This window comes from Streptomyces sp. NPDC057743 (assembly GCF_042798755.1).
Taxonomy (GTDB): domain Bacteria; phylum Actinomycetota; class Actinomycetes; order Streptomycetales; family Streptomycetaceae; genus Streptomyces.
Genome location: NZ_JBHVJX010000007.1, coordinates 167,004 through 221,711, shown reverse-complemented (window position 1 = coordinate 221,711; position 54,708 = coordinate 167,004). Strand labels below are relative to the sequence as shown.

The following is a 54,708-nucleotide window of genomic DNA, read 5'->3' as shown; positions in this document are numbered from 1 at the left end:
GCGGCGGCCGCGGAGTGAGGAGAGGGCGGCGTCGCCGGCGCCGACGAGTTCGGTGCCTCCGAGGGTGACCGAACCGGTGGTCCGGGCGGTGTCCGGCAGCAGGCCCATGGCGGCGAGGGCGACGGTGGACTTGCCCGAGCCGGACTCCCCCACCAGGCCCAGGACCTCGCCGCGGTGCAGGGTGAGGTCCACGCCGCGCACGGCGGGGGCGGGGCCGTGGGGGCCGTCGAAGTCGACGCGCAGATCGCGGATGCGGAGCACCGCGTCGGCGTCATCTGCCGGTTGGGGGCCCGTCGGCCACGCGGTTCGGGTGGGCTGTGCGGTCGGCTGTGCGGTCATGCGCGTGCGCTCCCTTCCGGGACGGGGTGCCCCTGCTGGCGCTCCTGGTGGGTTCGGCGGGTGGTGCGGCGGCGGGGCTGCCGGCCGGCGCCCCGTCGTCGCGCCCGGTCCGAGGTCGGGTCGAGCGCATCGCGCAGCCCGTCGCCGAGGAAGTTGACGGCGAGGACGAACAGCACCAGCAGTCCGGCGGCGAAGAAGAACATCCAGGGGTAGGTGACGGCGGCCCCGGTGCCGTCGGCGATCAGGGTGCCCAGGGAGACGTCCGGCGGCTGCACGCCGAAGCCGAAGTAGGACAGGCCGGTTTCGCTCATCACCGCGCCGCCGACCGCGATGGTGGCGTCGACGATCAGGAAGGAGGCGACGTTGGGGAGGATGTGGCGGACGACGATGCGCAGCGGGTGGACGCCCATCAGGCGGGCCGCGCGGACGAAGTCGCGTTCCTTGAGCGAGAGCGTCATCGAGCGGACCACGCGGGCGGTGAGCATCCAGCCGAACGCGGCCAGCAGGGCGACGAAGGCCAGCCAACTCGCCGAGCGGAGCCGGGGCGAGACGATCGCGATGACCAGGAAGGCCGGGAAGACCAGCAGCAGGTCGATCAGCAGAGTGGTCAGCCGGTCGGTCCAGCCGCCGAAGTAGCCGGCGCAGGCACCGGCGAGGGAGGCCAGGACGGTGGCGAAGAGGGCGACCAACAGGCCGATCAGCAGGGACTTTTGCAGGCCGCGCAACACCTGGGCGTAGACGTCCTGGCCGATGCTGTTGGTGCCGAACCAGTGGGCGGCGGAGGGTGGTTGGCGCAGGGCGGTGTAGTCGACGTCGGTGTGGCTGAAGTGCGTCAGGTACGGGCCGGCGAAGGCGAGCAGGAAGAGCAGCAGCATCAGGCCGGCGCCGAGGACGGCGTTGGGGTTGCGGACGAAGCGGTGGAGGGCGACGCGGTTCATGGGGTCTCCTCAGCTCGTGCGGACGCGCGGGTCGAGCGCGGCGTGCAGCACGTCGGCGAGGAATCCGGCGAGCAGCACCACCACCGCGGCGAACACGTTGACGGCGACGACGGAGTTGACGTCGCCCTTGCCGACCGCGTCGATGAACCAGGCACCCATGCCGTGCCAGCCGAAGACCTTCTCGGTGAACGCGGCGCCGGTGAACAGGGCGAGGAACCCGTACGCGAAGAAGGTGGACATCGGGACCAGGGCGGTGCGCAGGCCGTGTTTGAGGACGGCGGTGCGGCGGCGCAGGCCCTTGGCACGGGCGGTGCGCAGGAAGTCCGAGCCGAGCACGTCGAGCATCGTGCCGCGCTGGTAGCGACTGTAGGCGGCCGCGGTGCCCAGCGCGATGGCCAGGGTGGGCAGGAGGAGGTGGACCGCGCGGTCGCCGAGGAGGGTGGCCAGGCCGCCGGTCAGTCCGGGGGTCTTCTCGCCGGTGAAGCTGATGAGTTCGCGGCCGGCCGCCTGGTTGGTGTGGATGGCACCGATCTTGAGCAGCACGGCGAGCAGGAACGTCGGGGTGGCGAGCAGCAGGAACGCGAAGAGCGTCACCGCCCGGTCGGAGAACCGGTATTGGCGCACCGCGCCCCAGGTGCCGAGCAGCACCCCGCCGACGGTGCCCAGCAGCGTGCCGGTCAGCAGCAGTCGCAGGCTGACGCCGACCCGTCGGCCGAACTCGGTGCCGACGTCGGAGGAGTCGAGGGTGCGGCCGAGGTCGCCGCCAAGGGCGTGGCCGAGCCAGTTGCCGAACCGGTCCCACAGCGGGGTGTGGTCGTTGATGCCGAGCGCGGTGAGTTGGGCGTCGATCGCGTCGGGTGGTGGGGCCGGTTGTCTGCCCTCGAAGTAGCCGCGCGGCGAGAGCGCGAGGGAGGTCAGGGCGTAGGAGAGGACGACGGCCAGGGCCAGCAACAGAGCGTAATAGCCGAGGCGTTTGGCGAGGTGGGCGAGCACGAGTGGATTTCCTTCGAGGGGGGGGCGGTGCGGCCAGACGCTATCCCACCGAACACCGCCCGCCAGACGGCTGCGTAAACCCCTCATTGCAACCTCAATAAATGGGCTGACCTGGGACTTTGGAATGGTCTGGACCGGCTTACGGTGCCTGTGCGGCGCGATCGCGCGGCGAGGTGTCCACCGAGAGGAAGAGCAGCATGAACCGGGCCCGCAGCACCATGGCGTTGGCCGTCGTGTCCCTTTCCACCGCCACCGTGCTCACTGCCTGTGGTGGGCCCGGGGGTGCGTCGGACGGCGCGTCGCGGGGCGGTGCGGCGCCGGTCGCCGGCACCCAGGACCTCAATCCGCACCCGGCCGCGGACCTCAGGCAGGGCGGCACCCTCAAGATGGCGATCGAGCAGTGGATCAGCCAGTACAACCCCAACCAGGTCGACGGCACCCAGGGCGACGCCTCCGCCATCACCGAACTGGTCGAGCCGCAGCTGTTCCTCCTCGACGCCAAGGGCGTCCCACACCCCAACCCCGACTTCCTGGCCTCCGCCGAGGTGGTCTCGGCCCATCCGCAGGTGGTCCGCTACCGCCTGAACCCGAAGGCCAAGTGGTCCGACGGAAAGCCGCTGGGCTGGCGGGACTTCGCGGCCCAGTGGAAGGCGCTGAACGGCAGGGACAAGCGCTTCGCCGCCGCGGACACCAGCGGCTACGACCAGATCTCCGAGGTCGCCCGCGGCGCGGACGACCACGAGGTCACGGTCACCTTCGACACCCCGTACGCCGACTGGCAGAAGCTGTTCGACCCGTTGCTGCCGGCGTCGCTCAACGCCACCCCGGAGAGCTTCGCCACGTCATGGGCCGGCACCATCCCGGTGACCGCCAACGCCTTCAGGATCGGCGCCTACGACCGGACCGCGCAGACCATCACCGCGGTGCCCGACCCCAACTGGTGGGGCGCAAAGCCCAAGTTGGACAAGGTCATCTTCTGGGCGCTGGACGGCTCCAGCTACGTGGACGCCTATCTCAACAAGGAGATCGACTCCACCAGCGCCGCCAGCCCCGAGGCGTACCAGCGGCTGAAGGGCGACAAGGGCACCGACATCCGCATCGGCGCCCGCTGGGACCAGGTGACCCTCAGCCTCAACGGCCGGCGCGGTCCGCTCAAGGACGTCCGGGTCCGACAGGCGGTGCTGCTCGGCGTCGACCGGACGGCGCTGGCGGAGGTGGCCGGCAAGGACCTGCCCTTCCAACCCAAGGTCCTCGGCAACCACTTCTTCATGCCCAACCAGGAGGGCTACCAGGACAACTCGGGGTCGTTCGGCAAGCGGGACGTCGCCCGCGCCAAGAAGCTGCTGGACGCGGCCGGTTGGCGGGACAACGGCCCAGGCAAGCCGCGCACCAGGGACGGCAGGAAGCTGACCCTGGACTACGTCCTGCCGTCGGACGCCGCCGGCCTGGCCATGGACCAGGCCAAGCTCACCCAGCAGATGCTCGCCGAGCTCGGCATCGACGCCGAGCTGCGCAAGGTGCCGTCCAACGACTACTTCGACAAGTACATCCACCGCAGCAACTACGACCTCAGCCAGTTCCGCCAGGTCGACCAGGTCTTCCGCTCCCAGGCATACGGCGGCTACCGCATGCCGCAGGGCGACAACACCTTCACCAACTACGGCGGGGTCTCGTCCCCCGAGGTCGACGGGCTCCTGCTGAAGGCGTCCCGGACCACCGACGTGAAGCAGCAGATCGCCCTCTACAACAAGGCCGACGCCGCGGTCTGGCGGCTCGGCCACTCCCTCCCCCTCTACCAGCGTCCGCAGATCTCCGCGGTCCGCAAGGACCTCGCCAACTACGGCGCACCCGGCCTGGGCAGCGAACAGCTCGCCAAGGCAGGCCGGTTGAAGTAATCGGGCGGCGCGATCGGTGGCGGCGGGAGACTTCCGCGAGAAGCCTCCCGCCCCACCTTCGCGAGGCTGCCGTCAGCCCCAGAGCGTCGTGGTGACCACCCGCGGGGTGCCGGCCGGGCGGGCGCCGGTGTACGTCAACGTCACCCGGGTGTAGTGCTTTCCGGAGTGCCCGGTGCGGGGCTGCGGGGTGTCGAAGCGCACCTTGACCGGATAGCCGTGGAAGTGGCCCGCCGCGCAGTACGGCTTGCAGTCGTTGACGAAGTCCGTGCCCTTCGCCACCGCGGACCGGTCGCGCCACTGCGACCAGTGCAGCGACTTCAGGACGTTGTTGCCGTCGCCGCAGGCGAGTATGAAGTTGCCGGGGCGTTCCTTGGCCTTGCCGATGCAGTCGATGACTGCGACGTGGTGTGGGCGGGTGGGGGTCGGCGGTGTCGTGGCGGCGGTCGCGGTGGCCGGCATGGTGGCCGTCGCCAGTGCCGCCCCCGCACAGATCATGAGTGCTGCCGTGGCCCTGTGAACTCGCATATCCGCTCCTCAGCCGCTTCGCATGGTGGACACCTCGGACACCGGCTGCGACGCAGGGTGCGGTCCTCGTCACGGGCCGAACACGTCCCCGCGGGGCTGTCGCTGCCTCTCTGCGCCAGCAGGCTACGACCGCTGCGCCCGACACCGCCACCCAGGCGTACGGGACCAGCCGATTTGCCCCACTGTGCCCGGCGGAACACGGAGCGTGCTCCCCGGGGCGGGCGGACTCCACCGCGTACGGAAACCGCCCGCCCCGGGGTGCGCACCCGCCTACTGCGCCCCGTCAGCGTCCGCCGACAGCCGCTCCACCGCGGCGAGTTCGACGCACAGGGCCAGCCCCTCCACCGCGTCGCGCAGCTCCTCCACGGTGGGGAAGCTGGGCGCCAGGCGGATGTTGCGGTCGCGCGGGTCGGTGCCGTACGGGAAGGTGGCCCCGGCGGGGGTGAGCGCGATGCCCGCGTCCCCGGCCAGCTCCACCACGCGGGCCGCACAGCCGTCCAACACGTCCAGGCTCACGAAGTACCCACCCCGCGGACGGGTCCACGAGGCGACCTGGCTCCCCCCGAGCCGCTTCTCCAACACCGTGTCCACCAGCTCGAACTTGGGGCCCAGCACGGCCGCGTGGCGCTCCATGTGGGCGGCCACGGCCGGCGCGTCGGGCAGGAAGCGGACGTGCCGGAGCTGGTTGAGCTTGTCGGGGCCGATGGTCCGCTTCGAGAGGTGGCCGAGCAGCCAGGAGACGTTGGCGGACGAGGAGCCGAAGAAGGCGACGCCGCTGCCGGCCGCGGTGATCTTCGAGGTGGAGCCGAAGACGAACACCCGGTCGGGGTGGCCGTGTTGGGCGCTCAGCGCCAGGATGTCGGCGAGCGTCTCGTCCGCCCCCTGCACGCCGTGCACGGCGTAGGCGTTGTCCCAGAACACTCGGAAGTCCGGCGCCGCGGTCTCCATGGCGGCCAGGCGGCGCACCGTCTCGGGCGAGTAGGTCACGCCGGTGGGGTTGCTGTACTTCGGCACGCACCAGATGCCCTTGACCCGCTCGTCGGCGACCAGCCGCTCGACCTCGTCCAGGTCAGGCCCGCTCTCGGTCATCGGCACCGGGATCATCTCGATGCCCAGCTTCTCGCAGAGCCCGAAGTGCCGGTCGTAGCCGGGCACCGGGCACAGCATCGCCGTGCGCCCCTCCCGCGGCCAGGGCGCGGGCGAACCCGGAACGCCGAACAGCACGGCGTCCACCACGCACTCGTACATCAGCTCCAGGCTGGAGTTGCCGAAGGCGACCAGCTGCTCCACGGGCACCTGGAGCGGCGTGGAGAACGCCGCGCGTAGTTCCGGCAGGCCGTGCAGTCCGCCGTAGTTGCGGCAGTCGGTGCCGTCCTGCGCGGTGTGGTCGCCGGGCTCCAGCAGGCCGAACAGCGGCTCGGACAGGTCCAGTTGCTCGGCGGAGGGCTTGCCGCGGGTCAGGTCCAGGCGCAGGCCGCGCCCCTTGAGCCGGGCGTGCTCGTCGCGGAGCGCGGCCAGCCGGTCGGACAGCTCGGGGCGCGTGAGTGCGGTCAGGTCCATTCCCGTCATCCTTCTCATTCCTCGTCGGTGCCGGCCCCGCCGACGCCGGCGGGCGCGGGAGCAGCGCCAACGGTAGCGGGGCGGGGGTCCCGACCGCCTACCCAATTCCTCCCGTCTCACCACCCCCGGCTTCATCCCCGCCTCCCCCAGGCATTCCCCCGGCTCACCGCGCTCGGCCCCGAGCTCTTCGCCGGCCTCGGAGAGGCCCACCTGACCTGGGGTTTCCCCATCCTGATCAACGAAATACCGGCCACCGCGGATTGCTGCCAGGCACCCGGAATACGTCCCGGATCACGGAGGTTGGGAGCAGGGAAACAACCGATCCCGGGCGGCACCCGCCCCGGCACTACCCCCGGAGCCCCCATGACCACCCCCAGCACACCCACCACGCCGACGACAGCGACGACAGCGGCCGTGTCGCCCGACACAGACCGTTCGTTCCTCTTCGTTCTCGGTAGCTCCCGGCCCGACGGCAATACCGAGTTGCTCGCCCGCAGCGCCGCCGCCCAACTGCCCCCGGGCATTCCCCAACAGTGGGTCGACCTCGCCCGCACCCCGCTGCCCGATTTCCGGGACGGGCGACACGCATCCGAGAACTGGCCGGTCAACGAGCACGAAGAGGAGCTGCGCCGGGCGACGTTGGCGGCCACCGACATCGTCATCGCCTCGCCCCTGTACTGGTACAGCCTCTCCGCGCAGACCAAGCGCTACCTCGACTACTGGTCGGGGTGGCTGACGGCACCCGGCTCGGACTTCAAGGACCGGATGGCGGGCCGGACGTTGTGGGGAGTGACGGTGATGGCCAACCCCGACGAGACCGTCGCCGACGGCCTGGTGACCGCGCTCCGCCACTCAGCCGCCTATCTGCGGATGCACTTCGGCGGCGTGCTGCTGGGCAACGGCTCCGGCCCCGGCCAGGTACGCGAAGACGACCGGGCGATGCGCCGCGCCAAGACCTTCTTCCAAGGCACGGCCCCGCTCACCCATTCCCCGGCCTAGGGCTTGTCCGGTGGGTCAGTGCTTGGGCGGAGCCGCAACGCCCATAGTCAATAGGGACGTTGAGGGATGCCGGCGGGTCGGGATCCCGCCGGCGCTCCCCCGTCCCGCCGCGCCCGCGGCTCAGTCCGCGTCGACGCGCACGGACGAGAAGCGCACCTTCTGCCGCTTGCCCGGGCCGAGGTCGGCGACCGGCACGCCGGCGCAGTGTGCCCTGGGGTAGAAGTGGGCGGTCTTGCCGACCAGGGAGAGGTTGGAGGCGAGGCCGTCGCCCTTGATCGGGTAGCAACGGCCGGGCTCGGGCTGGTTCAGGGTGGCCTTCTTGCCGGCCGGGGTGGTGTAGAGGAGCATGCCGAGGTCGGCCGCGTGGGCGGCCGCCGCGGTTCCCAGCACCGCACCGACGGCGAGCGCCACGGCCACGGCCGCCCGGCCCCGGGCGGACGCGCGCCGGCGTCCGCGTCCACGACCACGGACCAGGCCGGTTCCACGTGCTACGGAGTTCATGACTGGCTCCAGTTGAGGGAGAGCGGATTGTCGACCGGTCCAACGACGCACCGGCCACCCCGTGACGCCGCCCGCCCCAACTCCTTTGCTCCCCGACCCTGCTGACGCGGCCGCCTGGTTGACGGACCCCGCCCCGCGCCCGGTGTCACGCCCGCACGGCGTCACCCGCGGCCCGAGCCTGCCCATCGGCCGTCCCCGTCCCCGTCCCCGAAGTCACCGCCCCCTCCCCGACCGGCGCCCGCACGCCGCCGAACAGCGGGAAGCCGTACCGCCTGCGGAAGACGCGACTGCGGCGCACGGTCAGCGCCACCACCACCGCGAGGATGCCGAGGGACTGGAACCGCCCGATCACCGGCACCACATCGACGGGCAGCGTGCAGGCCGCCACCGCGCTCAGCGCGGCATCGAGCATCTGGGAACCGCCCCACAGGATCGTCAGCACCCGCAACGCGCCCCGGAATTCCGGCCGTTCACGCCAGGCACGGTCCGCGTCGGCCTCCCCGCCCGCGCCCCGCAACCGACTCCCGAAGTGGAACGCGAAGGGCCGGGCCGCCAGCAGCGTGCCCAGGATCCACAACCCGAGAACGACGGGGATGGCCACGTCCTTCAGCAGCATCACCCGCGGACTGCCGTTGATCGCCGACAGGCCCGCGGAGACCGCCAACAGCCCGGCCACGACCAGATCGAAGATCTCGACGCGCCGCCGCACCACGGCCGCGCCCAACGCGTGCACCGTGGGCACCGCGCCGCTCAGCAGCAGCGCCTGCCACTGCGCGACGCCCTGCGCCCGCAGCACGTAGTACAGGCCCAGCGGCAGCACGAGGTTGACGGTCAGCGATACGCCCACGGCGCGTAACGGGTGCGCCCCGCCCGTCCGAACGGATGTCACGACGGCCTCCAACGGTCCGGCGCCGGTCGTTCCGGCACCACGGTGATCCGCCACGACAGTAGGAGTCGGCCGGGTGGAGACGCATCGACCCCCGGGCCGAACCCCTCAGGCCCGCTCTCCACCCGCCGCCTCCACCGCCAGGTGGAGGACCGACCGGCGCCCGACCCTCCCCAACTCCCTTACGGAAACGCCACGTTGTTCGGCGTCAGAAGCTGTCGCCCAGGCGCTCGATGAGCGGCGCCGCCGCCTTCAGGGTCGCCAACTCCGCCTCCGTGAACCGCTCCCGCAGGGCCTGCGCCACCTGCCTGGACCGGGCGTCCCGCTTGTGTCGCAACACCTCGACGCCGGCCTCGGTCACGGACATGATGATCCGCCGGCCGTCATGCGGGTCGCGCCGCCGCTCGACGAGGCCGCGCTCCTCCAACCCGCCCAACGTGGTCCCCATTGCCTGGGACGTGATCTGCTCGGCCCGCGCCAACTCGGCCGCCGTGGTCGGGCCGCCCCGGTCCAGGCGCGACAGCGCGGCACGCTCGGGCAACGTGAGCTCGCCGGGCGCCTGGAGCTGACGCAGCCGGCGGGCCAACAGGCCGATGCTTCCGTAGAGCGCACCGGCCAGATCGTCGACGTCCGAGCTATCAGTCATGTTCATAAGCCTAGGTTGAACAACCTGACCGATCAACCGGCGAGACTCGCCGCCCGTCCGTCACACGTTCGCCGTAAGCCCGGGTGAAAGATCCGTCGGCGACCACCAGTCTTTACGCATCGACCGGCCTTGACTGGCCTTGAGGAGAGGGTGCGGACATGGGAATCATCGCGTGGGCCCTGATCGGCCTCTGTGCCGGAGCCATCGCAAAGGCCCTGATGCCTGGCAAGGATCCCGGTGGTTGTTTGGTCACCATGCTGATCGGCATCGCCGGCGGCCTGTTGGGCGGCTGGCTCGGCAAGGTGATCTTCGGGGTGCACTCCATCAACGGCTTCTTCCACCTCTCGACGTGGATCGCCGCCATCGTCGGCTCCGTGATCGTCCTCCTCCTCTACCGCCTCATCCTGGGGCGGAACCGCCAACACTGACCGACGCAGCAGGGGCCGGTGGGGCGTCTCCCTCCGGCCCCTTCGCGCGCCGCCGAAAACCAGTTGCCCGAGCCGTCCGAAGTCCACAGGCTGGTCCCCGTCGTTTCCCCACAGAGCAGGAGAACCCCCGTGCGCCGATTCCTCGAAACCCCCCAGCGCCCCTACCGGACGGTGAATTTCGAGGACTTCGACCCCCATGCACACCAAGCACACCCCGAACATCAAGCACACCCTGAACATCGGCATCCTCGCGCACGTCGACGCGGGTAAGACCAGCCTGACCGAGCGTCTGCTGTTCGAGACCGGAGCGATCGACCGGCTCGGCAGCGTGGATGCCGGCGACACCCAGACCGACACCGGGGCCATCGAGCGGCAGCGCGGGATCACCGTGCGCTCGGCGGTGGCCTCCTTCGCCGTCGGCACCACACAGATCAACCTCATCGACACCCCCGGGCACGCCGACTTCGTGGCCGAGGTGGAGCGCGTCCTCGGCGTCCTGGACGGCGCCGTGCTGGTGCTCTCCGCCGTCGAGGGGGTGCAGGCCCACACCCGCGTCCTGATGCGGACGCTGCGCGAGCTGCGGCTGCCGGTGGTGCTCTTCGTCAACAAGATCGACCGGCGCGGCGCCCGCGGCGACGACCTGTTGGCCGACGTCCGGCGGAAGTTGGCCCCGCACCTCGTGCCCATGACGGCGGTCCGGGACCTCGGCACGCCGTCCGCCAGCGCGCTCCCGTACGCGTGGGACGCCGACCCCGCGTTCCGCGACCGGGTCGCCGAGGCGCTCGCCGAGACCGACGACGCGCTGCTCGCCCGCGTCGTGGACGGCCCGTTCCCGTCCGTCGACGAGCTGCGCACCGCGCTCGCCGAGCAGGTCAGCGCCGGCCGGGTGCACCCCGTCTACTGCGGCTCGGCCCGCAGCGGCCAGGGCGTTAGCGCGCTCATCGACGGCCTCACGGACCTGCTGCCCCCCGCGCTCACCGGCAACGGCCCGGAACCGGCCGCGACGCCCCCGCAGGGCACCGTCTTCGCCGTCGAGCACGCGGCGTCCGGCAAGAAGACCGCGTACCTCCGCCTGTTCTCCGGCACGCTGGCCGCCCGCCAACGCGTCACCCTGCACCGCAACCGCCCCGACGGCACGCGCCTGGCACACACCGGCCAGATCACCTCCCTGCACATCGTCGGACGCCCGGGCAACAACGCCAACTCCCTTGATGCGACACGCCATTTGACCGCGGGCGAGATCGGGAAGATCACCGGCCTGGCGGAGGTCCGGGTCGGCGACCGGCTGTCCGATCCCGCCGGCCGGGACGACGGCCCCCGCCCGCCACACTTCCGCGCCCCGACCCTCCGCACGCTCGTCCGGCCCCGGGACGCGGCACCCGGCGCGGCGTCCCGCCTGCACGCGGCGCTGCAACGCCTCGCCGAGCAGGACCCGTTCATCCACGCCAGCGCCGAGCCCGACGGCGCCACCTCCGTACTGCTCTACGGCGAGGTCCAAAAGGAGATCCTCGCGGCAACCCTGGTCAACGACTTCGGGATCGAAGCGGTCTTCGAACCCAGCCGGACCGTCTGCCTGGAACGCCCCAGGGGCACCGCCGAGGCACACGAGGAAATCGGGCGCCGGGCCCCGAGCCCGAGCGGTTTCTGGGCCACCGTCGGATTGCGCGTCGAGCCCACGGCGCGAAATGCCGGCATCGCCTTCCGCTACGAGACCGAACTGGGCGCGCTGCCGCACGCCTTCCACGTGGCGATCGAGGAGACCGTGCACACCGCGCTCCGCACCGGCCCGCACGGCTGGGCGGTCACCGATTGCACGGTCACCCTCACCCGCTCGGGATTCGTCGGCCCGCTGAGCACGGCGGGCGATTTCCGGGGCCTGACCCCGGTGGTGCTCGCCCGCGCCCTGGCCCACGCCGGCACCCGGGTCTACGAGCCGTGCCACGCCTTCGACGTGGACATCCCGCTGGACACGCTGCCGGCCGTGACCTCATGCCTGGCCGCGTTGGGCGCCACCATCGAGGAGACCGCCGGCGGCATGTCGTCATGGCTGGTCAAGGGCGTCATCCCAGCCGGCCGGGTGCGCGCCGCCGAGCTCCGACTGCCTGCCCTGACGCACGGCGAGGCCCTGTGGTGGTCCCGGCCCAGCGGCGACCGGCCGATCGGCCAAGCGGCCGGCGCTCCCCGCTCGACGGAATAACAAAAAATCCCCGACGCGGCGCACTGCGATCGAGGATTGACAGCTGGGGTAATTCTCCGCGTATATTGAGCGTTTGCATATTGCGCAGAAGAATTAACCACTCAAACTCACTACTGCACAGGATATTCGAGCGGAGCTGAATTGTCAAACGAGGAATTGCGTAAGGAGCAGGAATTCATGGACCTGCTCCACGAACGCCTCGACGCCCTGCGGTCCGGGGCGCAGGACGCGCTGGAGAAGGCCCTGCCGCTGTCCGAGGGCACATTCCAGGCGCGGCTGGAGCGGGACGTGATGGTCGCCGAACAGGCCGAGCTGCTGGCCGGTTTCGAGGCCGGGGAACACGGGCTGTGCTTCGGCCGGCTGGCGTTCCGGGACGGCCGCGACCACCACATCGGCCGCATCGGCATCCGCCGGGACGACGCCGACCACACTCCGCTGGTCATCGACTGGCGGGCCGACGTCGCCCGCCCCTTCTACCTCGCCACCGGGCACACCCCGATGGGCCTGCGGCGCCGGCGCCACCTGACCACCGAGGGCCGCCGGGTGACCGCACTGCACGACGAGATCCTGGACCTCGCCGACGCCCAACGCACCGGTCATGAAGACGCGGACGCCATCCTGCTGGCCTCCCTGGACGCGGCGCGCACCGGCCGGATGCACGACATCGTGCAGACCATCCAGGCCGACCAGGACCGCATCATCCGCGCCCCGCACCACGGCGTCCTGGTCGTCGAGGGCGGCCCGGGCACCGGCAAGACCGTCGTGGCACTGCACCGGGCCGCGTACCTGCTGTACGCGCACCGCGAACAGCTCGCCCGCCGCGCGGTGTTGATCGTCGGGCCCAACCCGGCGTTCCTCGGCTACATCGGGCAGGTACTGCCGTCGCTCGGCGAGACCGGCGTGCTGCTGGCGACGCCCGGCGAGCTGTTCCCCGGCGTGACCGCGACCGGCGTCGACACGCCGCGCGCCGCCGAGGTCAAGGGCAGCGCCGCGATGGCGGACGCCCTCGCGCAGTTCGTGGCCGACCGACAGACGCTCCCCGAGCCCACCCTCGTCATCGCGCACGACGACGGCGAACTGCACCTGGACGCGGAGATCGCGACGGCGGCCCGGCAACGCGCCCGCGCCACCCGGCTGCCGCACAACCTCGCGCGCCCGCACTTCGCGTTCCAGGTGATCGACGCGCTCACCGCCCAACTCACCGAGCGGATCGGCGCCGACCCGTACGGCGGCCCGAACCTCCTCGGCCCGGACGACATCGCCCAGCTCGGCAAGGCCGTCGCCACCAGCCGCGAAGTCCACGACGCCATCGAGGAGTTGTGGCCGACGCTCACCCCGCAGCAGCTGGTGGCCGACTTCCTGGCCGATCCGGTCCACCTCCCCGACGCCGACGCCGAGGCGATCCGCCGCACCGACGGCGACTGGACCGCGGCGGACGTCCCGCTGCTGGACGAGGCGGCCGAACTCCTCGGCGAGGACGACTCGGCCGCCCGGGCCGCCGCCGAGGCCGAACGCCAGGAGCGCATCGCGTACGCCCAGGGCGTGCTGGACCTCTCCTACGGTTCGCGCACCCAGGAGTTCGAGGACAAGGACGACGAGGACTCGGAGGTGCTGGCCGCGCACGACCTGATCGACGCGGACCGGCTCGCCGAGCGCCAGGAGGAGGCCGACCACCGCAGCGCCGCCGAACGCGCCGCGGCCGACCGCACCTGGGCCTTCGGCCACATCATCGTGGACGAGGCGCAGGAACTCTCGCCGATGCTGTGGCGGTTGCTGATGCGCCGCTGCCCGACCCGCTCGATGACGCTGGTCGGCGACCCTGCGCAGACCTCGGAACCGGGCGGCTGCGGCTCCTGGGACACCATCCTCGCGCCGTACGTGGAGGACCGCTGGGAGCACGTCCGGCTCGGCGTCAACTACCGCACGCCGACCGAGATCATGACGGCCGCGGCGGAGGTGCCCCGGGTCGCCGACCCGTCGTTCGTGCCGCCCACCTCGATCCGTTCCACCGGGGTCCCGCCGTGGGCCCACCGCACCGCCGACCTGCCGGCGGCGGTGGCGGAGGCGGTGGCCCGCGAGACGCGGCGCGACGACCGGGGCCGGCTCGCCGTGATCGCCCCGCGCGAGCACCACGCCGAACTGGCAACCGCCCTGCCGACCGCATCCGCCGGCCCGGAACCCGATCTGACCAACCCGGTGGTGCTCCTCGACCCGCGCCAGGCCAAGGGGCTGGAGTTCGACACCGTACTGGTCGCCGAGCCGGCGGAGTTCGGGACCAGCGACCTCTACGTCGCGCTGACCCGGGCGACCCAGCGGCTGGGCGTGCTCCACACCGGCGCGCTGCCCGAGGGTCTGGCCACACTGGCGGACTGACCGACCGGACGCGCCAGCGGCGCGACGACGCGCGGGCCTCGCCGTACGGGTGGACGGCGAGGCCCGCGCGTCGGGTTCAGTCCTGGCGCGCGGGGCGACGGCGGGCGGCCACCACGAGCCCGGCGCCGGCGGTGAGGGCGACGGCCGAGCCGCCGACGGCCCACGGGGTGGCCGATCCGACGCCGGTGGCGGCCAGTTCACGCCCACCGACCGCGGAGACCGGGCCGCCACCCGACGCGGACGCCGACGCGGGCCGGGCGCCTTCGGCGCCGCCGTCGGCCGCCCGCTTCCCCGAGCCCTCCCCCTCGGGCTGCGGCGCAGGCTTCCGCTCCTCCTGCTTCTGCTCCTCCTGCTCCTGCTCCTGCTTCTTCTCCTGCTCCTTGCGCTTGGCCTCAGCCGCCTCGTCCTGGGCGCGGGCCTCGTACTGGCCGACCTCCAGGAAGTGCCGGACGTCCGCCGGCGTACCGTCCAGCGCCTTCGTCCCGGCCGCCTTCACCGCGGGCCCGCCGATGCTCATGACCTGCGTGGTCCGCACCCGGTCGTCGGTCGCCTGCGCCGCGTACCGACCGGACTCAAGGAAGTGCCGGTGGTGGCCGGCGACGCGGCGCGGTCGGCGGCCACCGCCGGCGAGGAGAGCAACACGGCCGGCGCCATCGCAGCAGCAGCGACATCGGCGGAAACTCGGCCCAACTTCACGCAGTGCACCCACTTCTCCAAGAAATACCCAAAACTGTCCCCCGCAGGGTAAAGGAGACGTAAGGTGGTGTGATCATCCGGGTAGCCACGTGATGCGGCGGCCTCCACCACGCCGGATGTCCAAGCCCATCGAAACCGAAAAGGCCACGGAGGAGAAAAGGATGACCCGCCATAACCGTCGCACCCTGCACTCCGCGCTCGTCGGCGCCCTCGCAGTGACCTCGCTGGGCATCACCGCGGTACCGGCCTCGGCCAAGTCATCCCTGACCTTCGCCGCCGGCCCGCGCTCGGTCGGCCGCGGCGGGCTCGTCCACGCCACCGGCAGGGCGACCGACGACAACGCGTCGTACAACAAGGTCTGCGTGCAACGGCGTTGGGGCACCGGTGCCTGGCGCACCGTGAAGTGCTCCAAGCCCGTGCGCCATGCCGGCGGCACCGTCAACGCCGGCGTGCGCGCCGCACTGCGCGGCCACCTCTACCTGCGCGCGGTCCTCTTCGAGGGCCGCTCCCCCAACGACAAGCACCCCCGCACCCGCTCGATCTCCCGCACCGTCACGGTCACCGTGCACTGACGCCCGGGCCCCAGGCACCCCAACACACCCTCCCCCGACGGGACTTCACACCAAGGCTCCCGCCCCCCGGCTCCCCGCCCAACTCCCCAACGACAGCGGGGCGTTCAGGCCGGTGGCGGCCGGAGTGGCGTGCCGACGCAGCACCTCGCCAAGGACGCGTACAGGCAGCAACAACAACTCGAACATACGTGCGCCATCATGCCCGTCGACATGGGACAATCCATCCATGTCGGTTTCTGTCGAGGTTTACCGGGAGCGCGGGGCGACTGCTGAGCGCTGGGTCGAGGAGCACTGGGCGAACGAGCGCACCTGCGCCGTGGTCGTGGCGCGGGAGGCGGGGGCGGTCGTCGGCTCGGTCGGGGTGGTCGACCTGGGCGCGGAGGATCCCGATCTGCGGTTCGTGGGGTTGGTGGACGGTTCGCTGGACGTGCGGGCGCCGTTGCTGCGCGCGGCGGCGCCGGTCGTTCGGGAGGCCGGCGGCCGGACGTTGCGCTGGGTCGAGGAGGGCGGGGAGCTGCCCCTGGCCGTCGCCGCTGCGTTGGAGGAGCTGGGGGCCGTCGCCGGCGACGAGGTGTACCGCTGGTGGCGGCGGGAGTTGGCGGCCACTCTGCCCGACGCGCCCATGAGCCGGCCGGCCGAGCGGCCGACCACGGAAGGCGCCCCGTTCCGGGTGGCGGTCGGCGACGCCTGGTGCGATGTGGAGGTGGAGGGCGACCGGGCGGTGCTGGCTCACAACCGGCAGGAGGAGGGGACCTCCGAGGCGTTGGCGGCGCTGGTGTCGATGGCCGTGCGCCGGGTGAGCGGCGAACACGCCGGGGTGCGGGTGGTGGAGACCTTCGTCGCGCCCGAGGACGAGGTCTACGAAACGGCCCTCGTCTCACTAGGTTTCGCGCCGACGACGCGACGGGCGGTCGAGTACCACATGGCACTGCCTGGCTGAGCACGGTCGGGCGCGCCCCGGACCGCATTGCCGGGATCGTCGCCCGCGGTGCCCCACACTGGCCTCGGGCCGCCCGCGGTACCCACCGCAGGCACCCGTGGACAGGCACCCGCGCTCCCAGACCCGTTCGCAACCGGAGGTACCCATGGCCGAGGAGGAGGAGGAGGACCGCACCGCGTCGACCCCGGTGCCCGGTACCGGCGGCGACAAGCGGCGGTTGCGCTACGAACTGCTCGGCTGCGCGCTACACGGCCACCACCTCGAAGGCGTGGGTGCGGAGCAACTGCGGCCCGCCGACGGCCTCTTGGCCCGCGAGGACCGGGACGGGCTGCGCTGGCACCGCTGTCTGCGCTGCGATGCCTGGCTGCCGGTGACGCCCGCACCGCACCCCGGCCGCACGCACCCGCCCGACCGCCACGAGATCGCCCTCCCGCTGCGCGGCAAGCCCCTCCGCGACCGCTACGTCCTGCGGCTGATCGCCCTCGACCGGCTGTTGCACTTCGTGGTGCTCGGCGCGCTGGCCACCGGCGTCCTGGTCTTCGCGGACAAGCGGGCGAGCCTCCAGGCGCCGTTCTACCGGTTCATGGACCTGCTCCAGAACGGCGTGGGCGGGACCGGTGGGGTCTCCGAACGCGGGCTGCTGGGCGAGGTCGCCAAGGCATTCGCGGTGCGTTCCTCCACGTTGTGGCTGATCGGATTGGTGATCGCCGGGTATGCGCTGCTGGAGGGCGTGGAGGCGGTCGGGCTGTGGTTCGCCAAGCGGTGGGCGGAGTACCTGACGTTCGTCGCCACCACCGTGCTGCTGGTCCCGGAGGTCTACGAGCTGACGTCCCGGGTGACCGTCACCAAGGTCCTCACCCTGATCATCAACCTCGCCGTGGTGGTCTATCTGCTCTTCGCCAAGCGGCTGTTCGGGGTGCGCGGCGGTGGCCGCGCGGAGGCCGCCGAGCGCGAACGGGACCTCAGTTGGGACGCGTTGGAGCGGGTCCCGCCCGGCCCGTCGAAGCACTGAACGGCACCGCGGGCGGCGGGCATGACGCATAGGGCACCGGGAGGGCGTGGCCGCGGCCCCCTCCCGGTGCCCTAGGCCCTGCCGTCAAACTCCCGTCTGCCCTCCGGGCGAACGACGGGAGTTTGACGACAGGACCTAGCGCACCCTCAACGCAGGCCCAGCGCCTCACGGATGGTGGTGAACAGGTCCGTCTGGTTGGTGACGCCGAGGACCCGGTACGCCTGGGGGCCCTGGGCGGCGATCCGCACCTGGGTGCCGGTGTGTTCCTGCGACCTGCCCGGGGTGTTGGTCGAGTAGTTGACCTTCAGCTGCTGGCCCTCGTTGGTGACGAGGGTGGAGGTCAGGCCGGGCGGGGTGGCCTCCAGGGGCACGATCTGACTGGTGTGGCCGTGGTCGGCGGTGGTCACCACGAGGGTGTCGGGATGCTTGGCCGCGTAGTCGCGGGCCACCTTCACCGCACGGTCGAACGCGGCCGTCTCGCCGATCTGGCCACAGGGGTCGGCCGCGTGGTCCTGCTTGTCGATCGACGCCCCCTCGATCTGGAGGAAGAAGCCCTTCTTGGCGTGCTTCTGCTTGGCCTCCAGGAGCTGGATGGCCCTGGTCGCGGAGTCTGCGAGGCTCGGAGTGCCCGACAGGCGAGCGGAGTTGGTGGTGGCGCACCGCTGCGGTTCGGTCCCGCCCACCGCCGCCGGCTTGCCGGTCCACTCGGTCGGCACATTGCCCGGCGCGAACAGGCCCAGCACCGGCTTGCCCGCCCTGGCCCCCTGCAACCCGGCGGCGTCCGTGACGACCTGGTAGCCCAACTTCTCCGCCTGCTGGGTGACGGACAACCCCTTGTACTTCCCCTCCGTCACCTTCTGGTCGAAGCGCTGCTTGCCTCCCCCGAGCAGCACATCCACCCTGTGGTTCACGGACTGCTCGGCGATCGACCCCGGACCGCCCTTGGCGAGGGTGTCGTTGGGGCACTTGGCCATGTCGCCGGGGCCCTGGCAGGAGCGGTCGGTGGCGTGCGAGGCGAGCACCGCGGGGGTGGCGTCGGTGAGTTCGGCGGTGGTGACGCTGCCGGTGGCGTACCCCTTCTTCTGCGCCAGTTCGAGGAGGGTCGGCAGGGCCCGGTCGGTGTCCGGGGTCTTGGAGATGCGGCCGTTGACGGTCTTGCGACCGGTCGCCCAACCGGAGCCGCTCGCCGCGGAGTCGGTCACATAGTCCGGGGTGCCGTCCGCGTGCACCGCGTACGTGGTGTAGGCGCCGGTGAGCGGGAACTTGTCCATGTTCAGGCGGCCGTTGGCGCCCACCACGTAGTCGCGGGCGAGGGTGATCTCGGAGTCCCCCATGCCGTCACCGATGAGCAGGATGACGTTCTTCGCCTTGCCGCCCTGGATGGCGCGCTGTGCCTGTTGCCTGGTGTCTGCGGCACCGGCCACGGTGGTCACGGCGACCCCGGCTGCGGTGGCGGCAACCAGGGCGGTGGCTACGGCGAGGTGGCGGCGGGAGGGTCTGTGCATCGAAGCGTCTCCTTGAACGGTCCCGAGAACGTGGCCAATTGGCCCAACGGGTCGCAAGCCCACCAGTCGGGGGTGAACCGGAGGTGACGCAACGACACCAACACTCCGTCCGGGGCATTACGGAGCGGGCGGGGAGCGACCTCGGGCACGCCGAGCCGGCACCACTCCCGACCGCGGCAGTCAGCCGCCCGTCGCCAACAACTCCTCGGTCGCACGGCGCAGTCGGCGCGCCTCGACCACGTCGAAGCCCGGGCCGTCCAGGCTCAGCGGCACCCCCTGCACCAAGGCACTCATCGGCGCCGCGGGCGGGTGTTCCAGCACCTCGACGACCGGGTCCACGGCGTCCTCGACCGACTGCGCGGACCGCCGGATGGCATCGATTCGGGCCAGCATCTCCGGCGGGTACTCCCCGGAGAAGCCCGTGTTGACCGTCCCCGGATGGAACAGCACGTACCGTGTCCTGGCCCTCGGCCAGGCGTCAGCGAAACCAACGCCGAGCAGATCGTTGAGCCGCCCGCCGAGCGCCAGCGCCCGCTGGCCCTCGTAGCCGCGGGCGAGTTGGAGGTCGTCCCAGGCGATCTCCGTCGCACCACCCGGCCCGGCGACGTTGAGCACCACCGGATCGTCGGCGGCTTCGAGCCGGTCCAGGAGCCCGTGGCTCAGCAGATAGCGGCTCAGATAGAAGTGCGCGAAGGTGTTCTCGAACCCCTCGGCGGTGACCAGGCGCGTGGTCCGGAAGTGCCTGGCACACAGCACCAGGGCGTCCAGCCTGGCGAAGGACCCGCGGAGCCGCTCGATCAACGCCCGGTTCTCGTCGACCAGGCCGAGGTCGGCCGCGATGAAGTGCGCCCGGTCGGCGGCGCCTTGCGCCCGGGCCGCGGCCAGCCACTCGGCCCCCCTCGCCGCGCTGCGCCCGACGGCCACCACCTCCGCCCCACGCGCCAGGCACCGCAGCGCGAGCTCCTTGCCGATGCCGTCCGTGCCACCGGTGACGAGATACGTCTTCACAGGAACCGTGCCGCGATCTTCTCGGGCCTGAGGTGCACGGTCACCAGCTCGGGCAGCGCGGCGTACGCCTCCGGGTTGTGCTCCGCATATGTCAAGCCGCTGTATTTGACGGCGAGTTGGTCCATCCGCTCACGACTCCCCGCGCTCTCGAAGCGTGCGGTGCCGCTGAGCACCGCATAGCCGTACGGCTCGTCCGGTGGGTTGACCGCCACGCTCAGCCGGGGATCGCGCCGCAGATTGCGGATCTTGCGCTTGTCGACACCGGTCACGAAGAACACCTCGCCCCCGTTGCACCCCACCCAGACCACCGACTGGTGCGGACTCCCATCGGGCCGCAGGGTCGCCACCGTGACGAAGACCCGGGAATCCAGCACCTCTTGCAGCTTCTCGGACATGCGGACTGGTTTCACCCAGCACCCCTCTCATCAACTGACACAACTATGTGACACTTATCGCTCGAAGGGCAATACCTGCGTGCACCTTCTGGCCAGTCAAGCCCCTCGCCGCCTAAGCTCCGAGCACGATGAGAGCTGACGCGGCACGCAACCTGGACGCGGTCCTGCAGACCGGAGCACGCCTCCTGGCGAACGACCCCTCGACGAGCATCGCAACGATCGCCGCCCAGGCGGGCGTTGACCGACGGACCGTCTACCGCCGCTTCGCCACCCGCGAGGCGCTGATGGCCGGCGTGTACGCCGCGAAGCTGGCCGCCTGCGAGGACGTCTGCGAGCAGGCCCGCCTGACGGAGGCACCAGTGACCGTCGCACTGCACCGGTACGCGGAGGGCATCATCACCGCGAGCCGGAAGTGGCCGGTGGACCTGGGGCGGGCGACGGACGAGGCGGCCACCGCACGCCTCCACCAACTACTGCTACGACTCGACGCGTTCCTGGCCCGCGCGGTCCACGAGGGCGTCATCCGGCCGGGCCTTCCGGATCGTTGGGCGCGCGCCCTGCTCACCCACCTCACGAACATGGCGTCCCACGAAATGCCCGAGCTGACCCCCGCTCAGGGCGCTGACCTGGTGACCCACTCCCTGCTCGCCGGACTGGGCACCGGCGCCCCACAGGGCCCGGCCCCTACTCCGGCTCCGGCCGCGTCCGCAAGCGCGCAACCCAAGGGTGCTCGGACCCAGACCCGTACGAAGCCCCGGCCGAAGTCGGCTTCCCGTAAGACCGCGTGATCGCCCCAACCAACCAACGCCGTTGCCGCGGCGTGAGCACAGGCAGCGCCGCCTCGAAGTCCGTCTCGTCCTTGGGGCGCGGCGCCTCGGCCTTGTAGTAGAGCTGGATCTCGGGGGCCAGGAAGGGGACCCCCTCGGGCGAGGTCAGGCCCAACGCGTCGACCGGCCTGCGTACGCCGGCATCGCGTCGTGACACCCACTCCGCCCCCGCCGACTCGTCGAGCATGACTTGGATCCGCCAGGGATGGTCGGGTCCGGGCCGGCACCAGATGTCGTGCACCCGCGGCGGCAGTTCCTCGCCCCGCGCCCAAGGGCGCAGACTCCCCGGCGGATCGGCGGCCCACCACTCCCAGCCGGCGAGCGCCTGTTGCACCGTCAACTGGTCGCGCCGCAGCAGCAGTACGTCAACGTCCCCATGAGGACGCAGCTCCCGCCCCACCGCCAACTCGATCGCGAGGCCGCCGGCCACCCACCACCGGATCCCCGGCCCACCGAACCGCTCGCGGACCTCGCTCAGCGGGGCGGGTTCCCACCGCCCGAACGGCGCCTGAAGGCGTCTCAGGTCGCCCCGCACGCTCACCATCCTCACCAGATCCATACTTACTGCCGATTTACGCCGTCTTCGAGCAGTATGGGTTTCTCTCGGCAACTTCTCTATGCCTCAGGACATCTGAGGCAGGAACAAAGGAACAGCAGTGCGTCCACTCGTCATCCCGACGTCAGCCCCCGTGCCCGCCTCGTCGGAGCACCGGGACTGATCGCCGTGGCGACCGCTCCCCCGCCACCCACGACGCCGGCGCCCACCCCGACCCACCCCGCCCCGGGCCCGCCGCCCGATCCGCCGCGGCGCGCCGGACGACTGTTCCGGCTGCGCCCGACGATCCGGATGCGCCTCACGCTGCTCTACGGCGGCATGTTCCTGATGGCCGGCGTGGTACTGCTCGCGATCATCTGCGTACTGGCGGCCAACACCCTCAAGCAAGCCACCCCGGACTTCCGGGTCGTCGGCAGCAACCTCAAGATCAGCAACGTCAGCTGCCCCGTCCTGCCGACGTCCGGCACGGTCGACGAGATCAACGCGGCGATCAGCAGTTGCGTGCGGGACCAACACGCCCTGGCACTGGGCCAGTTCCTCAACCGTTCGCTGTTGACGCTGCTCGGACTGGCGATCGTGGCGTTTGCCTGTGGTTATGCGATGGCGGGGCGGGTGTTGTCGCCGTTGGGGCGGATCACGCGGACCGCGCAGCGGGTGGCGGGGTCGGATCTGCATCGGCGGATCGAATTGGGCGGTCCGGATGACGAGTTGAAGGAGTTGGCGGACACCTTCGACGAGATGTTGGACCGGTTGGACCGGGCGTTTGAGTCGCAGCGTCGGTTTGTGTCGAATGCGTCGCATGAGCTGCGGACGCCGTTGGCGATCAACCGGACGCTGCTGGAAGTGCAGCTGGCCGATCCGGGGGCCTCGCCCGAGGTGCAGCAGTTGGGCAAGACGCTGTTGGCGACCAACGAGCGCAGTGAGCAGTTGGTGGAGGGGTTGCTGCTGCTGGCGCGCAGTGAGAACAAGATCGTGGACAAGCGGCCGGTGGATCTGGCGGAGGTGGCCTCCCAGGCGCTGGAACAGACGCGGCAGGAGGCACAGTCCAAGGGCGTGGAGCTACGCGGTGTGCGACAGCAGGTGTTCGTGCAGGGCAACGGGGTGCTCCTGGAGCGGATCGCACTGAACCTGGTGCAAAACGCGGTGCGCTACAACGTCGCCGAGGGAGGCTGGGTCGAGGTACGGACCGAGCCACAGCCGGGCTGCGCCGTACTGACGGTCTCCAACACGGGACCGGTGGTGCCGGCATACGAGGTGGAGAACCTCTTCGAACCGTTCCGACGCCTGCGCACCGAACGGACCGGCAGCGACAAGGGCGTCGGCCTGGGCCTGTCCATCGTCCGCTCCGTAGCCCGCGCCCACGACGGCACCATCACCGCCGAACCCCGCGAAGGCGGCGGACTCGACATGCGCGTCGTACTGCCCCTCTGAGACTGCCCCTCTGACACCGACGGACGGCCGGTCCGCCGCCCTAGCCCTCGGCGGCCGGTCGATAGGTGCACACCTGCACGCCCGTGGCGCCGCCGACCGCGGAGACCAACTCCAGTGCGCGCAGCACCCCGTCGTCCGGGAAGATCCTCTTCCCGCCGCCGAGCAGCACCGGCATGATGACCAGGCGCAGCTCGTCGACCAGTCCCTCGCCGAGCAGGGTACGCACGAGCGTGGGACTGCCCATCACCAACAGGTCGCCGCCGTCCGTCCCGTGGAGGTCACGGATCCGCGACACCGCCTCGTCGCCCGGAATGATCCGGGTGTTCTCCCACGCCACCTCGGCGGCCTACAGTTTCTTGGACACGACGTACTTGGGGATGGCGTTCATCCGGTCGGCGAACGGGTCGCCGGCCCGCTCGGGCCAGGCCGCGGCCATCGTCTGCCAGGTGCGGCGCCCGAAGAGCAATGCCTGGGCCTCCTCCAACGCGCTGGCGAAGGCCCCACCCACCACCTCCGGGTCGAAGAACCGGTGCGACCAACCGCCGTGCGCAAAGCCACCGTCGCGGTCCTCGTCCGGTCCCCCCGGCGCCTGCACCACACCATCCAGGCTCATGAACTCACTGATCACGATGCGCATGGGTCTGCCTCACTGTCCCACTCGGGCGTTGGAAACGTAGCTGTTGGAGACGTAGCTGTCGAAGGTCTGGCAGTCAAAGAACCAGCAGTTGGAGACGTAGCTGTTGGAAGCACAGCCGTTGGGAGCACAGCAGGTGGAAGCACGGCTGTTGGGGTTCACGCCGGAGGAACCAGAGCACGATGCGCGAACCCCAACAGCATCATCGCCTGCCGTCGCCCCCAAGGCACGGCATGACATCGCCGCCCTCACCGGCCCGCGGCCGCGGTGTCTGCGCGCCACGGGCGAGGAGGAGCACGGCCAACGTGGCGCGGGCCTCGCGCCTGAGCCCGGCGCGCCGCGCGAAGGCCGAGGTGAAGGCGAGAACGGAGACCGTCACCGTATACAGGGTGACGCCGGCGGCAGACAGGAGCCCGATGGTCATCGGGCACGCACCTTTCTTCCCCCCACTCGGGTACGCCCGGCCTCCCATGGACCGGGGTGTGTTCCGCCCCTCCACTCTACGAGTCCTGTCAACACCCGCTCGCCGTAGCCGTCCAGCCCACCGCCGGGGGCCCTCGGCAACGCCGGCGCGCAACAAAAGAAGAATGCGAATACGCACCCCGCGGCGACTTGCCACCGCCCTTCAACGCTTTATGGCAACGGATGACAGCACCCGAAAATCCAGTGAAGAGGTATCTACTCTTGGTCACTTGACGGTGTGGTCGTGCTGACGAACGGCGCCAAGTGCGGGTCATCCAGAGCCGCTTGAACGCCGACCTTATAACCTCCCGACATGGCAATGACGTTGAGACAGTTGCAATACCTGGTGACCATCGTGGAGACGGGTTCCTTCACCCGGGCCGCTGAACGACTGCACGTCTCGCAGCCCGCCCTCTCCCGCCAGTTGCAGATCCTCGAACGGTCCTGCGGCGGCTCGCTGATCGAGCGCGGCGGGCGCCCGATCACCCCGACTCCGCTGGGCCGGGCGATGCTCCCGCACGCCCGCGCCGCGCTGGTCGAGGTGGAGAAGGCGCACTCGGCGGCGCTGCGCGTGGTCAATGCGTGCGGCGGCGAGTTGCGGCTGGCCACGCTGCATTCGATCAGTCTCGGGGTGCTGCCGACAGTTTTGGGCGCATGGCGCAGTGCGCACCCGGGCGTCCGTCTGTCACTCGTCGAAAAGCTGCATGACAACGAACTCCAGCTCACTTTGGGCGCCGGTCAAGCCGATGTGGCCATCGGGCCGCCGCCCATTGACTGGCCGGGCGTCATATTTCCCCTGGAGGCCGAGGAGTTCGTGGTCGTTCTCGCCCCCGACGATCCACTGACGTCGCGCGCGGGTTCCCGACTCCACCTTTCCGAACTCGCGGAACGGGAATGGGTCCATTTCACCGAGCCGAATGGCCTGTCGAAGATCTTCGACCACGCCTGCGAGAGCGCCGGATTCCGACCGCGCGTCGCGGCACGGACCCAACAGACGGCCGCCGCGCTCCAACTCGCCCTGGCCGGCGTCGGACCCACGCTGCTCCCCGCGAACATGATCCCCGCACACCTCGTCGCCCGGGTCCTGCTGCCCGACCCACCGGTCCGGCGACCGCTCGCCGCGTACACCCGCAGCCAACCCGACGCGCTCACATCGGCGTTCATCGACGTGCTCACCGAGCACGCCCGCCCCGTCCCGACCCACGTCGCCTCCCTCCCCGGCATCCCCGCACACCGCCCGCCCAAGGCACCGTAACCCCGACGATTCCGGCCGCGCGTGACGACCACCCGGCGGTGCGGCCACCCCGCACGGCCACCCCCGGTCCCGTGTCGAAGCGCGGCCCCCGCGCAGGTCGGCGGTAGTTTTCGGGGGAAATTGCCACTCGCCGCAAGCGGTGCGGCGGCCGGAGGGAGCGTCAGACGATGGCGAGGAACGGCGACGGGCAGACACTCAGCCGTCGGCACCTGATGACGGGGATGGCGGCGCTCGCGGCCACCACGGCGTGTTCCCGTTCCAACGCCCCGAGCCCAAGCGTCTCCCGTACCGTGCCCGGCTACCCCGGGGCGCAGTGGGTCCCGGCGAACACCACCAACTACACCCCCGCCAACCGCCCGACCGGTCACCCGATCCGGATGGTGATCGTGCACGTCACGCAGGAGACCTTCCCCGACACGTTGATGCTGTTCGGACGCCCCGGCTACCGCGCCTCCGCCCACTACACGGTGCGGTCCCACGACGGCTTCATCGCCCAGTGCGTGCGCGAACAGGACGTTGCCTGGCACGCCGGCAACACCAAGTACAACTGGGGCAGCATCGGGGTGGAGCACGAGGGGCGCGTCGACGAACCCAAGTGGTTCACCGGGGCGTTGTACGAGCACTCGGCCGCGCTGACCGCCACGATCTGCCACCGCTACCGCATCCCCGTCGACCGCCAACACATCATCGGCCACCACGAGGTGCCGGGCAGCGACCACACCGACCCCGGCCCGCTGTGGGACTGGCCCCGCTACATGCGGCTGGTGAACGCCGCGTTCTGATCCCGTTCCGATCCCCGGCGCCTGCCGCGTTCCCACCGCCCCCTTCGCTACGCCCCGCCCTCTCCCGTCTCTCCAGCCTCCTGGAACGCTTCGAGCATCTCCGGGGACCAGGTGAGGCTCCCGTCCCGCAGGTCGTCGATCACCCCGCGCAGCCAGCGTTCCTCGGTGGTGAGGACGGCGAGGAGGTATTCGTTCTCGATCAGTGCGATCCGTGGGAGGCCAGCCGGAGTTGCGGCGTTCTGGCGCTCCAGCTCGGCGCGTTGGGCCGTGATGCGCGCAAGGCGCCGCTCCAGGATCGGCGTCACCTCGTCCGGGGTGAGCATCAGCATGTTGGAGAGCGCCACCGGGAACACCGGGAACTCCGCCTTGGGCACAGCCAGCATCTGCTCCAGCCACTCGCGGGTGACCGCCCGGCCCTCGTCGGTGACCTCGTAGACGGTCCGCTCGGGGTACTGCTGGTCCCGCTCGGTGTGCCGGACGGCGATCAGTCCGCCGGCCTGGAGCCGCTCGATGGTGCGGTAGAGCCCGGCCCGTTGGCCGACGTTGACCACCTGTTCCTTGCCCCACTGCTTGAGCAGTTGCTGGATGCCGTACGGGTGCAGCGGTCGGTGGTGCAGCAGGACCAGCACGGTCAGACCGAGCGGCGAGCTCTTCACGGGGGCGGTCATGCAGGTCATCGTAGTCAACACGCGAACTAGTTGCATTGAGACTAGTTTCTTTGCAACTATGACTGGGCGCGCTAGACGGCACGCGGATCCGGCACGTTCGGAAGATCGATCCAGACGCTCCATCTGGGAGGGGCCATGAACAGCAACGGCGAAGGCCAGAACGGCGGCAACGCCTCAGGGATACGAACCGCGCTCGTCATCGGGGGCGGCGTCGCGGGGCCGGTGGCGGCGCTCGCGCTGCGCAGGGCCGGCATCGCGGCGACGGTCTACGAGGCGTACCCGACCGCGGCGGACGGGATCGGTGCCTGGCTCGGCCTGGCGCCCAACGGGCTGGCGGCGCTGGCGACGGTCGGCGCCGATGCCGCGGTGCGGGCGATCGGGCAGCCGATGCCCGGCTCGGTGATGGCGGACGGCGCCGGGAACCACTTCGCCAGGTTCGACGGCTTTCCCGAACTGCCGGCCACGATGGCGATGCCGCGCGACCGACTGTTCCGCGCACTGACCGACCATGCGACCGCCGAGGGCGTCCCGTTCGTCTACGGGAAGCGGCTGGTGGACGCCGAGGAGACGGCCGACGGCGTCACCGCGCGGTTCGCCGACGGCTCCACCGCGACCGCCGACCTGCTGATCGGCGCCGACGGCATCCGCTCCACCGTCCGCACCGTGATCGACCCCCAGGCACCCGCGCCCGAGTACGGCGGCGTGCTGAGCTTCGGCGGCTACGCGGCGATGGACCGCGGCCTCGAAGCGGAGCTCAAGCCCGAACCGGACGCCATGTACTTCGCGTTCGGTCGCGTCTTCATGGGCTACTGGCAGGGCCCGGACGGGCAGTTGATCTGGTTCGCCGGGCTGCCGACGGAGAACCCGCCGAGCCAGGCGGAGTTGGCGCGGGTGCCCGCCGCCGAGTGGTTGGGCAAGCTGCGCGAGCTGTACGCCGGCCACTTCCCGGGCGAGCATGTGCTGCGGCACACCGATCCCGATAGGCTCATGGTGGTCGGCCAAATGGAGCGGATGCCGTCCGTCCCGCACTGGCACCGGGGGCGGATGGTGCTGGTCGGCGACTCGGTGCACGCGCCGTCCTCCAGCTCCGGGCAGGGCGCCTCGCTCGCCATCGAGAGCGCGGTCGAGCTGGGCCGCTGCCTGCGCGATCTCCCCGGCCACGGCGAGGCGTTCGCCGCCTACGAGGCGCTGCGCCGGCCACGCGTGGAGGTCATCGGCCTGAACGCCGCGGCCGTCAACGAGGTCAAGGCGGGCAAGAGCGCCTTGCCCAGGCCGTCGTTCCCGGCGCCCGAGGAGATGTTCCGCCCGCTCCACTTCCACCGGATCGACTGGGAGCAGAGCGTGCAGGAGACGCTGCGGGGCCTGGCCGGCGCGTAGCCGCGGGGATGTTGTGGGGCGTTGCCGCGCCAGGCAACGCCCCGGATGCCTGACGCACCGTCATGACACCACCGTCACGCCCCCGTGACGGTCGCCGCAACCGCCGCGACCGCATCGAGACAGGCACGGATCGGTGGGCTCTCGGCACGGGTGAGCCAGGCGGCGCCGATGTCGCGGCGGAGGGCCGGCCGGGCGGAGAGGAAACGCACGCCGGTCGGGGCGGGGTGACGGGACATGGCGGGGACCAGACAGGCAGTCAAGTTACGGGAGACCAAGGCGAGTTGGGTTGTGTGGTCGGCGAGGAGGTAGCGGATGTCCGGTTCGAGGCCGCGGGTGCGGAAGACGTGGAGCAGGGCCTCGTGGGGCTCCGTGCCGGGCGGGCAGCAGGCCCAGGCAGTGTCCGCCAGGCCGCCGAGGTCCGCGTCCAGGCCGAGGGTGGTGCGGTCGGCGAGCGGATGGTGCACGGAGAGGGCGACGTAGACCTCCTCGCTGGTGAGGGTGCGGAGCGTGACGCCCTGCGGGACCGCGAGCGGGCGGGTCGGCCAGCTCTCGACGAGGAGGAGGTCCAATTGGTCGTCGAGGAGGCGCGGCAGCAGCTCGTTGGCCTCGCCGTCGACGACCGTGGGGGCGAGACGGGGGTGTTCGGCGGCGAGGGCGGCGAGCGCGTCGGGCAGCAGGGTGCGCACCGCGCTGCCGACGCCGCCGATCCGGAGCGGACCCAGGACGTCGTTGCCGAGATCCGCCAAGTCGGCCTGGGCGGCGGCAAGTTGATCGAGCAGGCGATCGGCATGGGTGGCCAGGACGCGGCCGGCGTGGGTCAGGCGGACGCTGCGGCCGTGCGGTTGGAGGAGGGGGTGCCCCGCCTCGCGTTCCAGTTTGGCCAGTTGCTGGGAGACGCCGGAGGGCGTCATGTGCAGCGCCCGGGCTGCCTGGGCGATCGTTCCCTGGGCGGCGACGGCGGCAAGCGCACGGAGCCGGTCAATGCTGAACACGTTACGGATGCTACCGATTATTGGGCTTGAATCGTCGCTTTTTGTTTATGGTCCGGCCAGGCACAGTGGGCCTATGACGTACCGAGACGAGCCGTTGACTTCGGGGAAAACCGCGTCGGACGTGCCGGCACGGCCCCCCGCCGCCACTTCCCAACGGCCCTCGGCGCTCGCCCGCGCCGGCAACCCCCTCGTCCTGGCCCTCGCCGGATCGGCGTGCATCTCCGCCTCGGCCGTCCTGATGAAGCTCTCCGCGACGAACGCGGGCACGGCGGCCTTCCTCCGCTGCGCGTTGGCGCTGTTCCTGCTGGTCCCGCTCGCCTGGCGGGAGGTGCGGCGGGTCGGCGCCCGGCCGTGGCGCTACCAGGCGATGGACCTCGGCGCCGGGGTGCTGCTCGGCATCGACATGGTGTTCTGGGCGGCCAGCGTGCTCACCGTGGGCGCCTCGGTCTCCACCGTGCTGCTCAACGTCCAGGTGGTGGTCTTCCCGCTGCTTGCCCGGCTGGTGTCGGGGACCCGGCTGACCCGGCGGTTCGTGCTGCTGATCCCGCTGATGCTGGCCGGGGTGGCGCTGGCGAGCGGGGCGATCGGCAATCCCCAACCGGGCAGCGATCCGGTGGCCGGGGTGGTCTTCGGGACTGCGGCGGGGGTGGCGTACGCGGGATATCTGTTCCTGATGCGGCTGGGAGGCGGGCGGGCGCACACCGTCACCCCGGTGTGCGTCTCCACCGCGGCGGCCGCCGGCACGGCCGCAGTGCTGGGCGGCCTGTGGACCGGTATCGACCTCAACCCGGGCTGGCCGGCGTGGGGTTGGCTGATCACGCTCGCCGTCGTCGGGCAGGTGGTTGCCTGGCTCCTGATCACCGCCGCGTTGCCGAAGCTGGCGCCGAACGTCGGTGCCGCACTGTTGCTGTTGCAGCCGGTGATGGCGTTTGGGCTCGGCGTCGCGATCGGCGAACGCCCGACCGTCACCCAGGCATTGGGCTGCGCGTTGGTGATCGTCACGGTCTGGTACAGCAGCCGGCCGCCACGAGGGCGGCGCAGCTGACGGCGGGACGCGGGCCGGTACGTGGGCACTCATCGACCGCCCGGTCGGGCGCAACGCCCGGCCCCCGCCTCGCGATACGGTCACGACATGGTTGATTCCTCCGACTCTGCACCCCGCCTGACCACACCGTCCTACCTCGTGCTCGGCTTCATCGACCAGTTGGGCGAGGCCAGTCCGTACGACGTGAAGGTCGAGGCCGCCCGCACGGTGGCCCCGTTCTGGTCGATGCCGCACGCACAGGTCTACGCGCAGTGCGACCGGCTGGTCGAGGCGGGCCTGTTGTCGGAGTGCCGGCAGTCGGGCGGTCGCAACCGGCGCCTGCTGAGGCTGACTTCGGCCGGAAAGGCGGCACTGGAGGAGTGGCTGTCCGACTCGACCTTCGCCCCTGTCGAGGCGCGCGATCGCGGCATCCTGAAACTGTGGTTCGGCGGCCGCCCCGAGGTCCACTCCCCCGCACAGCTCGCCGAACACCGCCGCACGCTCGCCGAGTACGAGGAACTCGCCGAAACCCTCGGGGACTTGCTGACCCGCGGACAGCGCGAGGCGCTGGAGTTCGGCATCCGGTACGAGCGGATGACGATCGACTTCTGGCAGTGGGTGGAACAACGCGGCGAATGATCCGCACCCCCGACGCACGGGCCATTGACCGCGCAATGGATCACCCCTACCTTCTCAATAGTCCACTTAGGACTATCCAGGGCAGGCGCAGTCGGCCGTCAGACGCCGAACCGATCCAGGCGGACGGCAGGCCGGCCCAGGACAGGGTCGCGATCCGGGGAGCCACCATGAACCGTCCAGGGAAGGCCACTTGGCGCCGCGCGGCCACCATCGCCGTGGTCGTCGTCTGCCTGGCATACGCGCCGATCGCGATGACCGAACTGTGGCCGTACGCACACCACGGCGCCCCCGCGATCGGCGAATGGCTGCTGGGACGGGCAGTGTCGCCGCGCTATGTCGCCGACGCCCTGGCCACCCGCATCGGGCCGTACAGCCACAGCCTCGCCGCGATGGTCCTCCACTCAGTGCTGGGCGGCCTCTTGATGCTGCTCGGGCCCGTCCAACTGCTCTCCGCACTACGGCGACGCAGGCGGCTGCACCGCGCCGTGGGCGTGGTGTTCGCGCTGACCGTCTACGCCTCGATGGCGGGCGCCGCGGTCTACCTCGCCCGGACCGCGCCGGCCGATGCCTTCAGCGGCCCGGCGTTCTGGATCGTGCTCGCCACGATCCTGGTCGGCACGGTCTCCAGCATCACGTTCGGCATCCTCGCCGCGGTCACCAACTACCCGGATCTGCACCAGCGTTGGCTGCTGCTCTGCTACGCCTACCTGATGACGGCGCCACTGCTACGCCTCGAATGGGGCGCGCTCCCGGCGCTGCTGCCCGGCCTCTCCATGTCTGACGTCAACCGCGTCGCCGTCATGCACCTCGGATCGATCGTCGTCTTCGGGGCGCTGCTCGCCTCCCGCGCGTTGGACGCCCGGGACCGTCTTCCCGGCATGCGCGGCACATGGGTGCCCAGGCCCGTGCTCATCGCGGCCCATGTGGCCGGCGCACCGGCCCTCGCCTGGATCATCGCTTCCTACCTGGGCCGGGGCCCGACCGGCCACCGCCTGCTCGCGGCCTATCTGCTCCCCTTCGCCGCGACCTACGCCGTCATGTTCCTCGGCCAACGGCGCGCGGGCCGCAACGGCCGGAGTTGGGCCCGCGAGGAGTGGCGACTGCACCTGGTCGGCCTGTGCCTGGCACCCGTGCTCTCGGTCGGCGCGGGGCTGCTGTTCGAGCGCTACGGCGGACTGGACCGGGGCACCGCCTGGGACGCGGGCATCGCCATCGGCTGCGGGATGCTGGCCTTCGAGGCGACGGTGGTGGTCAGCCTGCGGGTGGTGCGCGGACGCGTGGCGCTCAGGCGGGAGCGGCAGGCCACCGCACCGCGGCCGGAACCCGATTCGGCACCGATGCAGGGCGCCCCGGCCCCCTAGGGTCGGGACATGGCCCGGTAATCGCCCCGATGACCCTCATCGAGCCGACGTACTTCGACGAAACGGTCGGCCGGCTGCGCCAACGCGGCCATGACGTCCGGCACTTCGCCCTGCTCGCCGAACGCGAAACCGCACTGACGAACGCCCGCCACCAGAAGCACGCACCCTGGTGAGCGAGCCCCGGCCCCGGCCCATCGGACAGGGCCTCAGCTGCGGACGAACCCGGGCCCGTGGTCCTCCGCCAGGCGCACGATCTCGTCGGCCAATGGCCGCAGCCGCGGTTCCTGTTCCGCCGCGGCCTGGGCCAGGCGCCCGATGTCCGCGACCCAGTCCTCACCCACGGCGGCCGTCGCACCCTCGCCCCTTTGGACGTCCGGCTCGCCGCCCGCCTCGTAGGGCACGCCGATGCGGGCGAAGCCGCGGTCGAGCAGGCCGCGAGCTTCGTCGGGGCGGTGCCTGGCCAGGGCCTTGACCGCGCCGACGGCGTTGGCCAGGGCGCTGGCCGGCCGCGACCACTCTTCCTCACTGGCCCGCGCCGCCGGATTGCCCCGGTCGTAGTCGGCGTCATCCGCGATGGACTCGGCCCGCACCGAGAGGTCGAGCCGCCAGAACAACGGCAGCCGCGCGAAGCGGACGAACGCCAGGCGGCGCCGGTCGGAGTGGCGGAAGTCGGGGTCGTAGCGCACCTCGGCCACCGGCCGCACCCGCCCCAGCGCGCCCTCCATCCGCGCCAGACACCCGGCGAACTCGCCGTCCGGGACGACCCATTCCACGTCGATGTCGCTGAAGTCGTCCGCGGTGCCCGCCGCCAACGAGCCCAGCAGCAACGTCCGCGAACCGGGACAGTCCCGCTCCAGCGCGACCCGCACCGCATCCACGAGCGCCTGCCGCTGCTCCACCGCACTCACCATGGCGGGCAGCATAGGCCCGCGACGACCGGCCGGCCGGCCATCGGGCCCACCTCGTGAACCAACTTCCCTACGGAAAGAGGGAGTTGACCAAGACGCGGCTCCCTCGCCCCAAACCGCCCCGAGCACCAGCCGGCGGCTTCCGCTCGGCAACCCGGGCCCCAGGGCCTGTCCGATGGCTCATGGCCGGGGCCACAACCCATCGGACACGTCCTAGCTGCGCAGCGCCCCGTACACCGACCACGCCACCGACACCAGCGGCACCGCGACGACCGCCCCGAGCACCCCGGCCGTGACGCCCCCGCAGACCACCGCCAGAGCCACCACCACCGGGTGCAGGCTCACCGCCCGGCTCATCACCAGGGGGTGCAGCACATGCCCTTCCAACTGGCCGATGACCACGATCAGCAGGATGACGAGCAGCGCCACCAGCGGCCCCTTGGCGGCGAGGGCCACCACCGCGGCCACCGCCAGGGCCACCGGCGAACCGATCAACGGAACGAACGCGGCGAAGAACTCCAGCACCGCCAGCGGCAGCACCAGCGGCACGCCCAGGACAAACAGCGCCAGGCCGACGAGGACCGCGTTGGTCGCCGCGATCAGCACGATGCCGCGGGTGTAGCCGGTGAAGGTCGTCCACGCCGCGCGGCCGGCCGTACGCACCGAGCGGCGCCCGCGCTCCGGCAGTTGGCCGCCGAACCACTGCCACATCCGGCTGCCGGAGTGCAGGAAGAAGATCGAGCAGAACACCGCCAGCACCGCCACGGTCAGGGCCTCCGCCAGGCGTCCCACGCCGCTCACCGCGGTGTTGATCAAGCTGGTGCGATTGCTGGACACCAAGCGGGAGATCCAGGTCTGGAACTGGGCGAGGGTCCCGTGCTTGAGGTGGAACGGCGGCCCTTCGAGCCACCGCTCGATCCTGCTCACCCCGCCCGCGAACACCTGGCGCAACCCGGGCCAGGCCGTGGCCACCTCGGCCCCCAGCAGGCTCAGCACGCCGAACAGCACCACGATCGCGATCAGCAACGCGCCGGTGACGGCTGCGGAGCGCGGCAGCCACCGGGCCAACAGATCGGTGAACGGCCCCAGCAGGGCGGTGAGCACCAGGCCGAGGAACACCGCCAGGGTGACGAGGTGGAAGCGCCCCAACACGATGAACACCACGTAGACGGCGGCACCCACGACCAGCAGCCGCCACCCGTACGCGGCGGCGACCCGCAACGGGCGGGGCACGGCGACCGCCTCGCGCGGCCGGAGGCGCGGCGTCCGGCCGGTCCGCCAGGGTCGCCGCCGCGGGACGGGGCGCTGCGCGCCGACCGCGCGGTCCTTGGACCTGCGGGCCGGACGGGGTGGGTTCGGCACGCTGCGCCGCCACCTCCTCCCGCCCGCGGGCCTTAGCGCCGGCCGTGCCACCGGCGCTGAAGGGACCGGTATCACCGCCCGGCGCCCACCGAACGCGACCGGCCGGTATTCGCTCAAAGGCACCCGATGACGGACGGCTCCGGGGGCTCACGGGGGCTGGCGCGCCGCAACAGCGGCCGCAGGTACAGCCGCGCCGGGCCGGCCGCGGCACCGCACCCCTCTCGTTTTGTTGCCGTTACGCCACCCGAGGCACAGAGTGAGAGAAGGCACGTACAAGCATCGGAACGAACTCGGAGGGCGTCGTGATCGTTCTCGGAATTCTTCTGCTCATCATCGGCCTGCTCACCGGAATCTCCGTGCTGTGGACGATCGGCCTCATCCTCGCCGTCGTCGGAGCGGTCCTCTGGCTGCTCGGCACGCTGGGGCATGCGGTCGGCGGACGACGGCACTACTGGTAGCGACGGCCTGGCGGACGGCCCTGCCTGGCTCGGACGGCCCTGCCCGGTCTTGCAGGGCTGTCCGGTCTGCTCACCATGCGCTCACGACCAACCCGGTGCCTGCACGGGCCGGCCCAGGCACCCACTTGGCATCGCCGGCACACGGCGGCACACGCCGGCACACGACGGCACCCCACAGTCACCACGGCACCTCGCAACGAGGCGAGCCGGACCCGATCAGGAGGCGGTATGAGCGCGGAAGCGGGCCACGGCCGGACGTACACCATCCAGCCCGCCGGCGGAACCGAGCAGCACGCCGGCCACCACCAGCCCTTCCCCCACCCGATCAAGGCCCGGGTCGTCGACAGTCAGAGCCGGCAGCCGGTGGCAGAACTCCCGGTCACCTTCGCCTGGGACTCGATGAGTCAGCAGGCCCTGTTCGAGGACGGCGGGAGCGGCGAGCCCAGCGTGACGGTCCTCACCGATCCCGAGGGATACGCGGAGACCCCCCGACTGATCGCCGGCGACGCGGCCGGCACCGCGACCTTCACCGTCACCGCTCCCGGCGCTCCCCCGACCCATATCGAGATCACGGTCAATCACTGAACGGCCGCCCGACCACCCCACCACCCACCGCATCAACTGCCGTTCTGCCGGCCTCTGTTCACCCCTTCTCCACCGCATCGCCCAACGTCCGGAGATCGGTGTTGGCCCCACACAGCACGATGCCGGTCGTCCCTGATGCGCCAGGCACTCCACCCCCACGCGGCGGCCAGTCGTCCGAAGCCGCACCCGCACCCGTCTCACCGTGCTGGCTGGTCTGCCAGGCATGGTAGGCGGCCAGCGCGGTGGCCGCGGCGTGTTCCACGACGAGACGGTGTTCGGCCCACAGCGTCCGGCGAGCCCGCACGATCTCGGCGTCCGGCACGGTCACGCAGTAGACGCCGTCCTGCTGGGCGGCGTGCAGGGCGAGCGCGGAGGCCCGCCGGGCGCCCAGCGAGTCCGCGGCCACCGAATCCACCGTGACGTCGACCGGCTGCCCGGCCCGCACGGCCGCGTTCAACGCACAACACCGCTCCGGCTCGGCGGCGATGACGCGGATGCCGTGGTGTCGGGCGGCCGCCGCCACGCCCGCGAACAGTCCGCCGCCACCGACCGCGACGACGACGGTGTCCAGGTCGGGCACCCGGGCGCGGAACTCCTCCAGCACCGTTCCGGCGCCGGCGGCGATCAGCGGGTTGTCGTAGGCGTGCGAGGCGAGCGCACCGGTCTCGGCGCCGAACTCCCGGCAAGCCGCCAGCGCTTCGGCGTACTCCTCCCCCACCAACCGCACATCGGCCCCGTACGCGCCCAGTCTCGCCACCTTCACCTCGGGCGCGGTCCGTGGCAGGAAGACGGTTGCCGGGACGCCCTGTTGCTGCGCGGCCCAGGCGCAGGCAAGTCCGGCATTCCCACCGGAGGCGATGGTGACACCGGCATCCGGCAGCGACCCGTCCGCGCGGTGTGCCTCAAGGAAGTTCCGCGCCCCGCGGGCCTTGAACGACCCGGTGTACTGGAGGTGTTCCAACCCCAGCCACACCGCCCCGGAATCGCCCGACGGCGCCACATCGAACGGCGCGACCGCCAGCGGTCGCACCTGCCCGGCGATCCGCCCCGCCGCAGCCGTCACCTCGCCGTACTCCAGATACTCCGTCATGGCCCTTCCTCCAACGCCCCGTATATCGCGCCCCGGGCAAGCCCCCGGCCATTCCCCAACACCGGTCCGCTCACCCCTACTTGACGCGGCTGTCCAACTGTCTGTCTGCCTCCCACCCTACGCAGCGCCGAGCTCCGACCAACCTCCCCAACGCCAACAGCCAGGCCAGGAACCGGGAAGCGGCAGCCCGGCCTGAGCATCAGGCCGAACTTCGGGCTCACCTGGACATGGTGCGGGTGCTGGTGACTGCCGCTTAGCCGGTGCGGGTGAGGGGGTTGAGGAGTGGGCGGTTGCGCCACAGGGCGAGCGCGCAGCCCGTGGCGAAAAGGACGGCCGCTTCGCCGATGCCCAGGAGGGACGTTGCGTCCTGGATGGGCCATGCCCACGGTTGGGCGGAGCCACCCGGTCGTCGGCCGGCGGCCGCGCAGGCCAGCGGCAACGCGGCGACGCAGATCATGGCGATGCCCGGGCCGAGCAGGGTGCGGACGATGAGGGCGGTGCCGAGGAAGCCGACGCAGTTGCGGGCCAGCGACACCGCCTCCGGCCGGTCCCATACGAGGTGGACCGCGGTCGTCAACACGACGGTGAGGGCGGCGAATGCGACGCACAGCGCGAGGTTGCGGCGTCCCGCGTGACGCAGTGCGACCTCCTCGGCGAAGGCGTCGCCCCGGTCGATGCCGTGCAGGAGGAGGGCAACGGGCAGCACTCCCAGGATTTGCGTGACCAGGAGCGTCCCGGAGGGGCCGACGACGGCCGGGACGGGGATGGCTTCCTGCCGCACCAGGATCGCCACGACGTACGCGGCGAGAGTGGCCGCCGCTACCGCGGGAGCGCCCTTCGTCCTGAGCCACCAGATCACCGCACGACCCCCCGTGCGTCGGGCGCAGGGACCGGAGCCGGGTGGGTCCCTCGTTGGGTTACGGAGCGGGGGAGGATCGAAGGCCATGCGGAACGCGCTTTCGGCACCTCCGCCCCTCTCCCGCTCCCGAGGCTGTGGTCTAGGGTCATCCGCATGCGTGAGGTGCGGGTGGTCCTCATCGGGGGGACGTCGAACGTCGGCAAGTCGACCGTGGCGCAGGTCGTTGCGGGACAGCTGGGGTTCGCGTGCCTGTCGACGGACCGGCTGGCCAGGCATCCGGGCCGTCCCTGGCGGACGCCGGAACGGCCCGTTCCCACCCATGTCGCCGAGCACTACACCTCGCTTCCGGTGGACGAGTTGATCACCTCGGTTCTCGACCACTACGGGCGGCTGTGGCCCCGCATCGAGGAACTGGTCACGGCCCGCGCAACCGGGGAGCAGACGGAACCGGGACTGGTCCTGGAAGGCTCCGCGCTATGGCCCGCCCGGGTTGCCGGGTTGTCCGTCCCCCGCACGGCGGCGGTGTGGCTCACCGCGGACCAGTCCGTCATCCGCACCCGCGTGCACGGCGCGGGTCACTACCCGGCCGCGACCGCCGACGAGCGGCACCTGATGGACAAGTTCCTGGCCCGCACGGAGCGTTACCAGTCCCTCATGCTCGCCGACGTACACCGCCTTGACCTGGACCACCTCGACGCGGGCGACGGCCGCTCACCGCAGGAGCTCGCCGAGGCGGTGTTGAGGGTCGCAGACGGGCAGCACGGGGCGGGACGGACGGCGAACGCCAACCGCTCCTAGCGGCCTGTCCGATGGAACAGGCCCTGGTCGTACGTGTACGTCAGTTGGCCTGGTGTGCAGCCGGCCCCGCGACCTTGAGGACCAACTTGCCCGTCGTCGTGCCGGACTCGATGCGTCGGTGCGCCACCACAGCCTCCTCCAGCGGCAGTTGTTCGACCTGGACACGCAGCTCGCCATCGGCCGCCGCGGCGACCGCGCGACGCAACGCACCACCCGCCACCTCGGGGAACGCACCGGAGAACGCCGCCAGATTGAAGCCGGAGACCGTCTTGTTGGTGAACCACAGCTCGTTGGCGGAGAGGCCGACGTCGTCTGCCCCGGAGGCATTGCCCATGACGATCAGCCGACCCATCGGGGCCAATGCGTCGAGACTGGCTCGGCGCGCCGGGCCGCCCACCATGTCGACCACGACGTCGAACTCACCGGCCTCCGGCACCTGGTCGCGCAGGATCACCTCGTCGTAACCGAAGCCCTTGGCCGTCTCGAACTTGGCCGCGGTGCCGACCGTCCCGACGATCCGCCCGGCACCCAACAGCCGTGCCACCTGGCCGAGTTGACTGCCCACGCCACCCGCCGCGGCGTGCACCAGCACGCTCTCGCCGGGCTGGAGGCGCGCCACCCGATCGAGGACGACGAATGCGGTGGTGCTGTTCGACGGGAGCGCGGCGGCGCGGTCCAGCCCCAGGCCCTCGTGCACGCCAAGCGGGGCGACCAGTTCGGCCGAGGTCACCGCCACCTCGCCGTAACCGCCACTGTCGACGATGGTCAGCGCCGCAACCGGCTCCCCGACCGTCAAGCCGGTCACGCCCGCACCGAGCGCCCGGATCCGACCGGACACCTCGATGCCGGGCACGAAGGGCAAGGGCACGTCCACCACGCCCTGCCGGTAGAGGACCTCGGCGAAGTTGGCACCCGCGTACGCCACATCGATGGAGACCTGCCCCGGGCCCGGCTCGGGCACCGACACCTCGGCGACGGTGAGGACCTCGGCACCCCTGAAGGCCGGGATGGTGACGGCCTTCATGCGCGTCGGGGCGGTGCCGTGGGTGTTGGTTTGGGTGCCGGTGCCCTTGTTGCCACTGGAGTTGGCGCCGGTATCGGCGTTGGCGTTGATGGGGTTTGTCATGGGGATCATGATGACGGGCCGGGCCGCGAGCCGAAAGCGTTGTGATCAATGGGCTGGTGGGAGGCTGCGGATCCGCCTTCGAGAACGTGTCCGCTCACCTGCTCCGCCGGAGGACTGGGGCGGCAGCGCCCCGGGCGCAACATCGTAGGCTCACCCTGACCGCTTGCGGATCGCAAGCACTTGCCGAAGGTGGACCGCATGGCCAAAGTCCGCGTGCACAACTTCCATATCTCCCTCGACGGCTACAGCGCAGGCGAAACGATCACGCTCGACGAGCCCATTGGGGGCGCCGAGAGGTTGTTCACGCACTTCGACGGGCGGTTCATCCACGGCGTGGATGCCGTGGATGCACCGATCACCCTCGATCGCGCTCTCACGAGCACCTGGGGGCAGGGCATCGGGGCCGAGATCATGGGCCGAGGCAAGTTCGGTCCGCAGACCGGCGAGTGGACCGACGACGACTGGCGAGGCTGGTGGGGCGACGAACCCCCCTTCCGCACGCCCGTAGTGGTGCTCACCCATCATCGACGTGACCCCATCTCCTTCGACAACGGTACGAGCTTCCACTTCCTCGACGCCACGCCCGAGGACGCCCTCGCACACGCCCAGGACCTTGCCAACGGCCGGGACATTCGCATCGGCGGTGGCCCCTCCACAGTCCGGCAGTTCTTGATGGCCGACCTCGTCGACTTCATGCACCTGGTCACCGTGCCCATCACCCTCGGCACCGGGGTGTCGATGTGGGACGGGCTTGCCGAAGTCCAGGACCGCTTCACCATCGAGTCGGCGACCTCGGCAAGCGGCCTCACCCACCGCTTCTGGAATCGAACCAGCGCCAGCTAGAGCCGAGTTGGAGCCGTGATCACGTGGCGGGGTCGAGGCTGCGCATCCAGATGAGGGATCCGCGCAGTTGGAGCCCCGCCATATCCGGACCATCGCGCGGGCGGCCCGGGCCGACGAGGCCAACCGCCGGAGCGCGGCGGGATGGTGCCCCGGAACAGCCCGGAGTCGCGCAGCGCCTGCATGTTCTCGGGCGCGCCATTCGCTGCTGCTGGGTTGCGGAAGCGACGGACGGTGGGCCGGCTACGCCGCGGCCACTCAGCCTGCGGGGGCCGCCTTGCGGAGGGCGGTGATGCAGGTGGCGATGGCCTGTTGGAGCTCTTCCAGCCGCTGGACCATGTCGTCCTCGTAGATGTCGTCGGCGTCGTCGAAGGTCAGCTCCTCAAACACCTTCGTCGCCTTCTGCAGACTGCTGTAGAACTTGGTGCGGCGCTCCTGGACGCGCAGTTCGGGGTCGGTCTCGACGGCCTGCACCACGAGGCCCTTGACCGTGTCGTACGCCTCGGTGACCCACTCACCGGCCTCCTCGTCATCATCCAGTTCGTCGAGGAGGGACAGGTGTCGCTCGGCCTCCGCGCGGAGTTCGACGGGGGCGTCGACGGTCTGCCCGGCCGGGGTTTTGATCTGGCCCATCTCCGCGATCTGGCGCACGTATCCGATGCGGTCGGCCGCCCGGCTCTCGGTGGCCACCGCCTTCTTGAGGCCCTCGGTCCGGAGAACGTCGCGGGCCAACTCCGCCTGGAGAGCCGGGTCTTCTTTGATCCGGTCCAGCAGCGCGCTCTGGGCGGCCTTGGCGGTCGAGGGGTCGGCGAGGATCGCGGCGCGCAGCGCGGTGGGGTTCTCCGCGACCTCCAGGGCCTTGGTCGGCCGGATGCCCTCGGCCTCGGCCGCAGCGGTGATCGCGGTACCGCGCACGGACGTGGCGCTGTTGCGGGAGCTGTAGTACGAGAGCCACATCTCGGCGTCCGGCAGCTCGACGTCCTCGCCGGGGGCCAGCGCCTCGAACTGCGGGACCACACCGTCGTCAGCGGCCATGTCCCACGCCTTGTAGAACCGCATCACGCGCTCCGGCGAGCACTCGGCCAGCTCGGCGAACTCCTTCGCGGAGACCTTCGAAGTCTCCCCCGCAGCCTGTCCCCCGGGCCGCACGCTGCGCGCGACCTTCAGCGCGAACGCCCAGCCGCCGGTCCGCGCGTACGCCCCGAACTCGCGGGCATCCCGCACGATCAAGTCGTCGGCAGCACCCGCTGTGACCTCATCGCCGGACGACGCCCCCTCGTCCCAGAAATTCTCTTCTTCCGGCGCCTCGTCGACGGGCGGGACGGTCGCTACGGACGCGGCGGTCGCTACGGTCACAGGGCACTCCCCAGATCAATGCGGGTGGCAAGAGATAGAGCGAGCAGCCTATATGAACCCGTTCACGCGGTTTGCGGGCTCCCGTCGAGGTGATCAACGTCCACGCGGAGGGGTCCGCGCGACCCGGCGAAATACAACAGCACTTATATAAGTCCTGTTATGGTTGCGGCATGAGCGGCATCCCCACCACCGGCCCCGGCCCCGGCCCCGGCGACGATCCCAGTCAGGAGAGTCTGTGGCGCCCCCTGCGACTGTTGCAGGAGCGGATGGACGCGGAGATCGAGCGGGTCTATGCGGAGCGGCAGATCGAGGGGCTGAAGCCCAGTTTCGTGCGGGAGTTGTTGCGGCTGCACGCCCGTGGGCCGATGACGATCACGGCGTTGGCCGAGTCGGTCGGTCGGACGCACTCCGCGCTCAGTCAGAAGGTGGCCGCGATGCGGGCGGCCGGCTGGGTCGAGACCGTGACTGGCGAGGACGCGCGCAGCAAGCAGGTGGCACTGACGGACAAGGCGCGCGGCGCCATCGGACGGTTGGCGGCGGAGTGGCGGGCAACCGAGGCCGCGCTGGCCGAACTTGAGGCCGAGGTGCCGTATCCGCTCTCCCGGGTCGTCGTCGACATCGAGCGGGCGTTGGAACGCAAGAGCTTCCACGACCGGATCGTGGAGCAGCTGGCGACGGATCCCGCATGGGAATGAGGCGCGCGCTGATCGATGTCACGCCGTTGCGGACGTCGAGGGCCTTTCGGCGGCTCTGGGCCGGCCAGACGCTCTCCGGGTTCGGCGGCCAAATGACCGTTGCCGCCGTGATGTTCCAGGTCTGGCAGATGACGCACAGCACCGTCTGGAGCGGGGCGGTCGCCCTGGCCCAGGCGGTTCCCCTCATCGCGCTGGGGCTGTTCGCGGGGGCGGTCGTCGACCGCGTGGACCGGCGGACCTGCTACGTCGCGATGACGGCCGGCCAGGCCGTCTGTTCGGTGGCGTTGGCGGTGCAGGGGTTCGTCGGCGGGATGCCTGTGGTGGGGGTGGTGCTGCTGGTGGCGGCGCAGTCCTGCTTCGTGGCCGGCGGCGGACCGGCGGCCAAGACGTTCGTTCCGACGCTGTTGCCCGGGGAGCAGTTGGCCGCCGGGTTGGCACTGCGACGGATCTCCTTCCAGGGCGCGATGTTGGTCGGGCCGGCACTGGCCGGGCTGATACTGGGCGGGCCCGGAGTCGGTGCCTGTTACGCGCTCGACGCGCTCAGTTTCGCCGGCGCGCTGTATGGGGCGTTGAGGCTGCCGCCGATCGCAGCGGGCGGGGGACGGGAGGAGGCAGCGGCATCGGCGCGGGCCGGGCTGCGGGACGTTGCGGACGGGCTGGCCTTCCTGGTCCGCACGCCCGCCGTTCGCGGGGCGCTGCTGACGGATCTGGCAACCACCGTGCTGTCGATGCCGATCAGCCTGTTCCCGCTGGTCAACGCCGAACGCTTCGGGGACAGTCCACGGACGCTGGGCCTGTTCCTGTCCGCGGTCTCGATCGGCGGCATCGCCGCCTCGCTCTTCTCCGGGACGTTCACCAGGCTGCCCAGGCCCGGTCTGGTCATGCTCGGCGGCTCGGCGGGCTGGGGGCTGGCACTCGCCCTGTTCGGCCTCGCGCCCAACAGGTGGCTGGCGTTGGCCTGTCTGGTCCTGGCAGGTGCGGCAGACACCGTTTCCGTGGTGTCCCGGAGCGCCATCGTCCAGTCACACACCCCGAACGCGTTGCTGGGCCGGGTCGGCGCCGCGGAACAGATCGTCGGCCAGGCCGGGCCCGATCTCGGCAACATGCGGGGCGGGTTGGTGGCGAACGCGACGTCGGGAACGGTGGCGTTGGTCAGCGGTGGAGTGCTGTGTCTGGCGGCCGTCGCGACGGTGGGGGCCCTCACGCCGGGGTTGCGGGGACGGGGCGAGCCAGGCAGGCGGGGTGGTCGGAGCACCGCGGTCACGGGGGCCGCCCAGTCGGGTTCTTGACCCCGTACGGTGACGGGCCGTCAGGTGCGTTCACCGCCGCACCTCCGGTCGGGGCGCCGGGCGTAACGAGAGGGCGGTGACGCCACCGAGCAGGCGCGGGTGCATACTTCCGGTCGGCGCGACGCGATTTCCCGCATGTGAGGAGCAGTCATGTCCGACCAGCCCACCGCCGCGAAGACGGCCTTCAAGGCACCGTTCAAGACGGTCTTCGAGGTGGGCCCCGCCGCCCTGGAACGGGTGCAGGCCGTTGCCGACACGTTCCAGCACGCGATCGCGCCGGCAGCCACGGACGTCGACTTCGGCGAGGTCAGCCGGGCCGCGAGCGCCGTTCCCGAAGGAGTCACCGTCAAGACGGTCCGTGGTTGGGGCCTCCAGGAGACCGCACCGATCGGCGTGATGGTGATGTCGCTCCGGGAGGCCGTCCGCCAGGCGCTCCCCCACCCCTTCGACAACCCCGCCTTCTGGGAGAAGGCCGAGGCCGCCCTCACCGAGGTCTTCGTCGGCCTGCGCGACCAGGACGCCGCGCACCTCTCCTTCCACGGCGACTCCCCCGACAACACCAGCTACCGCTACAACCTGCTGTTCGCCCTCCAGGACGACGAGACCGAGGGCTTCCTCTACGCCGTCGCCTTCTGCATCGACGTCACGCTCGCGCTGAGCCCGGACAGGGTCGGCGCGCTCACCGTGGACGACGTCGCGCAGTGCGCGATCCGCGTCAACGCGCTCACGGTACGGCAGCCGGCACCCACGCCTGCCTGATCCAGGCAGTGATCTGAGACCGGCCGCGGTCTGATCCAAGTGGCGCTCTGACGCGGCGGGTTGGGGAAGCGGCCGGCTATTGGCGGAGCGGTGAAGCGGGGTGCCGGTGGGGAGGTGGGCGCAGCTGCCCTCCCCAGCGGCACCCCGCCACGACTGCACGCCCACCCAGGCCCATGACCAGCACACCCACGACCACGCCCGCGTGCACGCCCCCACGCACGCCCATACCCGTATCCGCGTGCGCGCACATACACACGGTAGCCATCGACACCTAAGTGCTACACTCATTCACCTAAAGCCTTTAGGAAGAAACTAGAACACTGAAGGAAGTGGCAACCGTCATGGTGCGCGTAGGGCTGACCACGGAACGCCTGGTTCGGGCGGGAGCCGAGCTGGCCGACGAGGTGGGGTTCGAGCAGGTGACCGCCTCGGCGCTCGCCAGGCGGTTCGACGTCAAGGTCGCGAGCCTGTACTCGCATGTGAAGAACTCCCACGACCTCAAGACCAAGATCGCCCTGCTCGCCCTGGAAGAACTCGCCGACCGGGCCGCCGAGGCCCTGGCGGGGCGTGCCGGCCGGGACGCCCTGACCGCCTTCGCCAACGTCTACCGCGACTACGCCCAGGAACACCCCGGCCGCTACGCCGCCGCTCAGTTCAGGCTCGACCCGGAAACCGCGGCGGCGAGCGCGGGCGTCAAGCACGCGCAGATGATGCGGGCGATCCTGCGCGGTTACCACCTGACGGAGCCGGACCAGACCCACGCCGTGCGGATGTTGGGCAGCGTCTTCCACGGCTACGTCAGCCTGGAGTTGGCCGGTGGGTTCAGTCACAGCGCACCCGACTCGCAGGAGTCGTGGTCACGGACCCTGGACGCCCTTGACGCCCTGTTGCGGAACTGGCCCGCGCGCTGAACCCCACCCCACCCCCGACCACACCCACCGAACCGACCGAACCGGCAAACCGGCCGACGTCAGCAGAGGCAACGCGATGAGCACCGAGCAGCACACCTGGATCACCACCCCCCTCACCCCGGACCTCGTGCGCGGCGCGCTCGACCTGGAGCGCACCGCACACGGCCTGCTGCCGCACCGGCTGCCCGCCCGGGCCCGCGCCCAGTGCACGGACGACCAACTCGCCATGGCCGAGTCCCAACCCTCAGGCGTGCGGCTGGCGTTCCGCACGCGGGCCACCATCATCGAGTTGGAGACCCTGCCCACCAAGCGGGAGTACGTGGGCGTGCCGGCCCGCCCGGACGGGGTGTACGACCTCCTCGTCGACGGTCAACTGGCCGGTCAGCAAAGCGTGTTCGGCGGTGCCACGCTCACCATCGACATGGCCGCCGGAACGTTCGAGCACCGGCCCGGCCCGACCGGCACCCTGCGCTTCGCCGCCGATCTGCCGGACCGCGTCAAGGACGTCGAGATCTGGCTGCCGCACACCGAGACCACCGAACTCGTCGCGCTGCGCACCGACGCCCCCGTCGAACCCGCGCCAACCCGGGGCCGCAAGGTGTGGCTGCACCACGGCAGTTCGATCAGCCACGGCTCCAACGCGGCCAGCCCCACCACCACCTGGCCCGCGCTCGCCGCCTCCCTCGGCGGCGTGGAGCTGATCAACCTGGGCCTGGGCGGCGGGGCGCTGCTCGATCCGTTCACCGCCCGCGCGATGCGTGACACCCCAGCCGACCTGCTCAGCATCAAGATGGGGATCAACCTGGTCAACGCCGACCTGATGCGGTTGCGCGCCTTCACCCCCGCCGTCCACGGCTTCCTGGACACCGTCCGCGGGGGCCACCCCACCACCCCCCTGCTGGTCGTCTCGCCGATCCTGTGCCCCGTCCACGAAGACACCCCCGGCCCCTGCGCCCCGGACCTCAGCACCGGGCAACTGCGGTTCCGGGCCACGGGCGATCCGGCGGACCGGGCGATGGGCAAGCTCACCCTGAACGTCATCCGCGACGAGCTGGCCCGGATCGTGGCGCAGCGCGCCGCCGAGGACCCGAACCTCTTCTACCTCGACGGTCGCGAGCTCTACGGCGAGGCGGACTTCGCCGAGTTGCCGCTGCCCGACGCCCTCCACCCGGACGCGGCCACCCACCGCCGTATCGGCGAACGCTTCGCCGAGTTGGCCTTCGCCGACGGCCGGCCGTTCGCGGAGCGCAACGGGGCCGGTGCCTGAGGGCGGGCACGGACGGACCCTAACGCCCCGCCCGCCCAGGCACCGCCGCGGCATCCGGCGTCGCCACAACACGGGCGGCGAGGTCCGTACCGGAGCCTGCACCAGCGCCCGCGCCGTGTTGCACGGTCCAGCCGGTGGAGCCGGTCAGGTTGGCGCGCACCGCCGGGTCCCGTACCGCGGAGGTGGCGTCGGTGACGGTCGCCGTCAGGCGGTGCGAGCCGCTGCCGAACCGGAGTTGACGAAGCGTCACGCGAGCGCGGTCGCGGTGGTCGCGCAGTTCGCGGCCGTCGAGATACCAGCGGACGAACACCTCGCCATGCGCGGCATCGCCTGGCCGCGGCAGGGCCAGGCTCGCCGTGGCACTCCCCCGTTGGGTTCGATTGACCGGGGCGGCCGGCGAGGCGTGCCGGTAGAAGCCGGCGATCATGGCTTCCGTGCCAGGCAGGTTGAAGGGCCTGCCGAGGGTGCGCATCAGGGAGTCTGCCGTGGGGCGGTACAGGCCCTTCACGTAGTAGTTGCCGCCCTCGAACGCGCCGACCGTGCCGCCGTCCGGCGAGGCCGCGCCCAGCCAGCGGTACCACTTGGTGCGCTCGGCGGCCATGGCGTCCGCGTTCAGTACGGACGAGTTGGCCTCCGGCTTCTCGGGCCCGGTGTACTGCTGGTACTCGGGGATGCCTGGGTAGGCGTACTCGTCGGCCAGCTTGCCGAGGGAGTGGCCGGTCTCGTGGACGGCGACCTGACTGGATGCCGCGTCATGCGCGGAGGCGGTGGCGATGCCTTCGTAACCGAGCGTCGGACTGGCCTCGTTGTAGCCGGCGCCGCCGTACTTCGCGCTGTTGGCGAGCACGATCACCAGGTCGGCCTGTGGTGCCTTGGCGACGTAGGAGTCGACCTTCCGTTGGTCGATGCAGAGCAGTCGCTCGGTGTCGTCGCACCAGAAATGGGCGCCGAGTGCGGTGTTGCGGACGACGTCCTTGCCGGGATCTCCGCTCACCCCGCTGTCGTGGGAGACGGCGTCGACGGTCCAGACGTTGAAGAGTTTCTGGTAGGTGCGGTACGGCTCCACGCCGAGGAAGTCGAGCCACTTCTGCTTGGCGTCGGTGTGGAACTGGTCGAGCTGGTCCGCGGTGTAGCCGTCGCCGATGACCACGACGTCGAGCCGGTCCTTGGGGTCACCGTTGTCGATGACCTTGGTGACGCGGCCGTCGGCGCCCCCTGCGGCGGCGGTCAGGCCGACAGGAGTCAGGCTTGTGGCGGAGGCGCGCGGGAAGCTGCGGGGGACGTAGCGGTAACCGGATCCCGCCGGACCATCGGCGGCGGCCGGGTCATCGGCCGCCGGGCCGGGGACTTCCACGCGCACCCGGGGGCCCGGATCGGCGGCGGCCGGCACGGCGAGACCCGTGAGCGCCAGCGCACACACCCCCGCGACGGCGGATATCCGTCTGAGGCGACGTCGAGGCAGTCGAGGCAGTCGAGGCAAGAGCATCAAATCTCCATACTGAGAAGGGAGTTGGACTGGGAGAGTCGTGAACGTGGAGAGAGCTGAGGGGGAGGGAGGTGTGGACGCGTTGCTCCGCCCCTCCCCCGACGGCCGGAAGCTAACGCCGCAGGCTCACCGTCATGCGGATGTCGTCCGCCGCCCACAGGACGAACCGTTCGATCGGCGTCACCCCGTGACCCGGTACGGGCCGGAAGCGGAAGCGCTTGAGCAGGACGGCCAGCATCAGCTGGGCCTCGACCGTGGCCAGTGCGGCGCCCTCACAGCTTCGCGGCCCGAAGCCGAACGGGACATACGCCAACTTCGGCCGCCCGGCCGACTCTTCGGGCGTGAAGCGCTCGGGCCGGAACCGCTCCGGCTCGGGCCAGTATTCGGGGTTCATGTGCACGGCCCAGAACGGACAGAAGACCGTCATCCCGGCCGGGATCTCGTAGTCGCCCACCACCAGGGCTTCGGACGTCTCCCGCGCGCCGTACGGGCCGGGCGGGTAGAGCCGCATCGCTTCCTTGAGCGTCATGTCCAGATAGCGGAGCCGGCGCAGATCGGCGTACTCGGGCGCGGTGCGCGTGCCGAGCACCTGGTCCAGCTCGTCGGCGACCCGTTCGGCGACGTCGGGGTGGCGCCCGAGCAGATGCAGGGTCCACGACACCGCCACCCCGGTCGTGTGATGGGCGGCCAGCATCGTCACCATGGCGGTGTCGCGGATGCGCGCGGGCCGCTCACCGGCCGCCACGAGCGCGCCGATCAGATCGCTCCGGTCCGTGCGGCCGCCGGACCGGTGCTTGCCGACCAACTCGTCTACGGTGACGCGCAGTTGGGCCAGGGCGACCTCGGCCCGCTCGTCGCGCGCCGCTTGCAGGTCCGCGGGCGGCGCGTCGTAGAGCCGTCCCAGATGCGCGGTGAGCACGTCCTCGAACGCGGCGACCACACCGTCCGGATCGGCCACTTCACCACCCAGCGCATACCCACCGATCATGCGCAGCGACAGTGCCGTGAGGTCCTTCTGCAACGCGACGGACGCCTGCTGTGTGCCGTCGGGCTGACCAGGTTGGGCAGCTGCCCCAGTCTGCCCCGCCCCACCAGCCTGTTCCGCTTCCTCGGACTGCTCCGCTTCCTCGGACTGCTCCGCCCAACGGTCCGCGAGCTCCATCACCAACTCCGTGAACCGCGCGAAGTGCCGCTCGTGGGACGGCCGTCCGGCCAGTACGGACAGCAGCAGTTGGCGCCACGGCGCGTGCTCCTCGGCCGGCATCACCTGGAGGTTGCCCGCCTCGCAGAGCGGATCCAGGAACGCGAACAGTCGCTCCGGCCGCCTGTCGATGTCCGCCGTGGCCTCCAACAGCACCGGATCGGCGATCGACACCACCTCTCCCGCGCCCGGGAGTTGGAACCGCACGACGGGGCCGTAGTCGGCGTGCAGCCGGAGTTGATAGGTGTGCAGTCCGCCCGCGGCCGCGATGGCGCCCGCCCCGCCGTCCGCCCGGGCCGCAGGACCAGGGATCCTCATGACGACCGCCCCTCCAGTTCACAGTCAGCCCAACGCACCGCCCCCCCCGCACGCGCAGCCCGATCGTACGGGCTCGCCCCCGCGCCTGGCAGGGCCGAACTCTCGCCCGCGGCGGCATCCACGTCTACGCGCCGTTCGCCAGCGCGCCGTTGCAGGTGTTCTTCGTCGGCCTGGCTGTGCTCGATCCGCTGGTCGTCGCGCTGGTCGCGGGCCTGCGCACGGCGGGCGTCCGACTGGCCGCCGCGGTCATGACGCTGGACGTCGTCGCGAACTGGATCGTCAACTGGCCCCAACTACGCGCCGATCCAGCATGGTTGCTGCGGCCTGTCGGACTGCTCCCCCTCACGCTCTTCGGCCTGTTCGTGCTCGCGACCGCGGTTCCGGTGCTCCGGGTGGTGACGGGAGCGGCGGGCCGCCCCGCGGGGTGAGGTGACGGTACACCTCTCGCCCGTGGCGGCGGTCGGCACGCGTCAGCGGTCGACAGTCGTCCGCAAACCGCCCGCGATCCGCTGCCACTTCGTGAAGACGTCGAGGAGTTCGTCCGCCGACGCACGGTCGATCTCGTCGTCGAAGCGCCGGGCGAGGGACGGGCTGGCTAGTGCCTCACGAATTCGCTCGATGGTCCATGGCACGCTGCTCATACCGTCCTCCCTGTTCCGACGCGGTGAAGCTGTCCAAGATACCGGCCCGGGCCAGACACCTGAAGCGCGCTGCCCCCACCACAACCCGAAGAGGCGAATGTTGGGGCGGGAGTTCGCGACGGCGTACGCCGAGGGGAACACCGGGTGCGCAAGACCTTCAGCCGGCGCTCGGCGCTGTTTTTGTCGCCCACTCTTCGCACGCGCGGAAAGCCGTTTTTCTCGTAGCACTCATCGGGGTGGTGCACACGCGGATATCGACCATCCCCAGCGGAGGTCCGGGAACCCGTTGGGACGCGGCAGCTTCGAGCGGATCGACGTCGCGACGCTCGTCGTGACCGTCCCTCCATACGCGCACCCGAACAACGAAGGGGCCGTCCCCCGTAACGGAGAACGGCCCCTTCTACAGAGCGCCTGGCCGGCCTTGCACCTGCATCTCCCACCGGTTGGTGGACGTCTTTCCTTGGACCACAGACGCACGACTCCCGCCCGCTGCCGCGGACCGAAGCTGCGCCATGATCATATCGGATGCCGGGGGCGCTCTGTCCACTTCGCCCATGGCGCGGGCGACTGCCGAGCCGAACCGTTCTGCGCTCCGGCACGAATGAACTCGGCGCGGAGCAAGGCGAGTTGTGGAGTTGTGGAGTGGGTACCCCAGCCCAAGCCTTGAGCGCCGCACGGAAGCGCCGGGAGGCAGAACGCCAGTCAATCCCGCCATCCAGGCGGCGGGGGGTGTCCGGCGCCACCGCGGTACGGGCTCGTCCGTCCTGGGGCCGAAGAGCCCGGCAGCATCATGACCGGGCAAGGGCGTGGGTGGGCAGCGTCGTGGGCGGGCAACAGCGTCCCGAGGAGTCCCGAAGACGGGCTGCGGTCCCTGACCGTGGGCCCCGGCGTGCGGGCGTTGCCGCGGTGGCCGCCCGGCCCCCGGGTGCGAACGGTCCGTCGGGCATCGATCCTGAAGCAGAGGAGTCGCACGTCGCGGCGACGACGCACCGGGCGACTGCACAGGGAATGAGCACTAGGTACCTGACTAGGCAGCGTGTCGCGGCACCGTCGTGACAGCGGAACGGACGCACATGAGCAACGGATTCATGGGTCCGGAGGGTTATGGCCCGGACTCGTTCGGTGACTTTCTCGCGCGGTTCTTCGGGCGTTCCGCGGAGTCGGCCGGTGAGGAGGGGGGCACCGCGATGCCGCGGCAGGCGGACATCGCCCGGCTGATGAGCGGGCCGGCCCGCGATCTGGTGACCTCCGCCGCCGCGTACGCCGCCGAGCACGGCAGCCCCGAGCTGGGCACCGAGCACCTGCTGCGGGCGGCGCTCAGCTCGGAGCCGACCCGGACGCTGATGCGGCAGTCCGGGGCCGATCCGGACGCGCTGGCGGCCGAGATCGACCGCAACGCGGGCACCGGGCCGCTGCGCAAGAGCGTCGCGGTGACCCCGGCCGTCAAGCGGGCACTCCTGGGCGCGCACGAGCTGGCGCGCGGCACGGGTGCGTCGTACATCGGTCCGGAGCATGTGCTGGAGGCGTTGGCCGCGAACCCGGATTCGGCGGCGGGGCGCATCCTGCACCTGGCGCACTTCGACCCGCAGGCGGGCTCGGGCGGGCACGGCGGGGTCGGGGCGCACCCGCCGTCGGGGTCCAGCGCCGAGCACGGCCCGGCGCCGCATCACGAGACGCCGACGCTGGACAAGTACAGCCGGGACCTGACGGACCTGGCCCGGGCCGGCCGGATCGACCCGGTGATCGGGCGCGAGGAGCAGATCGAGCAGACCATCGAGGTGCTGTCGCGGCGCGGGAAGAACAACCCGGTGCTGGTCGGCGACGCGGGCGTGGGGAAGACCGCGATCGTGGAGGGGCTGGCGCAGCGGCTGGCGGACGGCGAGGTGCCGGACACGCTGGCCGGCCGGCGGATCGTGGCGCTGGACCTGACCGCGGTGGTGGCCGGTACCCGCTACCGCGGCGACTTCGAGGAGCGGATGAACAACATCATCGAGGAGGTCCGGGCGCACTCCGAGTCACTGATCGTCTTCATCGACGAGCTGCACACCGTGGTCGGGGCGGGTGGCGGCACCGGTGAGGGCGGTGCGCTGGAGGCCAGCAACATGCTCAAACCGGCGCTGGCGCGCGGCGAGTTGCATGTGATCGGGGCCAGCACGCTGGAGGAGTACCGGCGGTACATCGAGAAGGACGCGGCGCTGGCCCGGCGCTTCCAGCCGATCCTGGTGCCGGAGCCGAGCGTGCCCGACACGGTGCAGATCCTGCGCGGTCTCCAGGACCGTTACGAGGCCCACCACCAGGTTCGGTACACCAAAGAGGCGGTGCTGGCGGCGGTCGAGCTGTCGGACCGCTACATCACCGACCGGTTCCTGCCGGACAAGGCGATCGACCTGATCGACCAGGCGGGCGCCCGGGTCCGGCTGCGGTCGGCCACCAAGACGCCCAGCGTGCGCGACCTGGAGCGGGAGGCGGAGCAGCTGGTGCGGGACAAGGACCAGGCGGTCGCGGCGGAGCAGTACGAGCGGGCCACCGAGCTGCGGGACCGGATCGCCGCGCTCACCGAGCAGATCCGGGCCGCCCAGGAGACGCCGGGCGAGCGGCCGATGGGCGGCGACGGGCGGATCGTGGAGGTCACCGCCGAGGACGTCGCGGAGATCGTGTCGCGGCAGACCGGGGTGCCGGTGAGCAGCCTGACGGAGGAGGAGAAGGACCGGCTGCTGGGGCTGGAGGGGCGGCTGAAGAACCGGGTGATCGGCCAGGAGGACGCGGTGGCCGCGGTCGCGGAGGCGGTGCTGCGCTCCCGGGCCGGGCTCGCCGACCCGAACCGGCCGATCGGCAGCTTCCTCTTCCTCGGCCCGACGGGGGTGGGCAAGACGGAGCTGGCGCGGGCGCTGGCCGAGGCGTTGTTCGGCAGCGAGGACCGGATGGTGCGGCTGGACATGAGCGAGTATCAGGAGCGGCACACCGTCAGCCGGCTGATCGGGGCCCCTCCCGGATACATCGGCCATGACGACGCGGGCCAGTTGACCGAGGCGGTCCGCCACCACCCGTATTCCCTGCTGCTGTTGGACGAGGTGGAGAAGGCGCACCCGGACGTCTTCAACATGCTGCTCCAGGTCCTCGACGACGGACATCTGACGGACTCTCAGGGCCGCACGGTGGACTTCAAGAACACCGTGATCGTGATGACCAGCAACCTCGGATCGGACGCGCTCAGCGGCGGGCGCGGGGTGCTCGGCTTCGGATCTGCGGAGGCGGGAGCGGACGACGGCGCGCGGGACCGGGCGCTCGGTGCCCTGCGCGGACACTTCCGGCCCGAATTCCTCAACCGGCTCGACGAGATCATCATCTTCCGCCAACTCACCGACGAACAGCTCCACCAGATCACCGGGCTGCTGCTGGAGGGCACCCGCCGCCGGCTGCGCGCCCAGGACATCGCGGTGGAGTTCTCCCCCGCGGCCGTGGACTGGCTCACCCGCCGCGGCCACCAGCCGGAGTACGGCGCCCGGCCGCTGCGCCGGACCATCCAGCGCGAGGTCGACAACCCGCTGTCCCGGATGCTGCTCGACGGGGCGCTGTCGAGGGGCGACCGGGTGCGGGTGGACGTCACGGACGACGCGCTCGCGTTCCAGGCCAGCGCACCGGAGCGGGCGCAGTAGCGAGGAGTTGCCCTGAACGGTCAGCGCGACGACGGCGGCACGTCGAAGCCGGCCTGGGCGCACGGCCGCCGGGAGACCCAGGAGCAGCGCGCCGACCGCCGGTGGTCCGAGCTCCTCCAGGAGGTCCGGGTTATCCAGACCGGCGTGCAGATCCTCTTCGGCTTCCTGCTCACCGTGGTCTTCACCCCGCGGTTCGGCACGCTCGACACCACGGACCGGATCATCTACGTCATCACCGTGCTGCTGGGCGCGGCCACCACCGGGGCCCTGGTGGGCACGGTGACCTTCCACCGGCTGGTGTCCGGACACCGGCTCAAGCCACAGACGGTGCTGTGGGCCTCTCGGCTGGCGCTGGTCGGGGTGGTGTTGCTGCTGGCCACGGTGGCGTCGGCGCTGCTGCTCATCCTCCGGCTGGCGCTGGGCACCGGTGCCGCGCCGTGGTGGGTGGCGGGCCTGGTGGCGTGGTTCGTGGTGTGTTGGTTCGTGCTGCCGGCGTGGGTGCTGCGCCGCTATACGACGCGGGATTGAGCGCCCTGCGGGCCGGCGGGGGCGGTGCGACGATGAGAACGGGGCGCGCCGGCGGGCCGGCGGGGGTGGCTGAGCGGGGCCGGCGCCTTCGACGGATCCGCGGGATGGAGGAATCACCATGACGGTCTGCGAGGTCTGCGGGAACGACTACGCCCGGGG

55 protein-coding genes and 2 pseudogenes (2 of these 57 running past the window's edge) are annotated in these 54,708 nt (G+C 71.2%); 30 read left to right on the top strand and 27 right to left on the bottom strand.

Annotated elements, in window-relative coordinates:
• The 3 genes in view from ACFVFQ_RS10760 to ACFVFQ_RS10750 are tightly spaced (at most 9 nt apart) and all read right to left on the bottom strand, a layout consistent with a single transcriptional unit that may run on beyond the window.
• Positions 1-339 carry the start of a dipeptide ABC transporter ATP-binding protein gene (locus ACFVFQ_RS10760; protein ID WP_383412162.1) on the bottom strand. Its footprint begins 1,854 nt before the window's first position, so the window shows 339 of its 2,193 coding nt (coding positions 1-339); its start codon is at positions 337-339; its stop codon lies off the left edge, out of view.
• Complete coding sequence (locus ACFVFQ_RS10755; RefSeq protein ID WP_383412160.1) at positions 336-1,277, bottom strand: ABC transporter permease; 942 nt, start codon at positions 1,275-1,277, stop codon at positions 336-338. The genes ACFVFQ_RS10760 and ACFVFQ_RS10755 overlap by 4 nt, the downstream gene beginning before the upstream one ends.
• 9 nt (positions 1,278-1,286) lie before the next feature.
• Positions 1,287-2,270, bottom strand: coding sequence for an ABC transporter permease (locus ACFVFQ_RS10750; RefSeq protein WP_383412157.1), 984 nt, complete (start codon positions 2,268-2,270; stop codon positions 1,287-1,289).
• Between the two features lie 197 nt (positions 2,271-2,467).
• Here ACFVFQ_RS10750 and ACFVFQ_RS10745 point away from each other — a divergent pair, with 197 nt between their 5' ends.
• Positions 2,468-4,165, top strand: coding sequence for an ABC transporter family substrate-binding protein (locus tag ACFVFQ_RS10745; RefSeq protein WP_383412154.1), 1,698 nt, complete (start codon positions 2,468-2,470; stop codon positions 4,163-4,165).
• A gap of 72 nt (positions 4,166-4,237) precedes the next feature.
• Here the strand turns inward: ACFVFQ_RS10745 and ACFVFQ_RS10740 are convergent, their stop codons facing one another.
• Together ACFVFQ_RS10740 and ACFVFQ_RS10735 are read right to left on the bottom strand one after the other, a co-directional pair.
• Complete coding sequence (locus tag ACFVFQ_RS10740; RefSeq protein ID WP_383412152.1) at positions 4,238-4,690, bottom strand: hypothetical protein; 453 nt, start codon at positions 4,688-4,690, stop codon at positions 4,238-4,240.
• A gap of 270 nt (positions 4,691-4,960) precedes the next feature.
• Positions 4,961-6,250 carry an aminotransferase class I/II-fold pyridoxal phosphate-dependent enzyme gene (locus tag ACFVFQ_RS10735; protein WP_383412149.1) on the bottom strand — a complete coding sequence of 430 codons (1,290 nt, stop codon included), beginning with the start codon at positions 6,248-6,250 and terminating at the stop codon, positions 4,961-4,963.
• Between the two features lie 363 nt (positions 6,251-6,613).
• Between ACFVFQ_RS10735 and ACFVFQ_RS10730 the strand changes: the two genes are divergently transcribed.
• On the top strand, positions 6,614-7,249 hold the full coding sequence (locus ACFVFQ_RS10730; RefSeq protein WP_383412146.1) for a flavodoxin family protein: 636 nt from the start codon (positions 6,614-6,616) through the stop codon (positions 7,247-7,249).
• A 120-nt stretch (positions 7,250-7,369) separates the two neighbouring features.
• Here the strand turns inward: ACFVFQ_RS10730 and ACFVFQ_RS10725 are convergent, their stop codons facing one another.
• The 3 genes from ACFVFQ_RS10725 to ACFVFQ_RS10715 all read right to left on the bottom strand — a co-directional run bounded on the left by ACFVFQ_RS10725 (position 7,370) and on the right by ACFVFQ_RS10715 (position 9,282).
• Positions 7,370-7,750, bottom strand: coding sequence for a hypothetical protein (locus tag ACFVFQ_RS10725; protein WP_383412143.1), 381 nt, complete (start codon positions 7,748-7,750; stop codon positions 7,370-7,372).
• A gap of 145 nt (positions 7,751-7,895) precedes the next feature.
• On the bottom strand, positions 7,896-8,639 hold the full coding sequence (locus ACFVFQ_RS10720) for a VC0807 family protein (protein ID WP_383412140.1): 744 nt from the start codon (positions 8,637-8,639) through the stop codon (positions 7,896-7,898).
• 205 nt (positions 8,640-8,844) lie between these two features.
• Complete coding sequence (locus ACFVFQ_RS10715; protein WP_383412137.1) at positions 8,845-9,282, bottom strand: MarR family winged helix-turn-helix transcriptional regulator; 438 nt, start codon at positions 9,280-9,282, stop codon at positions 8,845-8,847.
• Between the two features lie 158 nt (positions 9,283-9,440).
• Here ACFVFQ_RS10715 and ACFVFQ_RS10710 point away from each other — a divergent pair, with 158 nt between their 5' ends.
• From ACFVFQ_RS10710 to ACFVFQ_RS10700, 3 genes are all read left to right on the top strand, one after another.
• On the top strand, positions 9,441-9,710 hold the full coding sequence (locus tag ACFVFQ_RS10710; protein WP_383412132.1) for a GlsB/YeaQ/YmgE family stress response membrane protein: 270 nt from the start codon (positions 9,441-9,443) through the stop codon (positions 9,708-9,710).
• 196 nt (positions 9,711-9,906) lie between these two features.
• A complete protein-coding gene (locus ACFVFQ_RS10705) occupies positions 9,907-11,907 on the top strand; it encodes a GTP-binding protein (RefSeq protein ID WP_383412129.1) in 2,001 nt (666 codons plus the stop codon).
• Positions 11,908-12,084: 177 nt separating this feature from the next.
• Positions 12,085-14,280 carry a HelD family protein gene (locus ACFVFQ_RS10700; RefSeq protein WP_383412126.1) on the top strand — a complete coding sequence of 732 codons (2,196 nt, stop codon included), beginning with the start codon at positions 12,085-12,087 and terminating at the stop codon, positions 14,278-14,280.
• Between the two features lie 76 nt (positions 14,281-14,356).
• On the opposite strand, the gene ACFVFQ_RS10695 is transcribed toward ACFVFQ_RS10700, so the two are convergent.
• The gene (locus tag ACFVFQ_RS10695) at positions 14,357-14,815 is read right to left on the bottom strand and encodes an LAETG motif-containing sortase-dependent surface protein (protein ID WP_383412123.1); all 459 of its coding nucleotides are present in this window, start codon (positions 14,813-14,815) and stop codon (positions 14,357-14,359) included.
• Between the two features lie 322 nt (positions 14,816-15,137).
• Here ACFVFQ_RS10695 and ACFVFQ_RS10690 point away from each other — a divergent pair, with 322 nt between their 5' ends.
• Positions 15,138-15,548, top strand: a complete 411-nt coding sequence (locus ACFVFQ_RS10690; protein ID WP_383412120.1) for a hypothetical protein — start codon at positions 15,138-15,140, stop codon at positions 15,546-15,548.
• 45 nt (positions 15,549-15,593) lie between these two features.
• Here the strand turns inward: ACFVFQ_RS10690 and ACFVFQ_RS10685 are convergent, their stop codons facing one another.
• Positions 15,594-15,734, bottom strand: a complete 141-nt coding sequence (locus ACFVFQ_RS10685; protein WP_383412116.1) for a hypothetical protein — start codon at positions 15,732-15,734, stop codon at positions 15,594-15,596.
• A 40-nt stretch (positions 15,735-15,774) separates the two neighbouring features.
• Here ACFVFQ_RS10685 and ACFVFQ_RS10680 point away from each other — a divergent pair, with 40 nt between their 5' ends.
• Positions 15,775-16,488, top strand: a complete 714-nt coding sequence (locus ACFVFQ_RS10680) for a hypothetical protein (protein ID WP_383412113.1) — start codon at positions 15,775-15,777, stop codon at positions 16,486-16,488.
• Between the two features lie 145 nt (positions 16,489-16,633).
• A complete protein-coding gene (locus ACFVFQ_RS10675) occupies positions 16,634-17,500 on the top strand; it encodes a DUF2127 domain-containing protein (protein WP_383412110.1) in 867 nt (288 codons plus the stop codon).
• 146 nt (positions 17,501-17,646) lie between these two features.
• On the opposite strand, the gene ACFVFQ_RS10670 is transcribed toward ACFVFQ_RS10675, so the two are convergent.
• The 3 genes from ACFVFQ_RS10670 to ACFVFQ_RS10660 all read right to left on the bottom strand — a co-directional run bounded on the left by ACFVFQ_RS10670 (position 17,647) and on the right by ACFVFQ_RS10660 (position 20,408).
• Entirely contained in the window at positions 17,647-19,005 is a 1,359-nt protein-coding gene (locus tag ACFVFQ_RS10670) for an alkaline phosphatase (protein WP_383412107.1), read from the bottom strand.
• A gap of 180 nt (positions 19,006-19,185) precedes the next feature.
• Positions 19,186-20,013 (bottom strand): SDR family NAD(P)-dependent oxidoreductase, encoded by an 828-nt coding sequence (locus tag ACFVFQ_RS10665; protein WP_383412104.1) that lies wholly within the window; start codon positions 20,011-20,013, stop codon positions 19,186-19,188.
• Positions 20,010-20,408: a PPOX class F420-dependent oxidoreductase gene (locus ACFVFQ_RS10660; protein WP_383412101.1), complete on the bottom strand. Its 399-nt coding sequence runs from the start codon at positions 20,406-20,408 to the stop codon at positions 20,010-20,012. The genes ACFVFQ_RS10665 and ACFVFQ_RS10660 overlap by 4 nt, the downstream gene beginning before the upstream one ends.
• Positions 20,409-20,536: 128 nt before the next feature.
• Between ACFVFQ_RS10660 and ACFVFQ_RS10655 the strand changes: the two genes are divergently transcribed.
• Positions 20,537-21,196, top strand: coding sequence for a TetR/AcrR family transcriptional regulator (locus ACFVFQ_RS10655; RefSeq protein ID WP_383412099.1), 660 nt, complete (start codon positions 20,537-20,539; stop codon positions 21,194-21,196).
• On the opposite strand, the gene ACFVFQ_RS10650 is transcribed toward ACFVFQ_RS10655, so the two are convergent.
• A complete protein-coding gene (locus ACFVFQ_RS10650; RefSeq protein ID WP_383412368.1) occupies positions 21,093-21,758 on the bottom strand; it encodes a nucleotidyltransferase domain-containing protein in 666 nt (221 codons plus the stop codon). The genes ACFVFQ_RS10655 and ACFVFQ_RS10650 overlap by 104 nt on opposite strands.
• 201 nt (positions 21,759-21,959) lie before the next feature.
• Here ACFVFQ_RS10650 and ACFVFQ_RS10645 point away from each other — a divergent pair, with 201 nt between their 5' ends.
• Positions 21,960-23,222 (top strand): sensor histidine kinase, encoded by a 1,263-nt coding sequence (locus ACFVFQ_RS10645; RefSeq protein WP_383412096.1) that lies wholly within the window; start codon positions 21,960-21,962, stop codon positions 23,220-23,222.
• 40 nt (positions 23,223-23,262) lie between these two features.
• Here the strand turns inward: ACFVFQ_RS10645 and ACFVFQ_RS10640 are convergent.
• Positions 23,263-23,859, bottom strand: a pseudogene (locus tag ACFVFQ_RS10640) (dihydrofolate reductase family protein).
• Positions 23,860-24,058: 199 nt separating this feature from the next.
• Positions 24,059-24,280, bottom strand: a complete 222-nt coding sequence (locus tag ACFVFQ_RS10635) for a hypothetical protein (RefSeq protein WP_383412093.1) — start codon at positions 24,278-24,280, stop codon at positions 24,059-24,061.
• A gap of 351 nt (positions 24,281-24,631) precedes the next feature.
• Between ACFVFQ_RS10635 and ACFVFQ_RS10630 the strand changes: the two genes are divergently transcribed.
• Both ACFVFQ_RS10630 and ACFVFQ_RS10625 read left to right on the top strand, forming a co-directional pair.
• Entirely contained in the window at positions 24,632-25,573 is a 942-nt protein-coding gene (locus tag ACFVFQ_RS10630) for a LysR family transcriptional regulator (RefSeq protein WP_383412090.1), read from the top strand.
• Between the two features lie 167 nt (positions 25,574-25,740).
• Entirely contained in the window at positions 25,741-26,355 is a 615-nt protein-coding gene (locus ACFVFQ_RS10625) for an N-acetylmuramoyl-L-alanine amidase (RefSeq protein ID WP_383412087.1), read from the top strand.
• A gap of 47 nt (positions 26,356-26,402) precedes the next feature.
• On the opposite strand, the gene ACFVFQ_RS10620 is transcribed toward ACFVFQ_RS10625, so the two are convergent.
• Complete coding sequence (locus ACFVFQ_RS10620; protein WP_383412084.1) at positions 26,403-27,023, bottom strand: PadR family transcriptional regulator; 621 nt, start codon at positions 27,021-27,023, stop codon at positions 26,403-26,405.
• A gap of 135 nt (positions 27,024-27,158) precedes the next feature.
• Here ACFVFQ_RS10620 and ACFVFQ_RS10615 point away from each other — a divergent pair, with 135 nt between their 5' ends.
• A complete protein-coding gene (locus ACFVFQ_RS10615) occupies positions 27,159-28,400 on the top strand; it encodes an FAD-dependent monooxygenase (protein WP_383412081.1) in 1,242 nt (413 codons plus the stop codon).
• Positions 28,401-28,474: 74 nt separating this feature from the next.
• Here ACFVFQ_RS10615 and ACFVFQ_RS10610 read toward each other — a convergent pair whose 3' ends face one another.
• A complete protein-coding gene (locus tag ACFVFQ_RS10610; protein ID WP_383412078.1) occupies positions 28,475-29,392 on the bottom strand; it encodes a LysR family transcriptional regulator in 918 nt (305 codons plus the stop codon).
• Between the two features lie 73 nt (positions 29,393-29,465).
• On the opposite strand from ACFVFQ_RS10610, the gene ACFVFQ_RS10605 reads away from it, so the two are divergent.
• The 4 genes and pseudogenes from ACFVFQ_RS10605 to ACFVFQ_RS10590 form a co-directional block, all read left to right on the top strand.
• Positions 29,466-30,437 carry a DMT family transporter gene (locus ACFVFQ_RS10605; protein WP_383412074.1) on the top strand — a complete coding sequence of 324 codons (972 nt, stop codon included), beginning with the start codon at positions 29,466-29,468 and terminating at the stop codon, positions 30,435-30,437.
• Between the two features lie 87 nt (positions 30,438-30,524).
• Positions 30,525-31,055 carry a PadR family transcriptional regulator gene (locus ACFVFQ_RS10600; RefSeq protein ID WP_383412071.1) on the top strand — a complete coding sequence of 177 codons (531 nt, stop codon included), beginning with the start codon at positions 30,525-30,527 and terminating at the stop codon, positions 31,053-31,055.
• 167 nt (positions 31,056-31,222) lie between these two features.
• The gene (locus ACFVFQ_RS10595) at positions 31,223-32,416 is read left to right on the top strand and encodes a DUF2306 domain-containing protein (RefSeq protein ID WP_383412068.1); all 1,194 of its coding nucleotides are present in this window, start codon (positions 31,223-31,225) and stop codon (positions 32,414-32,416) included.
• Positions 32,417-32,427: 11 nt separating this feature from the next.
• Positions 32,428-32,571: pseudogene (locus tag ACFVFQ_RS10590) on the top strand (ATP-binding protein); the annotation flags it as partial.
• 51 nt (positions 32,572-32,622) lie between these two features.
• Here the strand turns inward: ACFVFQ_RS10590 and ACFVFQ_RS10585 are convergent.
• Positions 32,623-33,327 carry a hypothetical protein gene (locus ACFVFQ_RS10585; protein ID WP_383412065.1) on the bottom strand — a complete coding sequence of 235 codons (705 nt, stop codon included), beginning with the start codon at positions 33,325-33,327 and terminating at the stop codon, positions 32,623-32,625.
• A 210-nt stretch (positions 33,328-33,537) separates the two neighbouring features.
• Entirely contained in the window at positions 33,538-34,557 is a 1,020-nt protein-coding gene (locus tag ACFVFQ_RS10580) for an AI-2E family transporter (protein ID WP_383412365.1), read from the bottom strand.
• Positions 34,558-34,988: 431 nt separating this feature from the next.
• On the opposite strand from ACFVFQ_RS10580, the gene ACFVFQ_RS10575 reads away from it, so the two are divergent.
• On the top strand, positions 34,989-35,144 hold the full coding sequence (locus ACFVFQ_RS10575; RefSeq protein ID WP_383412063.1) for a DUF6131 family protein: 156 nt from the start codon (positions 34,989-34,991) through the stop codon (positions 35,142-35,144).
• Between the two features lie 228 nt (positions 35,145-35,372).
• Entirely contained in the window at positions 35,373-35,729 is a 357-nt protein-coding gene (locus tag ACFVFQ_RS10570) for an Ig domain-containing protein (protein ID WP_383412060.1), read from the top strand.
• A gap of 58 nt (positions 35,730-35,787) precedes the next feature.
• Here the strand turns inward: ACFVFQ_RS10570 and ACFVFQ_RS10565 are convergent, their stop codons facing one another.
• Both ACFVFQ_RS10565 and ACFVFQ_RS10560 read right to left on the bottom strand, forming a co-directional pair.
• Positions 35,788-36,819, bottom strand: coding sequence for a serine/threonine dehydratase (locus ACFVFQ_RS10565; RefSeq protein WP_383412057.1), 1,032 nt, complete (start codon positions 36,817-36,819; stop codon positions 35,788-35,790).
• Positions 36,820-37,072: 253 nt separating this feature from the next.
• Complete coding sequence (locus ACFVFQ_RS10560) at positions 37,073-37,678, bottom strand: hypothetical protein (protein WP_383412055.1); 606 nt, start codon at positions 37,676-37,678, stop codon at positions 37,073-37,075.
• Between the two features lie 153 nt (positions 37,679-37,831).
• Here ACFVFQ_RS10560 and ACFVFQ_RS10555 point away from each other — a divergent pair, with 153 nt between their 5' ends.
• Positions 37,832-38,476, top strand: coding sequence for a hypothetical protein (locus tag ACFVFQ_RS10555; protein WP_383412052.1), 645 nt, complete (start codon positions 37,832-37,834; stop codon positions 38,474-38,476).
• Positions 38,477-38,516: 40 nt separating this feature from the next.
• On the opposite strand, the gene ACFVFQ_RS10550 is transcribed toward ACFVFQ_RS10555, so the two are convergent.
• Positions 38,517-39,500 carry a zinc-binding alcohol dehydrogenase family protein gene (locus ACFVFQ_RS10550; RefSeq protein ID WP_383412362.1) on the bottom strand — a complete coding sequence of 328 codons (984 nt, stop codon included), beginning with the start codon at positions 39,498-39,500 and terminating at the stop codon, positions 38,517-38,519.
• Between the two features lie 300 nt (positions 39,501-39,800).
• On the opposite strand from ACFVFQ_RS10550, the gene ACFVFQ_RS10545 reads away from it, so the two are divergent.
• Positions 39,801-40,445: a dihydrofolate reductase family protein gene (locus tag ACFVFQ_RS10545; protein ID WP_383412049.1), complete on the top strand. Its 645-nt coding sequence runs from the start codon at positions 39,801-39,803 to the stop codon at positions 40,443-40,445.
• 255 nt (positions 40,446-40,700) lie between these two features.
• On the opposite strand, the gene ACFVFQ_RS10540 is transcribed toward ACFVFQ_RS10545, so the two are convergent.
• On the bottom strand, positions 40,701-41,798 hold the full coding sequence (locus ACFVFQ_RS10540) for a hypothetical protein (RefSeq protein ID WP_383412047.1): 1,098 nt from the start codon (positions 41,796-41,798) through the stop codon (positions 40,701-40,703).
• A gap of 170 nt (positions 41,799-41,968) precedes the next feature.
• On the opposite strand from ACFVFQ_RS10540, the gene ACFVFQ_RS10535 reads away from it, so the two are divergent.
• The 5 genes from ACFVFQ_RS10535 (at position 41,969) to ACFVFQ_RS10515 (ending at position 46,719) form a co-directional block, all read left to right on the top strand.
• Positions 41,969-42,493, top strand: a complete 525-nt coding sequence (locus ACFVFQ_RS10535) for a MarR family winged helix-turn-helix transcriptional regulator (RefSeq protein WP_383412044.1) — start codon at positions 41,969-41,971, stop codon at positions 42,491-42,493.
• Entirely contained in the window at positions 42,484-43,782 is a 1,299-nt protein-coding gene (locus ACFVFQ_RS10530; protein WP_383412041.1) for an MFS transporter, read from the top strand. Before ACFVFQ_RS10535 ends, ACFVFQ_RS10530 begins: the two co-directional genes overlap by 10 nt.
• A 150-nt stretch (positions 43,783-43,932) precedes the next feature.
• A complete protein-coding gene (locus ACFVFQ_RS10525) occupies positions 43,933-44,541 on the top strand; it encodes a Type-2Aa cytolytic delta-endotoxin (RefSeq protein ID WP_383412034.1) in 609 nt (202 codons plus the stop codon).
• A gap of 341 nt (positions 44,542-44,882) precedes the next feature.
• Positions 44,883-45,452, top strand: coding sequence for a TetR/AcrR family transcriptional regulator (locus ACFVFQ_RS10520; protein ID WP_383412028.1), 570 nt, complete (start codon positions 44,883-44,885; stop codon positions 45,450-45,452).
• Between the two features lie 76 nt (positions 45,453-45,528).
• Positions 45,529-46,719: a GDSL-type esterase/lipase family protein gene (locus ACFVFQ_RS10515; protein ID WP_383412025.1), complete on the top strand. Its 1,191-nt coding sequence runs from the start codon at positions 45,529-45,531 to the stop codon at positions 46,717-46,719.
• Between the two features lie 19 nt (positions 46,720-46,738).
• On the opposite strand, the gene ACFVFQ_RS10510 is transcribed toward ACFVFQ_RS10515, so the two are convergent.
• The gene (locus ACFVFQ_RS10510; RefSeq protein WP_383412022.1) at positions 46,739-48,205 is read right to left on the bottom strand and encodes a M64 family metallopeptidase; all 1,467 of its coding nucleotides are present in this window, start codon (positions 48,203-48,205) and stop codon (positions 46,739-46,741) included.
• 112 nt (positions 48,206-48,317) lie between these two features.
• Entirely contained in the window at positions 48,318-49,724 is a 1,407-nt protein-coding gene (locus ACFVFQ_RS10505) for a cytochrome P450 (protein ID WP_383412020.1), read from the bottom strand.
• Positions 49,725-49,879: 155 nt separating this feature from the next.
• Here ACFVFQ_RS10505 and ACFVFQ_RS10500 point away from each other — a divergent pair, with 155 nt between their 5' ends.
• Positions 49,880-50,152, top strand: coding sequence for a hypothetical protein (locus ACFVFQ_RS10500; protein WP_383412015.1), 273 nt, complete (start codon positions 49,880-49,882; stop codon positions 50,150-50,152).
• Positions 50,153-50,194: 42 nt separating this feature from the next.
• Here the strand turns inward: ACFVFQ_RS10500 and ACFVFQ_RS10495 are convergent, their stop codons facing one another.
• A complete protein-coding gene (locus ACFVFQ_RS10495; protein ID WP_383412013.1) occupies positions 50,195-50,365 on the bottom strand; it encodes a hypothetical protein in 171 nt (56 codons plus the stop codon).
• A 1,073-nt stretch (positions 50,366-51,438) separates the two neighbouring features.
• Between ACFVFQ_RS10495 and ACFVFQ_RS10490 the strand changes: the two genes are divergently transcribed.
• The 3 genes from ACFVFQ_RS10490 to ACFVFQ_RS10480 form a co-directional block, all read left to right on the top strand.
• The gene (locus ACFVFQ_RS10490) at positions 51,439-54,021 is read left to right on the top strand and encodes an ATP-dependent Clp protease ATP-binding subunit (protein ID WP_383412010.1); all 2,583 of its coding nucleotides are present in this window, start codon (positions 51,439-51,441) and stop codon (positions 54,019-54,021) included.
• Between the two features lie 12 nt (positions 54,022-54,033).
• The gene (locus ACFVFQ_RS10485) at positions 54,034-54,549 is read left to right on the top strand and encodes a DUF6328 family protein (RefSeq protein ID WP_383412359.1); all 516 of its coding nucleotides are present in this window, start codon (positions 54,034-54,036) and stop codon (positions 54,547-54,549) included.
• A 118-nt stretch (positions 54,550-54,667) separates the two neighbouring features.
• Positions 54,668-54,708 carry the 5' end (the start) of a hypothetical protein gene (locus ACFVFQ_RS10480; protein WP_274917636.1) on the top strand. The gene runs 196 nt beyond the window's last position, so 41 of the gene's 237 nt are visible here — the first part of the coding sequence; it begins with the start codon at positions 54,668-54,670; the stop codon falls past the right edge of the window.

Bases quoted from the DNA above. Each gene is read 5' to 3' on its own strand.
- ACFVFQ_RS10755 (WP_383412160.1), bottom strand. From the start codon at position 1,277: ATGAACCGCGTCGCCCTCCACCGCTTCGTCCGCAACCCCAACGCCGTC.
- ACFVFQ_RS10745 (WP_383412154.1), top strand. From the start codon at position 2,468: ATGAACCGGGCCCGCAGCACCATGGCGTTGGCCGTCGTGTCCCTTTCC.
- ACFVFQ_RS10740 (WP_383412152.1), bottom strand. From the start codon at position 4,690: ATGCGAGTTCACAGGGCCACGGCAGCACTCATGATCTGTGCGGGGGCG.
- ACFVFQ_RS10735 (WP_383412149.1), bottom strand. From the start codon at position 6,250: ATGGACCTGACCGCACTCACGCGCCCCGAGCTGTCCGACCGGCTGGCC.
- ACFVFQ_RS10730 (WP_383412146.1), top strand. From the start codon at position 6,614: ATGACCACCCCCAGCACACCCACCACGCCGACGACAGCGACGACAGCG.
- ACFVFQ_RS10725 (WP_383412143.1), bottom strand. From the start codon at position 7,750: ATGAACTCCGTAGCACGTGGAACCGGCCTGGTCCGTGGTCGTGGACGC.
- ACFVFQ_RS10715 (WP_383412137.1), bottom strand. From the start codon at position 9,282: ATGACTGATAGCTCGGACGTCGACGATCTGGCCGGTGCGCTCTACGGA.
- ACFVFQ_RS10710 (WP_383412132.1), top strand. From the start codon at position 9,441: ATGGGAATCATCGCGTGGGCCCTGATCGGCCTCTGTGCCGGAGCCATC.
- ACFVFQ_RS10705 (WP_383412129.1), top strand. From the start codon at position 9,907: ATGCACACCAAGCACACCCCGAACATCAAGCACACCCTGAACATCGGC.
- ACFVFQ_RS10700 (WP_383412126.1), top strand. From the start codon at position 12,085: ATGGACCTGCTCCACGAACGCCTCGACGCCCTGCGGTCCGGGGCGCAG.
- ACFVFQ_RS10690 (WP_383412120.1), top strand. From the start codon at position 15,138: ATGACCCGCCATAACCGTCGCACCCTGCACTCCGCGCTCGTCGGCGCC.
- ACFVFQ_RS10685 (WP_383412116.1), bottom strand. From the start codon at position 15,734: ATGTTCGAGTTGTTGTTGCTGCCTGTACGCGTCCTTGGCGAGGTGCTG.
- ACFVFQ_RS10680 (WP_383412113.1), top strand. From the start codon at position 15,775: ATGTCGGTTTCTGTCGAGGTTTACCGGGAGCGCGGGGCGACTGCTGAG.
- ACFVFQ_RS10675 (WP_383412110.1), top strand. From the start codon at position 16,634: ATGGCCGAGGAGGAGGAGGAGGACCGCACCGCGTCGACCCCGGTGCCC.
- ACFVFQ_RS10670 (WP_383412107.1), bottom strand. From the start codon at position 19,005: ATGCACAGACCCTCCCGCCGCCACCTCGCCGTAGCCACCGCCCTGGTT.
- ACFVFQ_RS10660 (WP_383412101.1), bottom strand. From the start codon at position 20,408: ATGTCCGAGAAGCTGCAAGAGGTGCTGGATTCCCGGGTCTTCGTCACG.
- ACFVFQ_RS10655 (WP_383412099.1), top strand. From the start codon at position 20,537: ATGAGAGCTGACGCGGCACGCAACCTGGACGCGGTCCTGCAGACCGGA.
- ACFVFQ_RS10635 (WP_383412093.1), bottom strand. From the start codon at position 24,280: ATGACCATCGGGCTCCTGTCTGCCGCCGGCGTCACCCTGTATACGGTG.
- ACFVFQ_RS10630 (WP_383412090.1), top strand. From the start codon at position 24,632: ATGGCAATGACGTTGAGACAGTTGCAATACCTGGTGACCATCGTGGAG.
- ACFVFQ_RS10625 (WP_383412087.1), top strand. From the start codon at position 25,741: ATGGCGAGGAACGGCGACGGGCAGACACTCAGCCGTCGGCACCTGATG.
- ACFVFQ_RS10620 (WP_383412084.1), bottom strand. From the start codon at position 27,023: ATGACCGCCCCCGTGAAGAGCTCGCCGCTCGGTCTGACCGTGCTGGTC.
- ACFVFQ_RS10615 (WP_383412081.1), top strand. From the start codon at position 27,159: ATGAACAGCAACGGCGAAGGCCAGAACGGCGGCAACGCCTCAGGGATA.
- ACFVFQ_RS10605 (WP_383412074.1), top strand. From the start codon at position 29,466: ATGACGTACCGAGACGAGCCGTTGACTTCGGGGAAAACCGCGTCGGAC.
- ACFVFQ_RS10600 (WP_383412071.1), top strand. From the start codon at position 30,525: ATGGTTGATTCCTCCGACTCTGCACCCCGCCTGACCACACCGTCCTAC.
- ACFVFQ_RS10595 (WP_383412068.1), top strand. From the start codon at position 31,223: ATGAACCGTCCAGGGAAGGCCACTTGGCGCCGCGCGGCCACCATCGCC.
- ACFVFQ_RS10585 (WP_383412065.1), bottom strand. From the start codon at position 33,327: ATGGTGAGTGCGGTGGAGCAGCGGCAGGCGCTCGTGGATGCGGTGCGG.
- ACFVFQ_RS10570 (WP_383412060.1), top strand. From the start codon at position 35,373: ATGAGCGCGGAAGCGGGCCACGGCCGGACGTACACCATCCAGCCCGCC.
- ACFVFQ_RS10565 (WP_383412057.1), bottom strand. From the start codon at position 36,819: ATGACGGAGTATCTGGAGTACGGCGAGGTGACGGCTGCGGCGGGGCGG.
- ACFVFQ_RS10555 (WP_383412052.1), top strand. From the start codon at position 37,832: ATGCGTGAGGTGCGGGTGGTCCTCATCGGGGGGACGTCGAACGTCGGC.
- ACFVFQ_RS10550 (WP_383412362.1), bottom strand. From the start codon at position 39,500: ATGAAGGCCGTCACCATCCCGGCCTTCAGGGGTGCCGAGGTCCTCACC.
- ACFVFQ_RS10545 (WP_383412049.1), top strand. From the start codon at position 39,801: ATGGCCAAAGTCCGCGTGCACAACTTCCATATCTCCCTCGACGGCTAC.
- ACFVFQ_RS10535 (WP_383412044.1), top strand. From the start codon at position 41,969: ATGAGCGGCATCCCCACCACCGGCCCCGGCCCCGGCCCCGGCGACGAT.
- ACFVFQ_RS10530 (WP_383412041.1), top strand. From the start codon at position 42,484: ATGGGAATGAGGCGCGCGCTGATCGATGTCACGCCGTTGCGGACGTCG.
- ACFVFQ_RS10525 (WP_383412034.1), top strand. From the start codon at position 43,933: ATGTCCGACCAGCCCACCGCCGCGAAGACGGCCTTCAAGGCACCGTTC.
- ACFVFQ_RS10520 (WP_383412028.1), top strand. From the start codon at position 44,883: ATGGTGCGCGTAGGGCTGACCACGGAACGCCTGGTTCGGGCGGGAGCC.
- ACFVFQ_RS10515 (WP_383412025.1), top strand. From the start codon at position 45,529: ATGAGCACCGAGCAGCACACCTGGATCACCACCCCCCTCACCCCGGAC.
- ACFVFQ_RS10510 (WP_383412022.1), bottom strand. From the start codon at position 48,205: ATGCTCTTGCCTCGACTGCCTCGACTGCCTCGACGTCGCCTCAGACGG.
- ACFVFQ_RS10505 (WP_383412020.1), bottom strand. From the start codon at position 49,724: ATGAGGATCCCTGGTCCTGCGGCCCGGGCGGACGGCGGGGCGGGCGCC.
- ACFVFQ_RS10495 (WP_383412013.1), bottom strand. From the start codon at position 50,365: ATGAGCAGCGTGCCATGGACCATCGAGCGAATTCGTGAGGCACTAGCC.
- ACFVFQ_RS10490 (WP_383412010.1), top strand. From the start codon at position 51,439: ATGAGCAACGGATTCATGGGTCCGGAGGGTTATGGCCCGGACTCGTTC.